At 56.4% G+C, this 57,671-nt stretch carries 43 protein-coding genes, 7 tRNA genes and 1 pseudogene (2 of these 51 cut by a window edge); 33 read left to right on the top strand and 18 right to left on the bottom strand.

Going from position 1 to position 57,671, the window contains the following annotated elements:
• A protein-coding gene (gene pyk, locus G1C97_RS05960; RefSeq protein WP_100495992.1) for a pyruvate kinase crosses the window boundary here: on the top strand, positions 1-206 show its 3' portion. Its footprint begins 1,237 nt before the window's first position; the window shows 206 of its 1,443 coding nt (coding positions 1,238-1,443); the start codon falls outside the window, past its left edge; the stop codon is at positions 204-206.
• 161 nt (positions 207-367) lie between these two features.
• Here pyk and G1C97_RS05955 read toward each other — a convergent pair whose 3' ends face one another.
• Positions 368-967, bottom strand: a complete 600-nt coding sequence (locus G1C97_RS05955; protein ID WP_169240985.1) for an NUDIX domain-containing protein — start codon at positions 965-967, stop codon at positions 368-370.
• Positions 968-1,170: 203 nt separating this feature from the next.
• On the opposite strand from G1C97_RS05955, the gene G1C97_RS05950 reads away from it, so the two are divergent.
• The 6 genes from G1C97_RS05950 to glgX all read left to right on the top strand — a co-directional run bounded on the left by G1C97_RS05950 (position 1,171) and on the right by glgX (position 8,953).
• Positions 1,171-1,244, top strand: a tRNA-Leu gene (locus tag G1C97_RS05950).
• Between the two features lie 67 nt (positions 1,245-1,311).
• Positions 1,312-2,097 (top strand): ANTAR domain-containing response regulator, encoded by a 786-nt coding sequence (locus G1C97_RS05945; protein WP_169240984.1) that lies wholly within the window; start codon positions 1,312-1,314, stop codon positions 2,095-2,097.
• A 54-nt stretch (positions 2,098-2,151) separates the two neighbouring features.
• A complete protein-coding gene (polA, locus tag G1C97_RS05940) occupies positions 2,152-5,013 on the top strand; it encodes a DNA polymerase I (protein WP_169240983.1) in 2,862 nt (953 codons plus the stop codon).
• A 104-nt stretch (positions 5,014-5,117) separates the two neighbouring features.
• The gene (locus G1C97_RS05935; protein WP_169240982.1) at positions 5,118-6,026 is read left to right on the top strand and encodes a Nif3-like dinuclear metal center hexameric protein; all 909 of its coding nucleotides are present in this window, start codon (positions 5,118-5,120) and stop codon (positions 6,024-6,026) included.
• Between the two features lie 47 nt (positions 6,027-6,073).
• Positions 6,074-6,748: an NUDIX hydrolase gene (locus G1C97_RS05930; protein WP_169240981.1), complete on the top strand. Its 675-nt coding sequence runs from the start codon at positions 6,074-6,076 to the stop codon at positions 6,746-6,748.
• 72 nt (positions 6,749-6,820) lie between these two features.
• On the top strand, positions 6,821-8,953 hold the full coding sequence (gene glgX / locus G1C97_RS05925) for a glycogen debranching protein GlgX (RefSeq protein WP_169241089.1): 2,133 nt from the start codon (positions 6,821-6,823) through the stop codon (positions 8,951-8,953).
• Positions 8,954-9,158: 205 nt separating this feature from the next.
• Here glgX and G1C97_RS05920 read toward each other — a convergent pair whose 3' ends face one another.
• A complete protein-coding gene (locus G1C97_RS05920) occupies positions 9,159-10,325 on the bottom strand; it encodes an ABC transporter permease (protein WP_169240980.1) in 1,167 nt (388 codons plus the stop codon).
• A 320-nt stretch (positions 10,326-10,645) separates the two neighbouring features.
• Here G1C97_RS05920 and G1C97_RS05915 point away from each other — a divergent pair.
• A tRNA-Pro gene (locus G1C97_RS05915) sits at positions 10,646-10,719 on the top strand.
• A gap of 212 nt (positions 10,720-10,931) precedes the next feature.
• Here the strand turns inward: G1C97_RS05915 and G1C97_RS05910 are convergent.
• A complete protein-coding gene (locus tag G1C97_RS05910) occupies positions 10,932-11,804 on the bottom strand; it encodes a hypothetical protein (RefSeq protein ID WP_205832541.1) in 873 nt (290 codons plus the stop codon).
• 69 nt (positions 11,805-11,873) lie between these two features.
• Here G1C97_RS05910 and aroA point away from each other — a divergent pair, with 69 nt between their 5' ends.
• Entirely contained in the window at positions 11,874-13,214 is a 1,341-nt protein-coding gene (gene aroA / locus G1C97_RS05905) for a 3-phosphoshikimate 1-carboxyvinyltransferase (protein ID WP_169240979.1), read from the top strand.
• 83 nt (positions 13,215-13,297) lie between these two features.
• Here the strand turns inward: aroA and G1C97_RS05900 are convergent, their stop codons facing one another.
• From G1C97_RS05900 to guaA, 13 genes are all read right to left on the bottom strand, one after another.
• Positions 13,298-14,527: an acetate/propionate family kinase gene (locus tag G1C97_RS05900; RefSeq protein ID WP_169240978.1), complete on the bottom strand. Its 1,230-nt coding sequence runs from the start codon at positions 14,525-14,527 to the stop codon at positions 13,298-13,300.
• A gap of 274 nt (positions 14,528-14,801) precedes the next feature.
• The gene (gene pta, locus G1C97_RS05895; RefSeq protein ID WP_169240977.1) at positions 14,802-16,472 is read right to left on the bottom strand and encodes a phosphate acetyltransferase; all 1,671 of its coding nucleotides are present in this window, start codon (positions 16,470-16,472) and stop codon (positions 14,802-14,804) included.
• Between the two features lie 183 nt (positions 16,473-16,655).
• Positions 16,656-16,728: transfer RNA gene (locus G1C97_RS05890), tRNA-Ala, on the bottom strand.
• A 50-nt stretch (positions 16,729-16,778) separates the two neighbouring features.
• Positions 16,779-16,851: transfer RNA gene (locus tag G1C97_RS05885), tRNA-Ala, on the bottom strand.
• Between the two features lie 132 nt (positions 16,852-16,983).
• Complete coding sequence (locus tag G1C97_RS05880) at positions 16,984-17,721, bottom strand: histidine phosphatase family protein (protein ID WP_169240976.1); 738 nt, start codon at positions 17,719-17,721, stop codon at positions 16,984-16,986.
• 13 nt (positions 17,722-17,734) lie between these two features.
• The gene (gene rsfS, locus G1C97_RS05875; protein WP_169240975.1) at positions 17,735-18,163 is read right to left on the bottom strand and encodes a ribosome silencing factor; all 429 of its coding nucleotides are present in this window, start codon (positions 18,161-18,163) and stop codon (positions 17,735-17,737) included.
• Between the two features lie 3 nt (positions 18,164-18,166).
• Entirely contained in the window at positions 18,167-19,549 is a 1,383-nt protein-coding gene (gene glmU / locus G1C97_RS05870; RefSeq protein WP_169240974.1) for a bifunctional UDP-N-acetylglucosamine diphosphorylase/glucosamine-1-phosphate N-acetyltransferase GlmU, read from the bottom strand.
• Positions 19,550-19,641: 92 nt separating this feature from the next.
• Positions 19,642-19,712: transfer RNA gene (locus G1C97_RS05865), tRNA-Gln, on the bottom strand.
• Positions 19,713-19,832: 120 nt separating this feature from the next.
• The gene (locus G1C97_RS05860; protein WP_100495979.1) at positions 19,833-20,855 is read right to left on the bottom strand and encodes a ribose-phosphate diphosphokinase; all 1,023 of its coding nucleotides are present in this window, start codon (positions 20,853-20,855) and stop codon (positions 19,833-19,835) included.
• 196 nt (positions 20,856-21,051) lie between these two features.
• Complete coding sequence (locus tag G1C97_RS05855; protein WP_240951039.1) at positions 21,052-22,869, bottom strand: acyltransferase family protein; 1,818 nt, start codon at positions 22,867-22,869, stop codon at positions 21,052-21,054.
• Between the two features lie 293 nt (positions 22,870-23,162).
• The gene (locus G1C97_RS05850) at positions 23,163-24,644 is read right to left on the bottom strand and encodes a DUF1846 domain-containing protein (RefSeq protein ID WP_169240972.1); all 1,482 of its coding nucleotides are present in this window, start codon (positions 24,642-24,644) and stop codon (positions 23,163-23,165) included.
• A gap of 118 nt (positions 24,645-24,762) precedes the next feature.
• Positions 24,763-25,719: a restriction endonuclease gene (locus G1C97_RS05845; protein WP_169240971.1), complete on the bottom strand. Its 957-nt coding sequence runs from the start codon at positions 25,717-25,719 to the stop codon at positions 24,763-24,765.
• A gap of 417 nt (positions 25,720-26,136) precedes the next feature.
• Positions 26,137-27,699, bottom strand: coding sequence for a glutamine-hydrolyzing GMP synthase (gene guaA / locus G1C97_RS05840; RefSeq protein ID WP_169240970.1), 1,563 nt, complete (start codon positions 27,697-27,699; stop codon positions 26,137-26,139).
• Positions 27,700-28,141: 442 nt separating this feature from the next.
• Between guaA and G1C97_RS05835 the strand changes: the two genes are divergently transcribed.
• The gene (locus G1C97_RS05835) at positions 28,142-30,619 is read left to right on the top strand and encodes a phosphoketolase (protein ID WP_100495975.1); all 2,478 of its coding nucleotides are present in this window, start codon (positions 28,142-28,144) and stop codon (positions 30,617-30,619) included.
• 152 nt (positions 30,620-30,771) lie between these two features.
• Here the strand turns inward: G1C97_RS05835 and G1C97_RS05830 are convergent, their stop codons facing one another.
• Complete coding sequence (locus G1C97_RS05830; protein WP_169240969.1) at positions 30,772-31,602, bottom strand: Cof-type HAD-IIB family hydrolase; 831 nt, start codon at positions 31,600-31,602, stop codon at positions 30,772-30,774.
• Positions 31,603-31,777: 175 nt separating this feature from the next.
• Here G1C97_RS05830 and G1C97_RS05825 point away from each other — a divergent pair, with 175 nt between their 5' ends.
• The 21 genes and pseudogenes from G1C97_RS05825 to G1C97_RS05725 all read left to right on the top strand — a co-directional run bounded on the left by G1C97_RS05825 (position 31,778) and on the right by G1C97_RS05725 (position 54,511).
• Positions 31,778-32,749 carry a MetQ/NlpA family ABC transporter substrate-binding protein gene (locus tag G1C97_RS05825; RefSeq protein ID WP_100495974.1) on the top strand — a complete coding sequence of 324 codons (972 nt, stop codon included), beginning with the start codon at positions 31,778-31,780 and terminating at the stop codon, positions 32,747-32,749.
• Positions 32,750-32,892: 143 nt separating this feature from the next.
• Positions 32,893-34,092, top strand: a complete 1,200-nt coding sequence (locus G1C97_RS05820) for a methionine ABC transporter ATP-binding protein (protein WP_169240968.1) — start codon at positions 32,893-32,895, stop codon at positions 34,090-34,092.
• Positions 34,089-34,775, top strand: coding sequence for a methionine ABC transporter permease (locus G1C97_RS05815; RefSeq protein ID WP_169240967.1), 687 nt, complete (start codon positions 34,089-34,091; stop codon positions 34,773-34,775). The genes G1C97_RS05820 and G1C97_RS05815 overlap by 4 nt, the downstream gene beginning before the upstream one ends.
• A gap of 131 nt (positions 34,776-34,906) precedes the next feature.
• Positions 34,907-36,058: a M20 metallopeptidase family protein gene (locus G1C97_RS05810; RefSeq protein ID WP_169240966.1), complete on the top strand. Its 1,152-nt coding sequence runs from the start codon at positions 34,907-34,909 to the stop codon at positions 36,056-36,058.
• Between the two features lie 61 nt (positions 36,059-36,119).
• Positions 36,120-37,817 carry an NAD+ synthase gene (locus G1C97_RS05805; protein ID WP_169240965.1) on the top strand — a complete coding sequence of 566 codons (1,698 nt, stop codon included), beginning with the start codon at positions 36,120-36,122 and terminating at the stop codon, positions 37,815-37,817.
• Positions 37,818-37,920: 103 nt separating this feature from the next.
• Positions 37,921-38,121 carry a hypothetical protein gene (locus G1C97_RS05800; RefSeq protein ID WP_169240964.1) on the top strand — a complete coding sequence of 67 codons (201 nt, stop codon included), beginning with the start codon at positions 37,921-37,923 and terminating at the stop codon, positions 38,119-38,121.
• A gap of 262 nt (positions 38,122-38,383) precedes the next feature.
• A complete protein-coding gene (pflB, locus tag G1C97_RS05795; RefSeq protein ID WP_100495968.1) occupies positions 38,384-40,759 on the top strand; it encodes a formate C-acetyltransferase in 2,376 nt (791 codons plus the stop codon).
• Between the two features lie 268 nt (positions 40,760-41,027).
• Positions 41,028-41,909, top strand: coding sequence for a pyruvate formate-lyase-activating protein (pflA, locus tag G1C97_RS05790; RefSeq protein ID WP_169240963.1), 882 nt, complete (start codon positions 41,028-41,030; stop codon positions 41,907-41,909).
• Positions 41,910-42,044: 135 nt separating this feature from the next.
• Positions 42,045-42,725 (top strand): DUF3000 family protein, encoded by a 681-nt coding sequence (locus tag G1C97_RS05785; protein WP_205832540.1) that lies wholly within the window; start codon positions 42,045-42,047, stop codon positions 42,723-42,725.
• Positions 42,718-44,019, top strand: coding sequence for an HRDC domain-containing protein (locus G1C97_RS05780; RefSeq protein WP_169241087.1), 1,302 nt, complete (start codon positions 42,718-42,720; stop codon positions 44,017-44,019). Before G1C97_RS05785 ends, G1C97_RS05780 begins: the two co-directional genes overlap by 8 nt.
• A gap of 54 nt (positions 44,020-44,073) precedes the next feature.
• Positions 44,074-45,459 (top strand): trigger factor, encoded by a 1,386-nt coding sequence (gene tig / locus G1C97_RS05775; protein ID WP_169240961.1) that lies wholly within the window; start codon positions 44,074-44,076, stop codon positions 45,457-45,459.
• A 166-nt stretch (positions 45,460-45,625) separates the two neighbouring features.
• Positions 45,626-47,110 carry a chloride channel protein gene (locus G1C97_RS05770; RefSeq protein ID WP_417852209.1) on the top strand — a complete coding sequence of 495 codons (1,485 nt, stop codon included), beginning with the start codon at positions 45,626-45,628 and terminating at the stop codon, positions 47,108-47,110.
• Between the two features lie 38 nt (positions 47,111-47,148).
• Positions 47,149-47,532: a transcriptional regulator gene (locus tag G1C97_RS05765; RefSeq protein WP_169240959.1), complete on the top strand. Its 384-nt coding sequence runs from the start codon at positions 47,149-47,151 to the stop codon at positions 47,530-47,532.
• Between the two features lie 116 nt (positions 47,533-47,648).
• The gene (locus tag G1C97_RS05760) at positions 47,649-48,272 is read left to right on the top strand and encodes an ATP-dependent Clp protease proteolytic subunit (protein WP_335341339.1); all 624 of its coding nucleotides are present in this window, start codon (positions 47,649-47,651) and stop codon (positions 48,270-48,272) included.
• A gap of 5 nt (positions 48,273-48,277) precedes the next feature.
• Positions 48,278-48,994: an ATP-dependent Clp protease proteolytic subunit gene (locus G1C97_RS05755; RefSeq protein WP_169240958.1), complete on the top strand. Its 717-nt coding sequence runs from the start codon at positions 48,278-48,280 to the stop codon at positions 48,992-48,994.
• Positions 48,995-49,119: 125 nt separating this feature from the next.
• A complete protein-coding gene (clpX, locus tag G1C97_RS05750; protein WP_169240957.1) occupies positions 49,120-50,478 on the top strand; it encodes an ATP-dependent Clp protease ATP-binding subunit ClpX in 1,359 nt (452 codons plus the stop codon).
• Positions 50,479-50,621: 143 nt separating this feature from the next.
• Positions 50,622-50,695, top strand: a tRNA-Arg gene (locus G1C97_RS05745).
• Positions 50,696-50,724: 29 nt separating this feature from the next.
• Positions 50,725-50,798: transfer RNA gene (locus G1C97_RS05740), tRNA-Arg, on the top strand.
• Positions 50,799-50,955: 157 nt separating this feature from the next.
• Positions 50,956-52,155 (top strand): MalY/PatB family protein, encoded by a 1,200-nt coding sequence (locus tag G1C97_RS05735; protein ID WP_169240956.1) that lies wholly within the window; start codon positions 50,956-50,958, stop codon positions 52,153-52,155.
• 113 nt (positions 52,156-52,268) lie between these two features.
• A pseudogene (locus G1C97_RS05730) lies at positions 52,269-53,522 on the top strand (Na+/H+ antiporter NhaA); the annotation flags it as partial.
• Positions 53,523-53,836: 314 nt separating this feature from the next.
• Positions 53,837-54,511: an LOG family protein gene (locus G1C97_RS05725; protein WP_417852212.1), complete on the top strand. Its 675-nt coding sequence runs from the start codon at positions 53,837-53,839 to the stop codon at positions 54,509-54,511.
• Between the two features lie 130 nt (positions 54,512-54,641).
• Here the strand turns inward: G1C97_RS05725 and G1C97_RS05720 are convergent, their stop codons facing one another.
• Positions 54,642-56,642 carry an acyltransferase family protein gene (locus G1C97_RS05720; protein ID WP_169240953.1) on the bottom strand — a complete coding sequence of 667 codons (2,001 nt, stop codon included), beginning with the start codon at positions 56,640-56,642 and terminating at the stop codon, positions 54,642-54,644.
• 86 nt (positions 56,643-56,728) lie between these two features.
• On the opposite strand from G1C97_RS05720, the gene G1C97_RS05715 reads away from it, so the two are divergent.
• Entirely contained in the window at positions 56,729-57,403 is a 675-nt protein-coding gene (locus tag G1C97_RS05715; protein WP_169240952.1) for a histidine phosphatase family protein, read from the top strand.
• Between the two features lie 129 nt (positions 57,404-57,532).
• Positions 57,533-57,671, top strand: the start of a protein-coding gene (locus G1C97_RS05710; RefSeq protein ID WP_169240951.1) for a DUF948 domain-containing protein. 254 nt of this gene lie beyond the right edge of the window; only the first 139 of its 393 coding nucleotides appear in the window; its start codon is at positions 57,533-57,535; its stop codon lies off the right edge, out of view.

The following is a 57,671-nucleotide window of genomic DNA, read 5'->3' as shown; positions in this document are numbered from 1 at the left end:
CCTGGGGCACCGAGGCCTTCCTGACCGAGGAAGACTACCACGACAAGTCCCGCAAGGATCTCATGGTCTTCACTGACAAGATCCTCAAGGATGCCGGTAAGGTCGTTGACGGCGACAAGATCGTCATCCTGAGCTCCGCTCAGGGTGACCACCAGCCGGGCCGCACCGATTCCATCTACGTTCACACCGTCGGCGCTTGCGACTGAGATTCTTTGGAAATCGTCAAACGCGTCATAGAGCGTGAATGAGAAGGAGGTTTCCACCCAAATCGGGTGGAAACCTCCTTCTCATATATGCGCGCACCGAGCTGCGGACGTCAGTGCCGCAAAGCGTAATCCTTGCTGATCGATACTGATGGCTGATTGTTTCAGTCGGTTACATTATCCAGACTGCCGCTTTTCAGTCTGAGAATAGCGATAATCGTCTTGGCGTCCACGATGGTACCGTTGATCACCATCTGGTACGCCTCATCTACGGAAACCAGACGAACATCGGAGCGTGGGGTCTCAGGCCCGATTGACTGCCGATCGGCAGGTGTGAGCCCCGTGGCATAGAAGATGGCCGTATGCTGCGTGGAATAGCTCGGTGTATTGAGGAAGCGCGCAAATTGAGTGAGATGCGCGGCCGTGAATCCGGCCTCGTCTGCAAGCTTGCGGCGTGCCACATCGACAGGCTGCTCGTCGTGATTCTTGGCATGTCCTCCAGGGATCTCCAGCGTCCAGCGATGGCTTGCTATACGGTATTGCTCCACCAGCGGAATGCGTCCGTCGTCGGTCACGGCCAATACGGCTACGGCATCGCCGCTGTTCGGTTGAATGCAATACCGGGTAAATTGCTTGCCGTCGTTGGATTCGTAGGAAACCTCATCGATATTGAAATAATGGGTTTCCGTGGTCTGTTTGCGAACGGTTTCCTTAACCGGAGACGGACGCCAAGGATCGAAAGAACGATAGGTCGTGTTGTTCATATGCCCCTCCTCGATGACGGTCGTGCGCATTGCTTACATCGGCGCACATCACAACCGGCTCCATTGTAAGCCTGTACATTGTTGGTTTGCAGGAAAGCCATACGACGGAATCACATATCCTGTCTGTAAGTTTTTTCGATTCAGCGCGTGTCTTTGTAGTGACAGTCTGTAACTTGTGCTAGTCTCTTCAGAGTGCCAAGCACGCCCCTGTATCCCAATTGGTAGAGGAAGCAGCCTCAAAATCTGCGCAGTGTGGGTTCGAGTCCCACCGGGGGCACTTTGTAATGAGCTTCACCGCATTGTGGTGAGGCTTTTTGTTAGTTAGTCGAAGAAAAGAGGCTGGCATGGCTGCGAGGAAGAAGTCCGAGGAACCGAGCATCGACATCGACGAGGTGCTAACCGACGAAGAACTGAAGGCAGCTGCCGGCACGGATGAACCAGTCGAAGCTGAAGCCAAGACAGCAAACGGCCCGCGTACGGTTGTAGTGGCCGAAGATGAAGCCGTGAATCGTATGGATCTTGTGGCTATGTTGGAAGACAATGGCTATGAGGTGGTTGGACAGGCCGCCAATGGTGAGGAAGCCGTCGAATTGACGCGCAAATACCGTCCGGATGTGGTGTGCATGGACGTGAAAATGCCGCGCATGGATGGCATCGCCGCCGCCGGTATCATCTGCGATGAAAACATCGCCCCTGTGGTGATGCTCACGGCATTCTCCCAGACCGACTTGGTAAAGAAAGCCACCGGTGCAGGAGCCATGGCTTATGTGACTAAGCCGTACGAGGAATCCAAACTGCTGCCTACGCTGGAAGTGGCGATGGGCCGTTTCGCCGAAATCAACGATCTGCTGGACAATGTTGAGCGCAGCGAGCGTAAGCTCAAGGAAACCACTGACCAGCTGCGTGAAACCGAGGAAAAGCTCAAGAAGGCCGAGGACACGCTTGAAGAGCGTAAGCTCGTGGATCGTGCCAAGGGTCTGCTGATGGATAAGGCGGACTTCTCCGAGCAGGGTGCATTCCGTTGGATCCAGAAGACTTCCATGGACCAGCGTATCCCGAAGAAGCGTCTTGCGCTTGCCATCATCGCCAAATACGGTGATCCGAAGCCTTCCGATTCGGATGAGCGCTGATAGTTGACCATCAAGCCCCGCTTCATGCGGGGCTTACGTGTTTCATAGGAAAGAATGACTGATACTGTGACCTTGAATTCCGGAAGTTCCAAGCACACTTTATTGGTAGTAGATGGCCACTCCCTAGCTTTTCGTGCGTTCTTCGCCATGCCGGTCGATAATTTCAGCACCTCAACAGGGCAAGCCACGAATGCCGTTTGGGGCTTTGCCACCATGCTGGCCCAGGTGATCGATACCGAGCAGCCCGATCTTCTTGGCGTGGCTTTCGATGTCAAGGGCGGAACGTTCCGCAACGAGTTGCTGCCCCAGTACAAAGGCACCCGTGAGGCGGCACCGGAAGAGCTGCTTACCCAGCTGCCTTTGATTCAGCGGCTGCTTACGGCATTGGGCGTCACCTATATCGAAAAGCCGGGTTATGAAGGCGATGATGTTATCGCCACGCTCGCCACAATGGGAGATCATGCAGGGTATCACACCCTTGTGCTTTCCGGCGACAGAGACGCCTTCCAACTTGTGGACGACAATGTCACCGTGCTTTACCCGGGCCACCATTTCAAAGATCTGAAGCATATGGATCCGCAGGCCATCATCGATAAATACAAGGTGACGCCTGCGCAGTATCCGGATCTGGCGGCCCTGAGGGGAGAAACCGCCGACAACATTCCCGGAGTGCCGGGTGTGGGTGACGGATTCGCCGCCAAGTGGATTAATCAGTACGGCTCATTGGAGGGCATCGCGGCACATGCCGATGAAATCGGTGGCAAGAAGGGAGAATCCCTGCGCGCCAACATCGATCAGGTGATGCTCAATCGCAAGGTAAACGCGTTGGTGCGAGACATCGATCTCGGCGTATCGCTGAACGATCTGACCTTTGGATCGATAGATGCCGGCGCTCTTGACACGTTGTTCAAGGAACTTGAGTTTGGCGCAAGAACCAAGACGCGTGTACTGAAAACCTTCAATACCGGGGGCGGACAGACTGCTGCCGATCAAGGCAAGGGGCGGCCGGATAATCAGAGTCAAGCAGAACTTGACCTGAATCTGCCGGACAACACCGCGATATCAACTGTGCAGCAGTTCGATGCATGGATTGATGAACATCGCCACGACATCGCCGTAAGCGAAGAGGTCGCGGCGTTCAAGGCAAAGGATTTCTCCGACCACGATACTCATATCATCATTGGCGAGAACGTCCATCATACGTGGACGCTTGCCGCTTGGGGCGATGACCGTCCTGGTCGCTCCCATGTGCAGGCGCTCGCGATCGAAGCCGGGAAACACGCCGTCATGATCGCGTTCCCATGTGAAGCAGCATTGCATGAGGCGCTCAATGCATTTCTGAGCCAGGAACATGGCCGCATCATCGTACATGGGTATAAGGAGCTGCTGCACTTGCTTGCCGCAGCTCATCTGGATCTCGATTTGCCGTTGTTCGACACCAAACTGGCTGGTTATTTGGCGCAGCCGGATTTCCACGCCGACGGTCTCATTCAGGCTGCGGAGCATTTCCTCGATATTCAGGTGGATGAGGAAACACAACCTGCGCAGGGGATGCTGGATTTCGATGCCGAATCAACGCAACCTGACGCGGATGAACAGCGGCTGCGTGATCTGTCCATCATTCGTGAGTTGGCTGGCACGCTCGCCCCGGTCATTGATCAGCGTGAGCAATACTGGCTGATGCGCGCAGTCGAGTTGCCGGTCTCCCGCGTACTGTTCGAGATGGAGCGAGACGGGGCGAAGATCGACACCGTGCGCCTACGCGGCATGCGTGACCAGTTCGCTCAGGATGCCCGCTTCGCTCAGGAGACGGCATGGCAGTTTGCCGGTAGCCAACTTAATCTGCAGAGCCCCAAGCAGCTGCAAAAGGTGCTGTTTGAGGACTTCGGCTTGAAGCCCACGAAACGAACCAAGTCGGGATCCTATACCACCAATGCTTCAGCGTTGCAGGACCTGTACATAAGATCCGTGGACAATGAACAGGCGAATGGTTTTCTCGGTGCGTTGCTCCGGCATCGTGAAACCAACAAGCTCAAGCAGATCGTGCAAAGTCTGATCGATGCCGTCAACCCCGCGGATGAGCGTATTCACACCACGTTTGAGCAGACGGTCGCTGCGACCGGGCGGCTCAGTTCTGTGGACCCTAACCTGCAGAACATCCCTAACAGGAACGCTGCCGGTCGTGAGATTCGCGGCGTGTTCGTGCCGGGAGAAGGCTACGAGTCGTTGCTGAGCTGTGATTATTCACAGGTGGAACTCCGTATCATGGCCGATCTGTCGGGAGACGAAGCGCTTATCGAAGCATTCCGATCCGGCATGGACTTCCACAAATATGTGGCGTCGATGGTCTATAAGCTTCCGGTTGAGGAGATCACTGGAGACCAGCGCAGCCATGTGAAGGCCATGAGCTATGGTCTGGCTTACGGACTGAGCACCTATGGTTTGGCTCAACAGCTGAAGATTGCTCCGCGCGAAGCCGAATCATTGAAGAACCGATATTTTGAGACCTTCGGCAAGGTGCATGATTACTTGGAATCGCTGGTTACCACTGCGCGAAGCAAGGGATACACCGAAACCATGTTTGGTCGAAGGCGATACTTCCCGGCTCTGCAATCCACGAATCGAGTGGCGCGAGACGCGGCCGAACGCGCGGCGCTCAACGCTCCGATTCAGGGGTCGGCGGCCGACATCATGAAGATTGCCATGATTCAGGCTTCACGGGCTTTGCGGGAGGCTGATGTGCGAAGCCGCATCATTCTGCAGATTCATGATGAACTTGTGGTCGAAGTCGCACCGGGGGAGGCAGATCAGGTTACCGCATTGGTCAGAAACGCCATGGAGCATGCCGTGGAGCTTGCCGTGCCATTGGATGTGTCTTGCGGCATCGGTGCCGACTGGCAGCTCGCTGCGCACTGATGCCATTCCATCCGTGTTCACAGCCCGGCAGCTCCGGGCTGTGAAGTAGGGCCGCCTCTGGGGATTGGCCGTGCCTCGCAGTCCGGGCCACTACAATGTGGCATATGCCGAATCTCAAGCAAGTCATTGACGTCCTTGAAACCCTCTACCCGCTTCGTTACGCCGAACAATGGGATGAACCGGGCCTGATCGTAGGTGATTTGAGTCATGACGTCCGCAAAATCGTGTTTGCGGTGGATCCGACATCCTCGATAGTGGATAAAGCTATCGAAGCCGGAGCGGATCTGCTCGTCACCCATCATCCTTTGTATTTTCGTGCCGTGCACGAGACCGGTGGCCTAGGGTTCCGTGGCGACATCGTGCGCAGACTCTACCAGAATGGATGCGGATTATGGGTGGGGCACACCAATGCCGATGCTTCGCCGCGTGGCGTAGGTCAGGCGGCGGCCGATGCTTTCGGCCTGATCGATCAACGGCCTTTGGTGCCGATCGATGATCCGCAGTCCACCGCGATGGCTGGATTGGGACGTGTCGGACGGTTGCCGCAACCCGTACTGCTGAAGGATTTCGCGCTCAGCGTATTCAAGACGGTGAATACTCGTGGAATGACTACCAAACTCGGTATTCAGGTATGCGGTGACCTCGATGAATTAGTGGAAACAGTTGCCGTATTGCCTGGTTCAGGCGATTCGCTGTTCGATGAGGTTCGCGCAGCCGGTGTGGACGTGTATGTAACCAGCGATTTGAGACATCATCCGGCGACGGATGCCATTGAACAAGCCCGGTATGAAGCACGGATGCGCGCACATGGCATAATGCTTGGCGAGGGGGATGCTCGTCTCCGGCCGAACCTGATCAACACGCCGCATGCCGCGATTGAATCCATGTGGTTCAATTACGCGATCGAGGATGTCCCGCTGGCCATCGAACAGGCGACAGGGCAAAGACCTGAAGTCGAGTGGATTCATGAGACGACCGATCCGTGGACACTGACCATTACTTCAGAGGAATAATGTGTTGCTGCGGTAGAATAATGAAAACGTTTGCCTAAGGAGAGAGCATGGTGGGTGAGGATAAGCAGCAGCGGTTGGAGCGTAAGCTCGATCGCAGGTTGAATGCTTCCTCAGACGGCATCGACATGGATGTACCAGCCTCGGTGGTGCGTAGTGAAACCGTATACACGGGTCGTGTCTTCCACGTGGACGATATGACGCTCGCCCTGAGCGATAAGCGAGGTGGAGTCCATGAGATCAATCGTCAGGTAGTACGTCATGCACCCTGCGTGGTGATGCTCGTACATGACATGTCCACCGATCGATACCTTATCGAACGTGAATATCGTGTTGGGTCGGATATATTCGCCTACGGGCTTCCCGCAGGACTGATGGACGAGGGTGAAGACATACTGGACGCGGCGTTGAGAGAACTCGCCGAGGAAACCGGTGTGGTTCCGGACCGTGATGCCATGGGTGTCGACTATATCGGAGATTTCTATTCCTCAGAAGGCATGAGCGATGAATTGGCACATATCATGGTGCTGCATTTGGGACCATTCCGGCACGAGAAGCGTCATATGGACCCGGATGAGCATGTGGAATCCACATGGATTCCATGGAGCGATCTGACCGCCACGCGCATCACCGCGTCAAACTCGATGATCGCGATCCAGCATGAGGCGTTGAGAAGACTCATCGCCAAGCATTCAGACGCAGACAAGCCAACACTGTTTGCCTAACCTTCATCAATCAAACGCAACGGCAATATCAGAAAGTGGGATACTGAAACTATGCAGCTCAGACCCGGATCAATGTACCCCTTGGGTGCCAGTTATGATGGTGCCGGCGTGAATTTCGCGTTGTATTCACAAGTCGCCCAAAAAGTGGAATTGTGCCTGTTCGACGAACAAGACAACGAGACGCGCATCGAAATGACCGAACAGAACTCGTATGTTTGGCACAACTATATTCCCGGACTCCAACCCGGACAACGATACGGCTATCGCGTGTATGGCCCGTACGACCCGGTGCATGGCCTTCGATGCAACCCCAACAAGCTATTGCTCGACCCATACGCCAAAGCGATCGAAGGCAATATCGACGGCGACGAAAGCCTGTTCTCATACTGGTTCAGAAGTCCCGACGACAATTCGGCGATGAACACGCTGGACTCAGCATCGCATACCATGAAATCAGCGGTCATCAACCCATATTTCGATTGGGGCAACGATCAGCATCCATACATTCCTTACCACGATTCGGTAATTTACGAAGCCCATGTGCGAGGTTTGACCAACCTCAATATGGATGTGCCGCCGGATATCCGCGGCACCTATGCAGGCCTTGCCTATCCAAGCGTCATCGAATATCTGAAGAAGCTTGGCGTCACGGCCATCGAACTGATGCCGATCCATCAATTCGTCAACGATTCGTTCCTTCAGGAGAAGGGTCTGTCCAACTACTGGGGATACAACACCATCGGCTTCTTCGCGCCGCACAACGCCTACTCTTCCTCCGGAGAACGCGGTGAACAGGTCAACGAATTCAAATCCATGGTCAAGGCCTATCATCGTGCCGGCATGGAAGTGATTCTCGACGTGGTCTACAACCACACCGCCGAAGGCAATCACATGGGACCTACCTTGAGCTTCAAGGGCATTGACAACGCCTCCTACTATCGACTTGTGGACGGCGATCCGATGCACTACTTTGACACCACCGGCACCGGAAATTCACTGTTGATGCGTTCTCCGCACGCTTTGCAGCTCATCACCGACTCGTTGCGTTACTGGGTCACCGAAATGCATGTGGACGGCTTCCGCTTCGATCTGGCGGCCACTCTGGCCCGCCAGTTCCAGGAAGTAGACAAGCTGTCCGCGTTCTTCGACATCGTGGAACAGGATCCGGTTATCTCTCGCGTCAAGCTCATCGCCGAACCATGGGATTTGGGCTCCGGCGGCTATCAGGTAGGCGGCTTCCCCTCCAGCTGGTCCGAATGGAACGGACGATTCCGTGATACCGTCCGTGACTTCTGGCGCTCCCAGCCATCCACGTTGCCGGAATTTGCCTCACGACTCATGGGCAGCTCCGACCTGTATCAGGTCAACGGCCGCCGACCGGTGGCGTCCGTGAACTTCATCACCGCGCACGATGGATTCACGCTTAACGATTTGGTGAGCTACAACGACAAACACAACGCGGCCAATGGCGAGGGCAACAGGGACGGCGAATCCAACAACCGGTCCTGGAACTGCGGTGTGGAAGGCCCCACGAATATTCCGGACGTCAACGATCTGCGCCAGCGTCAAATGCGCAACATGTTCGCCACGCTATTGCTCAGTCAGGGCATTCCGATGATCTGCGGAGGCGACGAGGTTTGCCGCACCCAGCAGGGCAATAACAACGCCTACTGTCAGGACAACGAAATTTCCTGGACCAACTGGAACCTGAACAAGGATCAGAAGGAGATGCTGAAATTCGTCTCCCGTCTGGTCCATTTGCGCCTGGATCATCCGGTATTGCATCGTCGTCGATTCTTCACCGGTCGTGAACCGGGAGACGATTCCAATACGATCCCACAGGTCGAGTGGTTCGACCATACCGGTTCCATCATGGATATGGAGGATTGGCAGAATACGCATGCCTTCTCCATGATGATCTACCTCAACGGTTCCGACATTCCGGAAGTCGATTGGTACGGCAACCGAATGGTCGATAACGATTTCATCCTTATCTTCAACGCGCATTATGAACCGATTATGTTCACGTTGCCGGATGAGCGGTATGGCCGCAAATGGGAACTCATCGTGGACACGCATAATCCCAATGGTCCGGAGTTGAGTTATGAGGCCGGATTCATGATTACCGCACCGTCCAGAAGTTTCCTGATGCTGATGAGCGCCAAGAAGCCGAAGAAGAAGTTGTTCGGCTCCGCGACGGATTGAACGGGCTGAGTCTCGGATATGGATGGGTCTTGTCACGGCTGTCTATCGATGCCGTGACAAGACCCATCTTGTTTTTGTTTTACTGACGAGCAGTTTACGGTGATGAAGGTCTTGCCCAGATGCGTTTGCGTCTTCCGCTATGTGCAGGAAAAGCATCTGCATCGGGAACGGGGAAGTGGGGGAGAGAACGCCGCTTGGTGGAAGTCTACCGGTCTGCTGCGATACGCGACTCGATCGGAGTTCCCGCAGGGGTGTCCGTCAAACCGTTTTCCAGCATTTGCGCGTGGAGCAGCTGTGCCGCGACTCGATCGGCTTCAATGGCCGCGATCTGGCGTGAGAATACGATGAACCATCCCAAGAACATAAGACCGGCCAGCGCTTCCACATTGGTGAGCGTATTATGGCCCATCATCATGTTGGCCCAGAATCCTGCACACACCAATGCCGCAAGATCGGAGGCGACCATCACTGCTTTGGACAGGCGCGGCGCAAGCCATGGCAGGAACACAAACAGGATCAGCATGACAAAGGGCAGACCCTTGGCGCATATGTTATGCAGGAGATTGTGCGGCGTGTATCGGAATACGCCGATGCCGATGAATGCCAAGCCGGATATGGTGAGCAGCACCGAAAGAATGGTGGTACGCGCCATGAAATGTGGGATGTCATAGCCGCGATTCGGGTCTTTGTTGGTGCGATCGTGCCAGAGTCGCTGCAGACGTTCGGTGGTCACCAGTTCGGATATGGCAAAGTAGCTGACGATGATGATGCAGGTTCCCGCCAGCATAAGCGTCGAATTGAACATGCGGGCGGCGAATGTGGTACGGTCGCCGAGCTGGGAGAAGTTGTTGTGATACCAGTAGGGGTCGTCGGTGGTCATGCCGGCGGTGGCTACACCGGAGACAACGAAGAACGGCAAGAGGCTGGCCAATGTTTTGGCGTTCATAAGCTCAGCCTGGACGAAGGTCATATAGCCCACAACGCCGGAAAAACCTGCGCATATGCTGGAGATGTATCCGGCAAAAATGGCGTTGCCCATCATGTCGTTCACGGCACCCATCAACGCGAACGAGGAAAGGAATATCGTGGCTGCATACACTACTGAAAGAGCTACGATCTCCACGATGCGCCGAATCGGTGCCAACCACCCGTTGTTGAGATTCAGGGAACGGGATTTGCTGGCGTAACCGATAATGAACGAAATGACGCCGCAGCCGGCAACAATGCCCGAGCAGACCATGAATCGACGTTGGGTGAGCTGCCAAATGGCCGGCGCATATTCCATATAGGCGTTCATGGATACGGCACCGATCGCGGCGCAAAACAGGAATGAGACCAAACCGTAGGTTTCGGCGCGTTGATGCCTTCCCATGCGTGCTCCTCCTCATATCCATCCGGCCCTACGGACACTCTTTCGACTGACAGACCGTCCAGCCGACTGATGGAACCTTGTATGGACTCCTCATCGGACCCGGCTGAACTACGACTTTACATCAGTTCGGCAATATGTCTTTGCGGCATTGAGACACGCCGAAAACATGAAGTATGCAGGTTTCATGCATGCATTTGCCGTGCGACCCGTTCGACTCAATATGACATTCTACCCTTATTCAGGTTTTGAACGTGTCGTAGTCCGTACATGCGATACAATAGTGGCTTGTGCCGTTGACTCAGCATTGCGGCAATGGCAAACGGGCTATAGCGCAGTTTGGTAGCGCGCCTGCTTTGGGAGCAGGATGTCGTGGGTTCAAATCCCGCTAGCCCGACCGAAACCCCTACTCCCGCTTGGAAAGTAGGGGTTCTGTTTTTTGTCTGGCTTGAGATGATTCATCCGATTTGATTCGATGACCGCAACAAAGGGCCAAAGAGACTCCGCCGGTGCCTGATCATCGACAGCCTGCGTCAGGATTCCTGGGAAATGGATTTGGTCGACGATCGCACATCCATAAGCGACAATTTCAGAAGCGAAGAGCAGACGCTAGGCTATGAATCGCAGGTAAGTGCGGTCGTCGAACGACTCCTGACCGGGAACGAAACCTTTGGTAGTGCGATAGTCTCGGATGAGTTGCGGATCATCATGGCGCAGACGTTCTAATTCGCGTTCCGATTCGACAAGCGTCGTTTGCAGCAGAGGATAGCCGTCCGAGGCGAGTACTACTTCGTCGCCGGGGTGCACTGGAACCGTTCGAATCGGATACGTGGGATCGGTGAATCCGTCGAAAACAAAATACCCGTACATGCCGGTTTTGTTCGCAAACTGCGATTGCAGACGCAGAAACGGCAGTATCATGTCGCGCGCCGGATCATCGACTTCACCCTTTGTCCGCAAGTCCTTACCGTTGTCGAACGGCTGCGCATCCCCGTTATCCAACGATGCATGGTTTTTCTCTTGCACCGTCAACGCTTGAGCGGCGAACGATCGCAGTTCGCCGAGCAGTTCATCCACACGCTTCACCGTCGGCGTCTGCATGCCGTTCACCATGATCTGGCAGTCACCGAACAGCCACGCCTCATGCCGATACGCACTGTAAATAACCGCATTCGCCTGCAGACGCTCCCATGGCTCATGTTCGAACAGCGATGCATCGGCACCTGTGCCGTACTGCATTCGCAAGCATGCGTCCAGCTTCACCTGCACCTGCCGCATTGCTGCGTCCGCAGACAATCCGGCAATAGCGTTCATCAGTATGTTCTTCGCGACGACTCCACCGCTCGGCCGCCATACATGGCGTACGCTTTTGCTGGTCACACCATCCACCACGGCTGCGAAATCATCGGTGACAATCAGCCCATCCTCATTCAACGACTGATCGTCCCGCTTGCCCCGGCAGAAACGTTCAATCACTCGCATGCCCATAACCATAGCGCGAAAGCGGACGCCTGGCCGCCGTTTTTCACCGAAACCGATACGATAAAGCACATGAGTGAAACGAACAACCTACAACTGTGGCCCGCACCAACGGCGAACGGGCCACTCGACGCAACCGTCACCATTCCCGGCAGCAAGTCGCTGTCCAACAGGTATCTCATTCTCGCGGCTCTCGGTTCCCAGCCGGTTACGCTCGTCGGTTTGCTGCGCTCGCGAGACACCGAACTCATGATGGGAGCACTCGCCTCTCTCGGTGTACGCTGTGATATCGATCCGGATAACGAAACCACTGTTACCGTAACACCTCCTGCAGGTGGCCGATTCCAGGGGAATGGTAATGTCTATTGCGGCTTGGCTGGTACGGTGATGCGCTTCGTACCCGGACTTGCGCTGTTCGCCGATGGGCCGGTACATTTTGACGGTGATGAGCAGGCGTATGCCCGTCCGATGAAACCCGTGCTTGACGGGCTGGAACAACTTGGCGCAACCGTTGATTATCACGGCGAAATAGGACGGCTGCCGTTTACCATTACGCCGCCTACTGTGCTTCCGGCGGATCGCGTCCAAGTCAGCATTGATTCCTCTGGCTCTTCGCAGTTCATTTCCGGATTGTTGCTGATCGGATCCCGTCTGCCCGGCGGATTGACATTGCAGCATACGGGGGAGAAGACACCAAGCCTGCCGCATATTCGTATGACTGTTGCCGATGTGAACGGTGCCGGCGGACATGCGCTCGCCGACGAGGACTCCCGTGTGTGGAAGGTAAAGCCGGGTGCGTTGCAGTTGCCCGAACGTGTGGTCGTGGAACCGGATCTATCAAATGCGGCGCCGTTCTTAGGAGCTGCACTGATTGCCGGTGGCACCGTGCGTGTGCCGCATTGGCCGGTCGAAACGACCCAGCCGGGTGGACTGTTGCCTGGTTATTTGGAGCGTATGGGGGCAAAGGTCGCATTCCCTGAACAGGACGGCATTCGCTACTGCGAAGTGACGTCAGATGGATCTATCCATGGTCTTGACGATTTTGATTTGACTGCAGCCGGCGAGATCGCGCCATCCTTGGCAGCGATTCTTGTATTTGCCGACAAGCCAACAAGTATGATCGGCATTGGACATCTACGCGGGCATGAGACGAATCGGCTTGAAGCGTTGGTCACTGAGATCAGACGTATCGGGGGAGCAGCCCGCGAGCTGCCTGATGGCATTGCATTTACGCCGGTGCCAAGGGCATCTCTGCACGGTGCGGTGATGGAATCGTACGCCGATCATCGTATGGCCACGTTTGCTGCGATGATCGGACTGGCGGTGCCTGGCATACAAATCGTCAATGTGGCGACTACACGCAAAACGTTGCCGGACTTCGTTGGCATGTGGAACGGCATGCTGGGGAAGTAGTCCACGATAATTAAGGAAAGACCCTGATGAATCCTGTCGGAATTCATCAGGGTCTTTACGTTAGCGAATCAGCGGTAGGTGATTCACTTGGCGAACTTGTTGCCATACGTATCCTCGCCGGCTTCCGCGATGGCAGCGGACTTGCGGGCGATGGCCAGCTCCTCGTTGGTCGGGATCACGGCGATGATCACGGAGGAATCCGGGGCGGAGATGATACGCGGTTCCTTGGAACGGGTGGCGTTCTTTTCCTCATCCAGCTTGACGCCGAACGGAGCGAGCTTGTCGCACACCATCTTGCGCACGATGTCGTCGTTCTCGCCAACACCAGCGGTGAAGGTGATCACGTCACAGCCGCCCATCTGGTAGGTGTAGTTGCCGATGTAGCTGACGATACGGTGCACGTAGACATCCAGAGCCAGCTTGGCGTCCTCGTTGCCTTCGGCCACCAGACGGTGGACTTCACGCAGATCGCCGAAGCCGGTCATACCCATCATGCCGGAACGCTTGTTGAACAGGGCATCCAGCTCGTCCACGTTCATGTGGGCGTTACGAATCAGGTGGAAGACCACAGCCGGATCGATGTCACCGGTACGGCCACCCATAACCAGGCCCTCGAGCGGGGTCAGGCCCATGGAGGTCTCGACCGGCTTGCCGGAGATCTCAGCAGAAGCGGAAGCGCCGTTGCCGATGTGCAGAACGATCTGCTTGAGGCCTTCAGCCGGCTTGCCGATGACTTCCGGAACCACGGAGGAGATGAACTCGTGGGAAGTGCCGTGAGCGCCGTAACGACGGATGTGGTACTGGTCGGCGATCTCCTTGTTCAGGGCGTAGGTGCTGGCAGCCTTCGGCAGCTGGAAGAAGAAGGAGGAGTCGAAGACGAAGATCTGCGGAACGTCCGGCAGCAGAGCACGCATGACTTCAGCGCCCTTGGCTTCAGGGCCGTTGTGCAGCGGGGCGAGCACAGCCAGATCCTTGACCTGGTTGATGGTCTTGTCGGTGACCAGAGCCGGCTTCGGGAAGATGGAACCACCCTGCACCACACGGTGACCGACGGCGACGATGCCGGCGTCGGACAGCTTCGGGCCGTACTCCTCGAAGAAGCCGAGAACGCGCTTCAGACCCTGCTCGTGGTCGTGAATCGGCTCTTCAAGCTCATGCTTCTCGCCGTTGTACTCGTGCTTGTAGTGGCCGTCGATCGGTTCGCCGATCTTCTCGACCAGACCGGAAGCCAGGCCTTCGCCGGATTCGAGGTCCACCAGCTGGTACTTGATAGAGCTGGAACCGGAATTGATGACAAGGACGGTTTTCGCCATTGTGGGCATCCTCCATTGTGATATATTTCAGTCCCGCGAATACGCGGGTTACCGATGATTAGATTACTCGCTAGTTGCTACAAAATGCGGTTCTTTGCATAAGAAAGAGCCACATTGCATGTTTGATTGCAATTGGACCGTGGGAAGTTTGGGGATGCGATGCTGGACACACTCAAGGCCGTTCGGCCAAGCTTACGGTCCCGCATCGCATCCCCAAACTTCCCATTCTGCCTCAGAAATGTTACCTAGGCAATTAGTTGATGATGCAGAACGGTCACTGGGCTTCGATGGCGGTCAGGGCTATGGTGTTGATGATGTCCTGCACCAGAGCGCCGCGGGACAGGTCGTTGACCGGCTTGTTCAGACCTTGCAGTACCGGGCCGATGGCGAGGGCTCCGGAAGAGCGCTGCACCGCCTTATACGCGATGTTGCCGGCGCACAGGTCCGGGAAGACGAACACGTTGACGTGTCCGGCCACATCGTTGCCCTTGGCCTTGGTAGCGGCGACGGTGGGTGACCAGGCTGCATCGAACTGGATGGAACCGACCACCGGCAGATCCGGGGCCTTCTCCTTAAGCAGCTTCGTGGCTTCTTCGACCACATCCACATCGGGGCCCTTGCCGGAGCCGAGCGTGGAGTAGGAGAGCATGCCGACCTTCGGATCAATGCCGAAAGCGCGTGCGGTTTCGGCGGACTGCAGAGCGATTTCGGAGAGCTGCTCTGCATCCGGGTTCAGATTGATGGCGCAATCGGCGAATACGGCCACATGGTCCTTGAAGCACATGAGGAATGCGCCGGACACCAGTTTCTGGCCGGGCTTGGTCTTAATGACCTGCAGGGCCGGGCGTACGGTGTTAGCGGTGGAATTCACGGAACCGGACACCAATCCATCAGCGTAGCCGAGCACCACGAGCATGGTACCGAAGTAGCTGGCATCAGTCAGCTGCTTGCGGGCCTGTTCTTCGGTCATGCCCTTCTTGGCGCGCAGCTCGCATAGCTTGGCGACCATCGGTTTGAGAATAATCTCGTCATCCATGGCTTGGAACCGCGCGCGCTCCAGATAATTGAGACCGAGTTCCTTGCCCCGAGCCAGAATGGATTCCTTGTTGCCGACGATGATGAGGTTCACGATTTCGCGTTCCAGCAGGTAATCGGCCGCCTTGATAATGCGGTCTTCCTCACCTTCGGGCAGCACGATGGTCTTTTTGTTGCTTTTGGCCTTGCCGAGCAGACTGAACTGGAAAGCATACGGAGTGGTAGGAGCGGTGACCTCCACATCAAGTGCGGCGAGCACCTCCTCGGTGGGGGCGTTCTTCCGGAAAGTCTCCAAAGCGAGATCTTTGGAAGAACCGTCGGTGAAGGACACCTGTGGAATCGTCCAGACCGGCAGTCCGTATTTGGCCAATGTCTCCTTGACGGATACGGCATGGCGCGGCTCACAACCAGTCACGAAGATGCCGAGTACTTTGTTGCCGGCGGCTTCCATGCCTTCGATGGACAGCTGAACGGTCTCATCCAGTTCATGAGGCCAGCGGTCGATGGTGCATACGGCCAAGAAGACACCGGCCTGCAGATCCGCGGCCACATTGGCGTTGAATTCGTAGCTGGTCGGGTCGTTCACGTGTGACTTGTCAGTGCCTACGATCAGTGCCGCATCCGCGCGGGCGACATCCATCGCGTCGTTGAAGGCTCCGATGATGTCTCCGCGAGCGGTGTTCTTATCGGCACGTACTTTGTGCACGTCGAGACCGGTAGACAGAGCTACGCCAAGCCCGGCGTTCGATGCGGAAAGCAATACCGGCGTGAAATCATCATGATTGGACACCGCCGGGCGGAATACGATGGTCTTGTACTTCGAGGTCAGCGCATTGAGCACGCCGTAGGCCACGACGTTGCGGCCATTGGCGCCTTCAGGACTGGCAATATATACACGGGTGACGGTCACGATGTTTGTCTCCTTTGATAAATAACACTGTCAGGACCACCCCTCATTGTAATGGCTTCGACAAGGGAATCAGTGTTATCGTTTACGCAGGTGTCGTGATTCACCGGCTGCTATGCGGGAGGAATGCGTCATGGTGACGGATTAGCAAAAGGCCGGTACTAACAAGCACCGGCCTTTCATCTGTGGAGCTAAGGGGATTCGAACCCCTGACCCTCTCCATGCCATGGAGATGCGCTACCAGCTGCGCTATAGCCCCGTAATTCAGTTATCGATTCGTTGGAATCGGGGGAGACCGTGGTCTCTTCGTGGAGCTAAGGGGATTCGAACCCCTGACCCTCTCCATGCCATGGAGATGCGCTACCAGCTGCGCTATAGCCCCGTAATTCAGTTGTCAGTCCGTTTCGGACCTCGTATACATTACCCCGGAGGTCCGAAACAGGCAACTATCGGTGTGTCGCGTGTTTCGTAATGGCCCTGCAACAGTGCGACACACCAATGATTGCAACGCTTTTCAGCGCTCCCGCTCCCACTCATCCGTATCGGCGATGGCCGGTCCGTGATTGTAGTCCATCAGCCGCCATCGCGTGGACTGCCGGGCCGTACCATCCGGCGCGGTCTCGCTGACATCCATCGGCACCAATCGCACCCAATGCGCATTACGCATGGAAACGACGGATGCGAACGTTGAATCGATACGACTTAAGCCCAACAGTGTTTGCAACGTCTGAGCGATCCATGCGCCGTGCGAGAACACGAATAGATCCGTATCGTCGCCGGCGCGGGTAGACCAATCCATCAATGCTTCAACGCCACGTGAGCCGACATGCTCTTTCGGCTCGGCGCCGTATTTGAGCTCGCCGCCGCGATGCTCCATCCATGAACGGAAATCCTCGGGATAACGCTCCGACAATTCGCTTACGGCATGTCCATCCCAGTCGCCGAAACTGCGTTCTCTGACACGCGGATCATCATGGACCTCGATGCCCGCTTCGCTGCCGCCCAACACATCGGCAAAGGCCTGCGCGGTGGCGTGCGCACGGGACAGGTCTGAACACACGATAATGCGTCGGTCGTTTTGCGGCCGAGTGTCTACATACAGCTTTTTCAGCGCCGAAGCGGTCTGACGCACCTGCCACTCGCCCACGGAATCCAGCGGGATATCCACCTGCCCCTGCAGCTTATGCGCGGCGTTGTAGGAAGTGCGTCCATGACGAATCAGAAAGATCGAGCGAACGTGTTGTACTGCCATCCGTGTTTTCCTATCAGTCAATGGCGGCCATCGGCTCGTTGCTGCGGACTGCGTCGGAAAGCGAACGTTCTTCTGGATGAGCGAGCTGCAGATCGATGGACGCACAGTCCTTCCACAGACGTTCAAGACCGTAGAATTCGCGTGACTCCTCATGCATGACATGAACCACGAAATCGCCGTAGTCGAGCAGTACCCACTGTCCTTCGGTCAAGCCTTCGCGAGAACGTGGCTGACGGCCGTCGCATTTGAGATACAGATCTTTTTCGATTTCTTCGGCCACCGCCAAGACCTGGCGTTCGTTGGAGGCCCCGGCAATCATCATGATATCGGTGATACCCAGTAAATCCGCTACATCGAAGGCTACGATATCGGTGGCCTTGATACGGTCGGCAGCTTCAGCGGCCACGCGGACCGCGTTGATTGAGTCTTGCAATGCCGGCACGATTCAGCGCTCCCAAGCGGGCTTCCAGCCCTCGACGTTATGCTGCGTGTTCTCGGAGTAGACCATCGTGTCGCTGGGCACGGCGTGACGTACCACAGAGCCGGCACCGGTGGTCACATTGTCTCCCACCTCGACCGGAGCCACGAACAGATTGCCGGCACCGACATGACATCCGGCACCGATAACGGTGCGGTTCTTATGCACGCCATCATAATTGGCGGTAATGGTGCCGCCTCCGATGTTGGTATGTTCGCCGAGCTGAGCGTCACCTATATAGCTCAGATGAGGAACCTTCGTACCGTTGCCGATATGGGCTTTCTTCATTTCCACGAACGCGCCGGCCTTGGCGTCTTCGCCGAATTCGTTGCCCGGACGCAAATAAGTCCAAGGGCCGATGTTGGTACGGGCTCCGATATGCGACTCCTGAACGCGGGAACGTTCAACGGTGGCACCGTCGTCTATCACTGCGTCGATAAGCGTGGTGTAGGGGCCGACTACAGCATCCTGTCCGATTACCGTGTGACCTTGCAGGAAGCAGCCGGGCAGAATAGTGGCATCGCGGCCGATCTGCACATCGTCTTCGATCCATGTAGTCTCCGGATCGAGAATGGTCACTCCCTCGCGCATCCAGTGTTCGCAGACACGTCGGTTGTATGTCTTGGACAATGCGGACAGTTGCACTCGGTCGTTTACACCTTCGACAGTCAACGGGTCGGGTGCGGTGAAGGCGCCGACCTTGCCGGCGGAGCGGGCGGTTTCCAAGGCATCGGTGAGATAGAACTCGCCCTGCGCGTTATTGGATTTGAGATCGGCGATGGCCTGAACCAACAAAGCCGCGTCGAACACATACACGGAGGTGTTCACCTCTTGAACTGCCAACTCACTGCGATTGGCGTCCTTCTGCTCCACAATACGCAGTACATTGCCTTCGCGATCACGGATGATGCGGCCGTACCCAGTGGGATCATCAAGGATGGTGGTCAGGACGGTGGCACCATTGCCGGAAGCAGAATGGAAATCGACTAGTTCACGTAGTGTGCGGCTGTCCAGCAGCGGCATATCGGAAGCTGCGATCAGCACCGGGCCATTGAGCTGACCCTGATCGGCGAGTTGGGCCATCGCACATTGCACGGCACGACCGGTGCCGGGAATATCATCCTGATTGACGATGGCGACATGTTCATTGTAGGAACGCGCCGCTTCGGATACTCGTTCAGCTTGGAAATGAACGACAACGGCCAGTGTGTCCGGCTCCAGCGCCGCGACTGAATCCATAACTCGATTCAGGAAGGTTTTTCCGGCGAAAGTGTGCAGCACCTTCGGTTTGTTGGAGCGCATGCGTGTGCCTTCGCCAGCGGCGAGCACAATGGCAGCAGATAATGCCATAACGGACATATTCCCTTCGTTTGGAATACCAGTAATTGAATCATCTCAAAACAATAGACGGCCGCCCGGATGTCCGGACGGCCGTCAACTAGCTCCCCCACCTGGACTCGAACCAAGACAAAGGGTTCCAAAGACCCGTGTGCTGCCATTACACCATGGGGGAGTGGTGGGTCTTACAACCCACAAATATTTATTTATACCATATGTGCCGGATTGAGCAAGACATCATCGGCAAGTCGTGTTGCGCAGAACCGGGAGATGATGTCTCGCCCGGCACGTGAGGTCATGCGAACAGGAAGCCCTGACCGTGATGCTCAGGATACGTATCGAACAGCTCGGCCACCGATCCGTCTTCGAACACGGCACGTATGGCGCTGGCCAGCAGAGGGGCGATCGAGAGCACGGTAAGACCATCCCAACGCTTCTCGTCCGGAATCGGGACGGTGTCCGTGAGCACGACCTCTCGCGCTCCGCAGTTCTTCAATCGTTCGATGGCAGGTCCCGAAAGCACGCCGTGAGTGGCTACCACGGTCACCGACTTGGCTCCGGCGTCTTGAAGCACGTGGCATGCACCGGCGATGGTGCCGGCGGTGTCAATCAAATCATCGACCAGTACACAATCCTTGCCGGCTACGTCACCGACCACGCGGTTTGCGACGGCCTGATTCGGGCGAGTGATGTCACGAGTCTTGTGGACGAAGGCAAGCGGGCCGCCGCCGAGGCGCTGTGCCCATTGTTCCGCGACGCGAATACGTCCGGCATCCGGTGAAACGACTGCCACATTGTCCAGATGTCCCTGGAAACGATCGCGAATGTAATCGACCAGCACCGGCATGGCGATGAGATGGTCTACCGGCCCGTCGAAGAAGCCCTGAGACTGTGCGGCATGCAAATCCACAGACATGATGCGGTCCGCACCGGCGGTCTTAAGCAGATCGAACACCAGACGGCACGAAATAGGCTCACGACCACGATGCTTCTTATCCTGACGGGAATACCCAAGCAACGGGCATACAGCAGTGATGGAACGGGCGGAGGCACGCTTGAGCGCATCAATCATGATGAGCTGTTCCATGATGGCCTTGTTAATAGGCTTGTAGTGGCTTTGCAATACGAATACATCGGCACCGCGCACCGATTCGGTGTACCGCACATACATCTCGCCGTTGGCGAAGTCATACGCTGTGGTTTCCAGGACATCGATGCCAAGTTGATCGGCAACGTCCTGAGCCAGCTTCGGATGAATTCTTCCCGTAACGAGAATGAGGTTTTTATCAGGCTTTCCTTCGAGGATTGCGCTCACCATTACTCCCAACGTGTGGTCTGAACTGCTTTTTCAGTCTAGCTGTGCTTGACGACGGGGAAGTCACGCCCGCGTTGCCGGATGTTCACCGGACGTACCACGAAGCGCGCGATCACGGATGACATATCTTGCACATCCCCGTCTCAGGCCGATATTCGATGAGGATCTCGATGGTATTCGTCTTGCGGTGAACTTCGGTTCAGTGGCCGGCCTTGATCCATTGAGCGATGGATTGCTTGACCGTTTGCGCATAAAGATCGCTGCCGATGGTCGGGTGAATGCCGTCTGAACCAAGTATCTGTGGATTCGCCGTTGCCGCGGCATCCCAGTCCACGAGCAGCACATCGTCCGGATGAGCGGCGGCATAGTCCGCAAGCACCTGATTGGTCGGTGGGATCCAGGTACGATCGCCATGGGCGTTGACCAGTACAAGGACACGATCAGGTCCAATCATGTTGTGGATCTGATCAAGCTGATCGGGGGTAATGGCGGAGTTGGTGGCCAATCCCAGCAGCACCCATTGGCGCAATGTGCCGGCCGTAAGATCGTTGCCGAGTAGTTCGGGGGCTACCATGATCGAACGAGAGACGCTGGCGTCGGTATTGATACCGGGGAACACCGAGGAAAGACCATCGGAAGAAGCCAGCATGACCGAATCTCCGATGGCGGTGATCTGGTCTCCGGTGGGCATCTCATGCTTCGGCTTGGGAGGAGCAGGTACCGCTTTGCGAATCAGTTCATGATTGGCTTTCTGCTGTGCTTCAAGTTGCTGGGCTTGCTGCTCGAGCTGCATTTGCATGGCCGTTTTGTCCGGGGCGTTGACCATGCCCTGTACGGTGCCGAACACGGAGGCTACTACGATCAGGTCAACAATGATTGCGCGCACGATGTGCAGCGCCGTCACATTACGGTAGGGAACAAGCACGAACAATGCAGAATACTTGGCGGCCGGTTTTTCGACCATGATCCAGGAGATGGTCGCGGCCACAGCGGTGAGTGTTGCGGTCATGACCAAAGTCCATGGACCGGCCGTTTTGAAAATCTTTGGAGCCAGCGCACCGGAAAGAATCCACAGCGGCCAATGCCACAGGTAAATGCCGTACGAATACTTGCCGAGAGCAGCCAGCGGCTTGAACACCATAAGGCTTTGCATCCATGAGTCCTGTGAGATTGTGCCGGCGATAAGCAGCACAGAGAGCAGACTGGACAGAAGAATGCCGCCGCGGAACGCGAACGCGTCCTGCTTGCCAAGGATGGCCATGCAAATCAGCGCGATAAGACTAAGAAAAGCGAACAGCGGCGCAACGGCGTACCAGAGATGACGCTCAAGTGAGTTGTGCTGTTGCGCAGTATGCGTACCGAGACTCCGTCGACCGGAACGGGCCATGCGCGTGGCGGGGAAATCGCTGTGCGCATGGTGGCGCTGATCGGCGGTGACCCACCACGCGAGAGCCACACCAAGCATCAGCCCCACGCCGTGAGTGTCGGTGCCGAAATATACTCGGGTCGGATCTGCGCCCGGCACGTAGAGATACCACATGGCTGCGCCGCTGCCGGCCGCAAGCGCCAACGGAATCAATGAGGCAAGATGTGTACGTCGGATCTTCCACATCAGCCATGCAATCAGTGGGATGATCACATAGAACTGCATGAGTACGCCGATGAACCATAGATGGCGGAACACCTGCGGATTCATCTGATCGAAATAGCTCTGCCCGCCCGCAATGGCATACCAGTTATAGCATCCGAGCAACACGGTGATGACCTGATTGCGGATGGAGACCAGCATGTCTTTGTCAAACAGCCACCCGACGGAGACGATTACCGGAATCAGCAACAAAAGTCCCGGGTAGAGCCTGACCGCACGTTTGGGAATATACCGTTCGAGGTTTATCGAACCTTTGGCAGCAAGCGAGCGGAACAGGCTGGCCGCAATAAGGAATCCGGATACGGTGAAGAACATATCGACGCCGTAGAATCCGCCGGGCAGCTGCTGCTGCATGCAGTGATACAGCATGATGCCGATGAGAGCGAATCCTTTAATGCCGTCGAGTCCGATGAACCGTCCATGCGTTGCAGATGCCACTGTTATTCTTCTTACCTCTAAAACCACTCTTTCTCGCATGCATTACAGCAACAGACCACGACAGTTATCGGTGCCGTGGTCTGAACGCATGATTCTCAGAGATTCAATGCTCGGGGAATGAATGTGATGGACTGGGCTTTCGGCCTCTGCTTGAGCTTCTGCCTGACTCCTTCCTGTTTACTGGCTGACAGTCGCGGACCATGGTGCCCTTGACGATCTGAACTTTATTTATGGTATAGGCTGACTCGTTCGTATTTCGGTTCGCAACAGACAGTAATGCCGAGTTTGCGATACAGCGCTTCGTCGGTTGCGGAGATGATAACCGAGAAGAAGGCGTCGGCCCCGCGCAACTGTTCAAGACCGTTGATCACCCGGGCGGCCTCGGGGCTGGTGGCGCTGGTGATTGACAACGCGATTAATGTCTCGTCGGAATGCAGCCGTCGGTTTTCGCTGTTGAGATGCTCTGTTTTCAACCGGCAGATAGGTTCGATGGCATTGTCGTCGATCACCGGAAGCTCGGGGTCTACGTCGGTGACGGCTTTGAGCGCATTCATGAGCAGTGCGCTGGCTGCGCCGAGCAACACTCCGGTTTTGCCGGTGATGACTCGGCCGTCGGACAATACCATCGCTCCGGCAGGTGCGCCGGTGGACGCTTCCTTGTCCAGAGCTGCGGCGCGGGCAGGGGACAGGTTCTCATCCACACCGGCCTTTTTCATAATCGACAGCAGACGTTCGACCTGTTCCTCTCCGGTGCCGCTACGTTTCAAATCCACGCATGCGGTGAAATATCGGCGTACGATCTCAAGTTTCGCGGCTTCGCGGCAAGCCTCATCGTCGCTGATCGCATACCCTGCCATGTTCACGCCCATATCGGTGGGGCTCTGATAGGGGCTCTCGCCCATGATGCGTTCCATCATGGCCTTGAGTACAGGAAACGCCTCGACATCACGGTTGTAATTGACGGTGGTCTCGCCGTGCGCTTCCAGATGGAACGGATCGATGATGTTGGCATCGTCCAAATCCACGGTTGCGGCCTCGTATGCGATGTTGACAGGGTGATTTAGCGGCAAGTTCCAGATCGGGAAGGTCTCGTACTTGGCGTATCCAGCCTGAATACCACGGCGATGCTCATGGTAGAGCTGACTCAGACAGGTGGCAAGCTTGCCGGATCCGGGGCCGGGCGCGGTGACCACGATAAGCGGACGACTGGTTTCAACGTAATCGTTCCGACCGTAGCCATCCTCGGAGACGATGTGTTCGATGTCATGCGGGTAGCCGGCGATCGGGTAATGCAGGTAGCAAGTGACGCCAAGCTGTTCGAGGCGGTGACGGTAGGCGTCGGCGGCCGGCTGCCCGGCGTACTGGGTGAGCACCACGGAACCTACATATAGGCCGTGCGAACGGAAAATATCGATCAGCCGCAATACGTCCTCGTCATAAGGGATGCCGAGATCGCCGCGGGCCTTGCCTTGTTGAATGTGATTGGCGTTGATGGCGATGACGACTTCCACATCGTGCGCCATGGTTTTGAGCATCTGGAATTTCACGTCTGGCTCGAAGCCCGGCAGCACGCGGGAGGCGTGGTAGTCATCGAATAGTTTGCCTCCGAATTCCAAATACAGCTTGCCGCCGAACTGTGCGATGCGCTTTCGAATGTTATCGGACTGCAGCTCAATATACTTCTTGTTGTCGAAGCCCTGACGCATAAGGCGGTATTCCTTTCCGAACATCGTCGTAAACGAAAAAATTATACCGGACGAATCAGTTCTGCCGTGACACATAAAAGCAGGCTGAAACTACAGGGATCGCACCCCTGCATTGCCATTACTCGTTGTCGAAGAAATCGTTATCCACCGCTTTGACTTCGTAAGAGGTTTTCACGCTGACTCCAACGTTGTATTCAATCATCAACTTCGTTAATGTCATACCGTCAATGAGAACGACGCTAAGATTGCTGGAACGCATGCTTACCTCAGCATAACGACGAGCTTCCTCCGAAAAACGTGAAGTTGTGATAAATACACCGCGCTGAGCCCCGTTTTCGACTAGCGCACCCACAAAACCTTGAATATCGGGTCGGCCAACCACATGATCGCTGTTCCAACGTTTGGCTTGAATGTAAACAGAGTCCAAACCGAGCCTATCCAATCTGACTACGCCGTCGATACCTCCGTCTCCACTTTTCTTCGTAACTTCACCGGAGGTCTGCGACAGGTCCCCATATCCAAGACCCAATACCAACTTGGTTACCAAACGCTCGAAGAAATAGGGATCATTTGCCATGATGCGATCAAGCAGCTCTGAGGCAAGCGTTTCATTGAGCTGCTCCGATGCCTTTTCCATCAGGTCTTCTGGAGTCTGATCATCAGAAGTAGCGGTACTAACGTCCTCATGGTTGAATACCGGGGAGCTCTTTACCTCATCATTCTTGTCTTGATACCCTTTTTTCCATGCGATAAATGCCGGCACGGCTTCCAACTGTTCACGAGCGAAACCATCGCAATGCGTGTTCAAGAACGCTTTTCCATCCTCAGTAATCCGATACGATCCTCGCTTCTCAGCGTTTTCGATGAGTTTTGCTTTATGCAAATGGGTTAATCCCCAACCGACACGATTCGAAATACGCAGCTGACCGCTTTTTAGAGTCTCCCCTTGCTCATCCACTGACATATGAAATACGTCGATCACTTTTTCGCGTAGTTCTTTCGCCGTGCGTACTTCACCTCCAGCAAGCTCTTTCATGATAGGGAACAACGTCTGATCCCATGTCGGCATTGTCATAGGCATTCTCCAATTTCCAAAGCAGCGCTTCCGCCCATTCTTGCTCAACATGGCAACGCATGTGCCACATCTCGTCAATAACAACGATTATGCAATAACGTGGCACGCAACGTTGCCACGATTGCTACGTTAAACGTTTCACTGAAGCGTTGGGATCATGGTTCATTATTGCAAATCGTTGAAATAAAGCCATTTCCGGGAAATGAATGCTTATTGGCCAAGGTGTTTAATTTGGTACGACTCGCGTGAAACAGTTATTTGCGGGAGTCGTAGGCAAATCGAAAGCTCCCCACGTCAAAAAGCTCAGAATATTATGCCGCGAACACCACACAAGTCCTCATATAACAGCGATGCCGTTATCCCAGATGGCGTTCCACCTATAGATAACGGCACCAGCTAACGCTCCATCAGAGCATTTCACTCCCATTCGATGGTTGCCGGGGGCTTGCTAGTGCAATCCAGCACCACTCGGTTGATCTGGCGGCATTCGTTGGTGATGCGCGTGGAGATGGTGGCGAGCACGTCGTACGGTACGCGGGCCCAGTCAGCGGTCATGGCGTCTTCCGAGGAAACCGGACGGAGCACGATGGGGGAGCCGTAGGTGCGCTCGTCGCCCTGAACGCCCACAGAATGCACGTCGGCGAGCAGTACGACCGGGCACTGCCAGATGTCACGATCGAGACCGGCCTTGGAAAGCTCTTCGCGGGCGATGGCGTCGGCTTCGCGCAACAGGTCGAGGCGTTCCTTGGTGATTTCGCCGATGATGCGGATGCCGAGGCCCGGACCGGGGAACGGCTGACGCCAGACGATCTCATCGGGCAGGCCGAGCTCGGTGCCGATCGCGCGGACCTCGTCTTTGAACAAGGTTCGCAGCGGTTCGATGAGCTGGAATTTGATGTCCTTAGGCAGACCTCCCACATTGTGGTGGGATTTGATGTTGGCGGCACCGTCGCCGCCGCCGGATTCGACGACGTCGGGGTAGAGCGTGCCCTGCACGAGGAATTTGACTTCCTTGCCGCGCGCGCCGGCTTCCTCAAGCACCTGCTGCTGGGCTTTCTCAAAGGTGCGGATGAACTTCTCGCCGATGATTTTGCGTTTGCGCTCCGGTTCGGAGACACCCTTCAATGCAGTCAGGAAGTCATCGGCCGCGTCCACGGTGATGAGCTTGATGCCGGTGGCGGTCACGAAGTCATGCTTGACCTGTTCGACTTCGCCCTTGCGCAGCAAACCATGGTCCACGAACACGCAGGTGAGCTGGTCGCCGATGGCCTTGTGCACCAAAGCTGCGGCAACAGCGGAATCCACTCCGCCGGACAATCCGCAGATCACCTCGGCGTCGCCGACCTTTTCGCGAATCTTCTTGACTTCGGTTTCGATGATGTTCGAGGCGTTCCAGTCATTGGGCAGCGCGGCGCAACGATGCAGGAAGTTCTCGATGAGCTGCTGACCGAGCGGCGAGTGCTTGACCTCGGGATGCCACTGCACGCCGTAGAGTTTACGGGACTCGTCCGCCATGGCGGCCACCGGTGCGCCTTCGGTGTGGGCGAGCACCTCGAAGCCGGCCGGAGCCTGCTCGACGGCCACGCCGTGGCTCATCCATGTGGTCTGCTCTGCCGGGGAGTCAGCCAGAATAGATGATGCGTCATCTACCACTGCGGAGGTCTTGCCATACTCGCCGAGCGCGGCCTTATCCACCTTGCCGCCAAGCTCGTAGGCCATGACCTGGAATCCGTAGCAGATGCCGAGCACCGGTACGCCGGCTTCGAACACCTTGGCGTCGATGGAAGGGGCGCCTGGTTCAAACACGGATGCCGGTCCGCCGGAGAGAATGATCGCCTTCGGATCCTTGGCTAAGATTTCGTCTACGGGCATGGAATGCGGCACCAATTCCGAGTAGACTCCCGCTTCGCGTACGCGGCGGGCGATGAGTTGGGCGTACTGGGCGCCGAAATCGACGACGAGCACAGGACCATTTGCCATTGATATTCCCCTAACGTTCATGGGATTGTCGAGCTTGCAGTATTCCTGATTATCGCCGGCAAAGCAGACAAGCCCGACACGCGCCGCGAATGTGCGGAATACGCACAAAAAGAGGGCGTTTAGGCTCAACACGCCGATATTAACGCAGTTAAATCGAACGTGGAAAGAGTGGGGATAATGCTGGTTTTCCTTGTATTTCCGCCGTTTATGACCATTGTGCGTCTTTTGGCAATAGTGACAATCGCCTCGCAGAAACGAACAAATAGTGATATTTCGCTAACATTTTCGAACACACCCGCAAGAAATCGTTCAAAAGTCGTGTTGTCCTCGTACCATGACGATTGATTGGGAACGGAAAGCCTTGGTACCGCAAGGAATCGAGGCCCGCGACCGAACAGAAATAATCAATCGCACGATACCGTGCAGGAGTACAGGAGTACACATGACGAGTCCTGTTATTGGCACCCCTTGGAAGAAGCTGAACGCTCCGGTTTCCGAGGAAGCCCTCGAAGGCGTCGACAAGTACTGGCGCGCCGCCAACTACCTCTCCATCGGCCAGATCTACCTGCGTAGCAACCCGCTGATGAAGGAGCCGTTCACCCGCGAAGACGTCAAGCACCGTCTGGTGGGCCACTGGGGCACCACCCCTGGCCTGAACTTCCTCATCGGCCACATCAACCGCTTCATCGCTGATCACGGCCAGAACACCGTGATCATCATGGGCCCGGGCCACGGTGGCCCGGCTGGTACCTCCCAGTCCTACCTGGACGGCACCTACACCGAGACCTTCCCGAAGATCACCAAGGATGAGGCTGGTCTGCAGAAGTTCTTCCGTCAGTTCTCCTACCCGGGCGGCATTCCGTCCCACTTCGCTCCGGAGACCCCGGGCTCCATTCATGAGGGTGGTGAGCTGGGCTACGCTCTGTCCCACGCTTACGGTGCCATCATGGACAACCCGAGCCTGTTCGTCCCGGCCATCGTCGGCGACGGCGAAGCTGAGACCGGCCCGCTGGCTACCGGCTGGCAGTCCAACAAGCTCGTGAACCCGCGCACCGATGGTATCGTGCTGCCGATCCTGCACCTCAACGGCTACAAGATCGCCAACCCGACCATCCTGTCCCGCATTTCCGACGAAGAGCTGCACGAGTTCTTCCACGGCATGGGTTATGAGCCGTACGAGTTCGTCGCCGGCTTCGACGATGAGGACCACATGTCCATCCACCGTCGCTTCGCCGAGCTGTGGGAGACCATCTGGGACGAGATCTGCGACATCAAGGCCACCGCTCAGACCGACAACGTCCACCGTCCGTTCTACCCGATGCTGATCTTCCGCACCCCGAAGGGCTGGACCTGCCCGAAGTACATCGACGGCAAGAAGACCGAGGGTTCCTGGCGCTCTCACCAGGTGCCGCTGGCTTCCGCCCGCGATACCGAGGCCCACTTCGAGGTTCTGAAGAACTGGCTGGAGTCCTACAAGCCGGAGGAGCTGTTCGACGAGAACGGCGCCGTCAAGGACGACGTTCTGGCCTTCATGCCGAAGGGCGAGCTGCGCATCGGTGCCAACCCGAACGCTAACGGCGGCGTGATCCGCAAGGATCTGGATCTGCCGGAGCTCGAGAACTACGAGGTCAAGGAAGTCAAGAAGTACGGCCACGGCTGGGGCCAGCTCGAAGCCACCCGTACTCTGGGCGCCTACACCCGCGACATCATCGCTCGCAACATGCACGACTTCCGTATCTTCGGACCGGATGAGACCGCTTCCAACCGTCTGCAGGCTTCCTACGAGGTCACCAACAAGCAGTGGGATGCCGGCTACATCTCCGACGAGGTCGACGAGCACATGCACGTCTCCGGCCAGGTCGTCGAGCAGCTGTCCGAGCACCAGATGGAAGGCTTCCTTGAGGCTTACCTGCTGACTGGTCGTCACGGCATCTGGAGCTCCTACGAGTCCTTCGTCCACGTGATCGACTCCATGCTGAACCAGCACGCCAAGTGGCTTGAGGCTACCGTCCGCGAGATTCCGTGGCGTAAGCCGATCGCCTCCATGAACCTGCTCGTCTCCTCTCACGTGTGGCGTCAGGATCACAACGGCTTCTCCCACCAGGATCCGGGTGTCACCTCCCTGCTCCTGAACAAGTGCTTCCACAACGATCACGTCATCGGCATCTACTTCGCCACCGACGCGAACATGCTGCTGGCTATCGCCGAGAAGTGCTACAAGTCCACCAACAAGATCAACGCCATCATCGCTGGTAAGCAGCCGGCTGCCACTTGGCTGACCCTGGACGAGGCTCGCGCTGAGCTTGAGAAGGGTGCTGCCGCTTGGGATTGGGCTTCCACTGCCAAGTCCAACGATGAGGCCGAGGTCGTGCTTGCCGCTGCCGGCGATGTCCCGACTCAGGAGATCATGGCCGCTTCCGACAAGCTGAAGGCTATGGGCATCAAGTTCAAGGTCGTCAACGTCGCTGATCTGCTCTCCCTGCAGTCCGCTAAGGAGAACGACGAGGCTCTGACTGACGAGGAGTTCGCCGATATCTTCACCGCTGACAAGCCGGTGCTGTTCGCTTACCACTCCTACGCTCACGACGTGCGCGGCCTGATCTACGATCGCCCGAACCACGACAACTTCAACGTCCACGGCTACGAGGAAGAGGGCTCCACCACTACCCCGTACGACATGGTTCGCGTCAACCGCATCGATCGTTACGAGCTGACTGCTGAGGCTCTGCGCATGATCGACGCTGAGAAGTACGCCGACAAGATCGCTGAGCTTGAGGCCTTCCGTGAGGAAGCCTTCCAGTTCGCTGTCGACAATGGCTACGATCACCCGGATTACACCGACTGGATCTACTCCGGCGTGAACACCGAGGAGAAGGGCGCTGTCACCGCTACCGCCGCTACCGCTGGCGACAACGAGTGATGCACTCTGTGCATAGCGTCTATCAATCTCGATAACGCATAGAGAAGGCCTGGGAGAAAATCCCAGGCCTTTTTGTATTCGCTTTGTCGCACGCGGTACATGAATGCAGCGCATTGGCATACGAATCCATGAACGAATTCGTTACTGTCGGCTCAATCCTTCAGCACACCCCAATGGAGTAAAGCATTGAGCACGCCGTCATGATCGACATCATCGGTGATGTAATCAGCTGCGGCTTTGGGCTCAGCCGTAGCATTACCCATAGCCACGCCTATGCCTGCAAATGCAAGCATGTCGGTATCGTTGCCACCATCGCCGAATGCCATAGTCTGCTCGCGGGCAATACCGTAATGCTTCATGAATCGTTGTATGCCACGCGGTTTGCCGCCATCGGCAGGAATCAGATCGGTGAAATCCGGGTGCCACCGCACTCCACGGATGTTGCTGCAAAGGCCCACCAGTTCCGCTTCCTGTTCGGCGGCGATGAATGGACTGATCTGGAAGGTCTCATGCGTGATTGCACGCGGCATGGGATCGTCGAAGTATCGTGTCGGCGCTGTTTTTCCCAATTTTTTCCATGTGGCCTGCAATCGATCGTTCGAATGATTGAAATATACGTAATCTTTTTCTCCGAAGTTGCATACCACTTCCGGGTGAGCTGCCAACCAGTTGATGATAATACGAATGTCACCGGTATCAATTGCCTGTGAGGCGAAGAAGCCGGTGTTGTCAAAGCAGTACTGTCCGTTGAATGCCACGATGCCGTCGAAAGTCACCGGCATGGTGTCAAGCACGACATTCATTTGCGATGGTGCGCGGCCCGTACAGATGAAAACTTTGATTCCCCCAGCTTGCAGGCGGTGAATGGCCTCGACGGTGGACGCGGGAACGGTATGAGTCACGAAACTGGTAAGCGTGCCGTCAATGTCGAAAAAAACGGCCTTGATGTCATGGTGCGGTTCGTCAATAGTCACGTCTTCCATTGTCGAAGTTCCTCTCGACCTGCCTGTAACGCGTTATTAAACCGTGACGGCAGATGCCATTGTGTACTCGTCATAAAAGACACCTATATGGCATTTGCCCGTTTTTGGCCGCATGACTGGTCTGAGGACGCTACGGTGTTACTCGTCAACAATTTTTGGAGAGAGAGGAAATCCAATGACAACAGCAACCCAGCCGGCGTCCCCGGCCAACAACAACGAACCGGTGCGTGTGAACCACACTTTGCGCAATACGATTATTGCCGTTGTAGTGGTAGCTATTATCGCTGTGGCCGCATTCTTCGGCTATCGCGCTTTCGCCGGCGCCGATGAGGCCGCAGCCAAGGGCAGCAAGGACAATCCGGTCAAGATCGGTGTGGTGGGTGCAACCAACCCGGAATGGGTCAAGTTCAAGCAGAAGGCCGAAGCGGCCGGCATCTATGTAGATATCGTCGACTTCCAGGATTACACTTCCGAAAACCCTGCACTGGATTCCGGCGAATTGGATCTCAACGAATTCCAGCACCTGCTCTATCTCGCTAACTACAATGTGAGCAACAACAAGGATCTTCAACCCATCGGCGGCACTGCCATCTATCCGCTCGGCGTGTATTCCACCAAGGTCAAGAGCATCGACGACATCAAGCAGGGTGACACCGTCACCATTCCGAACGATGAAACCAATCAGGCCCGAGCCATCGGCGTGCTCAAGGCTGCTGGCCTTGTGACCCTTAAGGGCGACTGGACGGCTTTCTCCACTCCGGCCGACATCGACGAAGCCAAGAGCAAAGTCAAGGTGACCCCGTTGAAGGCCGAGCAGGTGGCTACGACATTGAAGGATCCGACTATCGCCGCCGGCGTCATCAACAACGACTATGTAGCTGATGCAGGTCTCGATCCGAAGGATGCCATCTATCAGGACGACGCCGAATCCGAAGAAGCTCGTCCGTACATCAACGTGTGGGTGGCTCGTAAGGCGGACGTGAACAACGAGACCTACAAGAAGCTCGTCGATATCTTCCATGAGAAGGACGTACTTGATGCCCTTCAGGAGAACTCTGGCGGTACGGCGGTCTTCGCCGATAAGTTCAGTGCCAAGGAACTGCAGGGCTTCCTCGCGGATATCGAGAAGGACGCCAAGGCCCAGTAGTGTTTTCGTCGGTAGGTCCGACATACAGTAGCAGTTATATCAATCCATACAGCTAACCGTGCCGGACGGAGGGAAGCATATAGGTTTCCTTCCGTCCGGCATTATGACGTCAGCCAATCAATGACAATACACAGGGAGAACCCATGAGCGACCCCATCATTACGTTCGATCATGTGGTCAAGGAATTCAAAGTCCGCGGACACGCGGGAGGCTTGGCCCGCGCCGTGAATGATGTAAGCCTGACCATCAATCGAGGTGATATTTTCGGCATCATCGGCTATTCAGGTGCCGGCAAATCCACGCTTGTGCGTCTCATCAACGCATTGGAACGCCCCACCAGCGGCTCGGTGCATGTGCTGGACACTGATATCACCGCTTTGAGCGAAGCCAGGCTTAGGCCCATTCGTCAGAAAATCGGCATGATTTTCCAACAGTTCAATCTGTTCTCCACCAAAACCGTAGCGCAGAACATTGCTTATCCGTTGCAACTTGATCATTGGCGCAAGGACTATCAGGACCGTCGTGTAGCAGAACTGCTTGAATTTGTGGGTTTGAGCGAGCATGCGGACAAATATCCCTCGCAATTGTCAGGCGGTCAGAAGCAACGTGTAGGCATCGCGCGAGCGTTGGCCACCAATCCGGAGATACTGCTCGCCGATGAAGCCACCAGTGCTCTCGACCCGGAGACTACCACCGAAGTGCTTGCGCTGCTGAAACGTGTCAACAAGGAATTCGGCATCACCATTGTGCTCATCACCCATCAGATGAACGTGGTCCAACAGATTGCGGACCGTGTAGCGGTGATGAGCGCTGGGCGAGTGGTGGAATCCGGCGATGTATACGACGTGTTTGCCGCCCCGCAGCAGCCGGTCACCAAACGGTTCATTGCCACCGCCCTTTCCGGCCTGCCAGAGGAGAATCGAGTCGAGAGACTGCATAGCGAATGGCCGAACCGTATCGTCACCGTGCTTATACGGCAGAAAGATGTCAGTGATGAACACGGCCGTAAGGTATCGGCTTCCGGCCAGAACATCTCCGGTCTCATTGCCAAGCATGCCATCGCATCCAACCTGCTCTATGGCGGCATCGACACGGTCCGTGGCTCTGCAATCGGTGCCATTACCTATGAGTTCGCCGGTGATGATGCGCAAGTGGATGCATTCCTCGCTGAACTTGCCGAGCATAGTGACGTCATTGATTTCGGTACCGCCCGTCGACCGGTACCGTATAGCGACGCCGTATCCGGATATGCGCCGGAGGAACATGCGACGGTGAATGACCACCATGTTGACGGTAATGACGGTCACCGTACATCTGAAACCACTGAAGGAGCGCAGGCATGATTGTTCTGGCCAATCCGCGTAGCGACTGGAGCGTTTTGAAGCCGCTGCTGTTCCAGTCCATAGGGCAGACGCTGACAATGGTGCTGATCACCTTGGTAATCGGCGGTTTCCTTGGACTGGTACTCGGCGTGATTCTCTACGGCACTCGTCCAGGTAATCTGTTCGAGAACGCCGTAGTCTATCGCGTTCTCGACATCATCGTCAATATCGTGCGACCTATTCCGTTCATTATTTTTCTTGCTGCCATGCAGCCGTTGACGATCGTCGTGGTGGGTACCTCCATCGGCACAGTGGCGGCGATTTTCCCGATGGTGGTCATGTGTACGTTCGCCACTTCTCGATTGGTTGAACAGAATCTGGTGCCTGTTGATTCAGGCATGATCGAAGCAGCCCGGGCAATGGGTGCCAGCAAATTGACCATCATTCGCACAGTGCTTATTCCCGAGGCGCTTGCACCGCTTATCCTGGCCTATGCCTTCTTATTCATCGGCGTACTTGACATGTCCGCCATGGCCGGATATATCGGAGGCGGTGGCCTCGGTAACTTCGCCATCGCGTACGGCTATCAGAAGTTTGATCAGACGGTCACTTGGACGGCGGTCATCATCATGATCGTACTGGTACAGGTGGTGCAGGGCCTCGCCAATGCTATCGCCAAGCGGCTGCTCAAACGCCAGCAATAGTATTGCACAGCGTATAAATGCAATACGATATCGCTTCACCGAGGATCTTCCGTTGAACTGCCGACGGAAGATCCTCGCACAATATGAGCGTATCCATGCACTTTTCATCGGTCTTACTAGAATCGGCAACCATGTGTGAACATATCGATCTCGATCCCGAACTCATCTCCATACGTCATTATCTGCATGCTCATCCAGAGCGCAGTTTCAAAGAATTCGACACCAGTATCTATCTTGCTGATCAACTCAAGGCGCATGGTATCGACGTGTTGCCCAACCCGATGAAAACCGGTGTGGTGGGGCTTATCGAAGGGCAAGATGGGCCAGGCCCACGCATCGGACTGAGAGCTGATATCGACGGCCTGCCTATTGTGGAGGACACTGGTCTTGCCTTCAGCTCGGTGAACCATGGTGTAATGCACGGCTGTGGCCATGATCTGCATATGACCGGACTGCTTGGAGCCGCGTTCTGGCTAGCGGAACACCGCAACGCATTCGCCGGTTCCATCAAAATCCTCTTCCAGCCCAGTGAAGAGACCGGACGGGGAGCGCGTGCGATGATCGACGCCGGTTTGGTGGACGATGTGGAAGCCATCATCGGCACGCATAACAATCCCAATTACGCTCCCGGACAATTGGCTATCGGCGTCGAGCCGATGATGGCCGGATGTGTGAAATTCCGTGTGGATATTCATGCGACCGGTTCGCATGCAGGGTACCCGTACAAGGGCACGAGTCCGATTGAGGCGTTGGCCAGCATGATTCTGAGCCTACAGACCATTGTGAGCCGTAACGTGACTCCATTCCATCCGCTGGTGCTTTCGGTTACCGAAGTGCATGGCGGTGATGTATGGAATGTGGTGCCTGCTGAAGCTGGATTCCAGGGTACGGTGCGGTATTTCCATAAAGAGGACGGCAATCTGGTAGGACGCCGCTTCAAGGAAATCGTAGAACATACTGCGCAGGCCTACGGCATTAGCGCGGATGTGATGTGGGACGATTTTCAGGATCCGTTGGCCTCCGACGCAGGATTGGCTAAGGTTGTGGCAGCGGATGTGCATGATTATGCGCAACTGGAGCCGATTCGTCCATCGATGGCCGGGGAGGACTTCTGCGAGTTCGCCAAGGTGACGTTGCCGGTCTTCGCCTTCGTCGGATCCAACGGTCAGGAAGGCTGCGCCGATTGGCATAGTCCGCATTTTGTGGGATTGGACGAATCGATTCCTACATTTGTGAACTTCTATGTCAATGCCGCTTTGCGAGTGCTGCATGAGCTGAGTTAATGTGCCTTATGGCACGCGTGCGTACGGTTCACGCCGAGACAACGCACTACACTGGGGAATCATGACACAGCTACGCTTTGCACTCGCCCAGATAGATACATGCGTCGGCGCTCTTGATGCCAATGCGGCCAAAGTGCTCGATTTTTCCCGTAAAGCCGCCCAGGGCAACGCTCAAGTGGTGGTTTTTCCGGAAATGACGCTTACTGGATACCCGATTGAGGATTTGGCGCTGCGGCGCACGTTCCGCCAAGCCGCATGGGACAAGGCCAACGAACTGGCCGCACAGCTTCGCGTCGAAGGACTTGGCGAGCTGTTTGTAGTCGTGGGCACGGTGGGCACCGACCATACCACCAGCAAGCCGCGCAACCGTTTGGTGGTGCTGCACGAAGGCGTGGTATGGGCCGGTTACGACAAGCACTTCCTGCCCAACTATGGCGTCTTTGACGAATTCCGTATCTTCAGTGCCGGTGACCGCTCGGTGACATTGGAGATGAATGGCGCTCGCATCGGCGTGGCCGTCTGCGAGGATATCTGGCAGGACGGCGGACCGGTGGCTGACCTCGCTACCAAGAGCATCGACGTGTTGCTGACCATCAATGGGTCACCGTATGAGGAAGGCAAGACTCATACGCGTTTCGAACTTGCTCAGCGACGCGCCGCCGAGGTCAATGCGCCGGTCATCTATCTGAATCAGGTGGGCGGTCAGGACGATCTTGTTTTCGACGGCGGCAGCTTCGTGGTGGACGCCGATGGTGAATTGCTCGAACGTAGTCCCATGTTCATGGAGGATCTCACCTTCTGGGACTTCGACTCGGCTGCCGACCATCAAACCAAGGCGCGGATCGTACCTGAACTCGATAAGGATGAGGAGATCTACACGGCCTGTGTGCTTGGTCTCAAGGACTACATGGCCAAGAACCGCTTCACGGGTGTGACGCTTGGTCTTTCCGGCGGCATCGACTCGGCGCTGGTGGCCGCCATGGCTGCCGACGCATGTGGGGGAGAGAACGTGTGGGGTATCTCCATGCCTTCCATGTATTCTTCGGACGGTTCCAAGGACGATGCCGCTGATCTCGCCGCCAATATCGGTGCCCATTACGAGGTGCAGCCCATCGAACCATTGTTCAACGCCTACCAGAAGCAGTTGAATCTTGAAGGCGTGTCCGCGGAAAACCTTCAGGCTCGTATTCGTGGCGTGATCGTGATGGCCAGCTCGAATTCGCGTGGTCTGCTTGCGGTGGCCACCGGCAATAAGTCCGAGTTGGCTTGTGGCTATTCCACCATTTACGGCGATGCCGTGGGCGGATACGCGCCCATCAAGGATTTGCTCAAAACCCGAGTTTGGGAGGTAAGCCGTTGGCGCAACAAGGCTGCGGCTGCAGGCGTGGGCATCGGCGGCCTCAACATTGTGGGCAATGAAAACGGTTCCTCGGGCGTACCGCTGAAGAGCGGTGTGATGATCCCGGTTTCCTCCATCGAAAAGGCACCTTCCGCAGAACTCCGTCCTGGTCAGAAGGATTCCGACTCGTTGCCCGAGTACGCTCTGCTCGATAAAGTGCTCGCCGCATATATCGAACATGCCCATGGACGTGCTGACCTGCTCGCAGATGGCTTTGACGCGGCTACCGTAGATACGGTGATGCGACTTGTGGATCGCGCCGAATGGAAGCGGCGTCAATATCCGCTTGGGCCAAAGGTCACCGCCCTGGCATTCGGGCGTGACCGTCGTCTGCCGGTGACTAACGCATTCCGCGAATAGTCGTTTTCGCTGCGACTCGCCTTTAGCGCGCGTGCATAACGTGTGCGCCTGACGAACAGGCTGCATGACAATATCGATCCACATTTGGAAAGGAAGCCGGAACATGGCTGACAACGACAAGCAATGGTACTTCAATACGGTCAAAGGCAAGGCCGAGTTCGGACCGCTTTCGCCCATCGAGCAGCGTATGGGTCCGTACAAGACCAAAGAAGAAGCCGAGCACGCTTGGGACATAGTGGTGGACCGCAACGCCAAGTGGGAGGAGCAGGATCGCCAGTGGAACGGCGACCACTACCACCGTTGAGCTGATGATGTCGCATAATGGGAAACCGTCCAAATGCACGTCTGTGCAAGGACGGTTTTTCATATGACGGGTGCCGTAACGAATCAGGAATTGCTGTCGATACCTGTGAATGTGACTGCGAAAGCGTTGACATGGTAACGTTCACAGCCGAATGTGAGATAGTTCACTCATTATTTCAGCTTTTCCCAAGGATGGGCAAACTACACTAAGAGTCAATGGTTCCGTGAAGATGCGAGACCAACAACCCCATTAAAGGAGTGACATGACCGCAGTAGAAAATGCAGCCGTCTCCCAGGAGGAGCTTGACGCAAAGGCGTGGGAAGGCTTCACCGAGGGCAACTGGCAGAAGGATATTGACGTCCGTGACTTCATCCAGAAGAACTACACCCCGTACGAGGGTGATGAGTCCTTCCTGGCACCTGCCACCGAGAAGACCAAGCACCTGTGGAAGTACCTCGACGACAACTACCTGGCGGTAGAGCGCAAGCAGCGCGTCTACGATGTGGATACCCACACCCCGGCTGGCATCGACGCCTTCCCGGCTGGCTACATCGATTCCCCGGAAGTCGACAACGTGATCGTCGGTCTGCAGACCGACGTGCCCTGCAAGCGCGCTATGATGCCGAACGGCGGTTGGCGCATGGTCGAGCAGGCCATTCGCGAGGCCGGCAAGGAGCCGGACCCGGAGATCAAGAAGATCTTCACCAAGTACCGTAAGACCCACAATGATGGCGTTTTCGGCGTCTACACCAAGCAGATCAAGATCGCTCGCCACAACAAGATCCTCACCGGTCTGCCGGATGCCTATGGCCGTGGCCGTATCATCGGCGACTACCGTCGTGTGGCTCTGTATGGTGTCAACAAGCTGATCGCCTTCAAGAAGCGCGACAAGGACTCCGTGCCGTACCGCAACGATTTCACTGAGCCCGAGATCGAACACTGGATCCGCTTCCGTGAGGAGCACGACGAGCAGATCAAGGCCCTGAAGCAGCTCATCAACCTCGGCAACGAGTACGGCCTTGACCTGACCCGTCCGGCTCAGACCGCTCAGGAAGCCGTGCAGTGGACCTACATGGGCTATCTGGCTTCCATCAAGTCCCAGGACGGCGCCGCCATGTCCTTCGGCCGTAACTCCGCCTTCCTCGATTGCTTCATCGAGCGTGACCTGAAGGCCGGCAAGATCACCGAGACCGATGCTCAGGAGCTCATCGACAACATTGTCATGAAGCTTCGTATCGTGCGCTTCCTGCGCACCAAGGATTACGACGCCATCTTCTCCGGCGATCCGTACTGGGCGACCTGGTCCGACGCTGGCTTCGGCGATGACGGCCGTCCGCTGGTCACCAAGACCTCCTTCCGTCTGCTCAACACCCTGACCCTTGAGCACCTTGGACCTGGCCCGGAGCCGAACATCACCATTTTCTGGGATCCGAAGCTGCCGGAAGGCTACAAGCGCTTCTGCGCCAAGATCTCCATCGACACCTCCGCCATCCAGTACGAGTCCGATAAGGAAATCCGCTCTCACTGGGGCGACGACGCCGCTATCGCATGCTGCGTCTCCCCGATGCGCGTGGGCAAGCAGATGCAGTTCTTCGCCGCACGTGTGAACTCCGCCAAGGCTCTGCTGTACGCCATCAACGGTGGCCGTGATGAGATGACCGGCATGCAGGTCATCGACAAGGGCGTCATCGATCCGATCAAGCCGGAAGCCGACGGCTCCCTGGACTACGAGAAGGTCAAGAACAACTACGAGAAGGCTCTCGAGTGGCTGTCCGAGACCTACGTCATGGCCCTGAACATCATCCACTACATGCACGATAAGTACGCCTACGAGTCCATCGAGATGGCCCTGCACGACAAGGAAGTGTACCGTACCCTCGGTTGCGGCATGTCCGGCCTGTCCATCGCGGCCGACTCCCTGGCCGCCATCAAGTACGCCAAGGTGTACCCGATCACCAACGCCGAAGCCAAGAACCTCGAAGGCCACGAGTACGAGTACGTCGAAGGCGCTGACGACGATCTGGTCGTCGGCTACCGCACCGACGGCGAGTTCCCGATCTACGGCAATGACGATGATCGCGCCGATGACATCGCCAAGTGGGTTGTGTCCACGGTTATGGGTCAGGTCAAGCGTCTGCCGGTCTACCGTGGTGCAGTCCCGACCCAGTCCATCCTGACCATCACCTCCAACGTGGAGTACGGCAAGAACACCGGTTCCTTCCCGTCCGGCCACAAGAAGGGCACCCCGTACGCTCCGGGCGCCAACCCGGAGAACGGCATGGACTCCCACGGCATGCTGCCGTCCATGTTCTCCGTCGGCAAGATCGACTACAACGATGCTCTCGACGGCATCTCGCTGACCAACACCATCACCCCTGATGGCCTTGGCCGCGATGAGGAAGAGCGCATCGGCAACCTGGTCGGCATCCTCGACGCCGGCAACGGTCACGGCCTCTACCACGCCAACATCAACGTGCTGCGCAAGGAGACCATGGAGGATGCCGTCGAGCACCCGGAGAAGTACCCGCACCTGACCGTGCGTGTCTCCGGCTACGCGGTGAACTTCGTCAAGCTCACCAAGGAGCAGCAGCTCGACGTCATCTCCCGTACCTTCCACCAGGGTGCAGTCACCGACTGATTCCAGCCGATGACCGTATGAACACGGTAGAACGATGAAGGGGTGGGATTCGTCCCACCCCTTCCCTTTGCCTCTCGAACCTATGTCATTCCTATGGCATTTGCATGGTGCCGCTCGGATGCGCTGCATCGCCTCGCATCGACATAACAAGCATCGGGAGGAGCATGCATACACACGTTATGACGCTATCCGCATGGTTTCCGGATACCGATCATGCATTCATCAGGAACCAACAAGTTACAGCATCACTTGAGGGAACAGGAGGACAATGATGCCCGATAGCCAGTTCCGCACCACAACACGCCACATGTTGCGTGAATCCAAGACGTACGCCTCACAGACTCTTATGGGAGGTCTGTCTGGCTTTGAATCACCCATAGGACTCGACCGTCGTGATCGTATTGCCGCCTTGAAGTCCGGAGACATCGGCTTTGTCCACTCATGGGATATCAACACCTCCGTGGATGGACCCGGCACACGTATGACCGTGTTCATGTCCGGATGTCCGTTGCGTTGCCAATACTGCCAGAATCCGGACACGTGGAAGATGCGCGATGGCAAGCCCGTATACCTCGATGCCATGATCAAGAAAGTTGATCGATATAAGGATCTGTTCAAGGCTACGCATGGTGGGATCACGTTCTCTGGCGGAGAGTCCATGATGCAGCCGGCCTTCGTCTCCCGTGTCTTCCATGCGGCTAAGGAGATGGGCGTGCATACCTGTCTCGACACTTCGGGATTCCTGAACACCAACTACACCGATGAGATGCTTGACGACATCGACCTGTGCCTGCTCGATGTCAAGTCCGGTGACGAGCAGACGTATCACAAGGTCACCGGCGGTCTGCTCCAGCCCACCATCGATTTCGGCCAGCGTCTGGCCAAGGCCGGCAAGAAGATCTGGGTGCGATTCGTGCTCGTGCCAGGTCTTACGGACTCCGAGGAGAACGTGGAGAACGTGGCCAGGATCTGCGAGAGCTTCGGCGATGCCGTGGAACATATCGATGTCCTTGGGTTCCACCAGCTTGGACGGCCGAAGTGGCATGAGCTGCGTATTCCGTATCCGCTCGAAAATCAGAAAGGGCCGAACGCCGCCACTCGTGAACGTGTGGCCAATCAGTTCAAGGATCACGGTTTCACCGTCTACTAAATATCTAGAGCCGCGCCGATGTCGATGTTGATACCTTGGCTCAAGTGGGCATGGCAACGGTTCACGCGCAGGAAAAGGTTTGACTTCCGCGCGTGAATACCGTGTTTCCGGCGTGTTGACCTTAGCCTTGTAACTATGGCTGAGATCTTCGCTTTTCCAGCGGGGGCTGCGGCAATGAGGCCTGGCGATGGAGCCGGCAAGCCGCAGCACCTCGTACGTCCGCATGGTGTGCCGGACGTAGTGTGGTCTGCCGTTGAATCCGTTAGAGTCATGCCGCATCGCGACGGTGTAATCTACCGAGAGATTCCTGTGCCTGCCACATTGGCGGATTTCGGTATCGGCGTGGAGTTTGAAGTTGCGTCATGCGCGATGACGGATGCTGCTCGTGGCACAGGTGCGGACTTTTACGGGCAATGCAATGCGTATCCGGCCGCAGGATGGTTGATGCTGTTGTACGCGCGCAAGCCGAGGGAGGAATGGGGTTCATGTTGGCGATGCGTGGCCTTTGCCAAGTCGCCGCTTGATGTGGTGGAGAACGATGCGTTGACCCCCTCCATGATATGGGAGTCAATGCGAGATTTCGTTATCGGCCGGGCTGAACCGGGCACCCTTGCCGGGACGGTGACGGTGACCAGTAATACGGCATTCGGCAACCTGAGTGGTGAACCACATGCCGGCTGTGAGATTCGCGTATCGTGGACGCCACTTGACGGGACCGGGCTGGGCGCTACGATGGACGCCGGCACACAAGTGAATTCGTGGGCCGCTTTTATTCAGTCGACCGTTGGCCCACAGGAGGAACATGACGTTGAGTGACGTCCGTGACACCGAACCCCGGCTGCTCAAGGAACCACGAGGGGGAGTGCCCGACGTTATCTCTACGTTGGACGGCTACCACCGGTATTGCGAGACGCTGGCCATGTCGGATGGTCCGCTTGCGGCTGATGCAGAGCGTGCGTCCGGTTTCCGATACGGGCACGAGGATTGGCTGATTCAATTCAAAAGGTCGTCAGCCGGCATAGCTCTGTTAGATCCAGTGGCTCTGAGCCGTGAGGGCGCGGACTGGAACGAATTGAACAATGCCGTTGGCGATGCGGTATGGATTCTGCATGACTCATTGATGGACCTGCCCGGCTTCGCAGATATCGGTCTGACCCCACAACGGTTGTTCGATACGGAAATTGCGGCACGACTGCTGGGGCTGCACCGATTCGGGTTGGCAGCCGTAACCGAACATTATCTTGGCATCACCTTGGCCAAGGAGCATTCCGCAGCAGACTGGTCGTATCGTCCACTACCGCGAGACTGGCGTAATTATGCGGCACTTGATGTAGAAGTGCTCATTGAGCTTGAGTCCTTGATGCGTGCGGACTTGAAACGAAGCGGAAAGGACGAGTGGGCGCAGGAGGAGTTCGCCTACGCCCTGGCGGAAGGTCTTGCAGGGCGCAAGCCTCATCCGATTCCTTGGCTAAGGGTTTCGCGCATCACTCAACTGAGCCGGGATCCGCAAGGACTCGCCATAGCTAAATCCCTATGGGAGGAACGTGACCGTCTTGCTCGTCAGTATGACATCGCCCCGACCCTGTTGCTGACGGACTCGTCGATTATCGAGGCCGCTCAGGCCAAGCCGCATAATGCGGCTCAGTTCAGGGCGCTGCGCTCGTTGAACGAACGCGTGCGCATTCGTACCGGCACTGAGCAGGACAAGATGTTCGAGCGATACGCTCCCATTCAGCGCGCCGTGAAACCCAAGGTGTGGAAGCTGGCCATCGATCGTGCCATGGCTTTGAAACCGAATCAGTGGCCAACCATGCCTACGCCTGAGCCGACGGACGGTGGCGTAGTCAATGCCCCTCGGTCGATGAAACTATGGGAGCAACGCCATCCTGATCGATATGAGCGTTTGCAGCGGGTGCGTCGAGTGGTCAATCAAATTGCACAAGATACGAGAACACCGGCGGAAATGGTGCTCAAGCCGCAGATATTGCGGAACCTGTGCTGGCTCGAAGACCCGCAGGAAGTGGACATAGCGGAGTTTCTACGGGGGCAAGGAGCCAGACAATGGCAGGTGAAGCTAGTTGCACCGTCCGTAAGTGGCGTTATCATATAGAGGTTGCCTAACGGCAGACTGTAGGAAAATAACGACTTTTGAGGAGTCATTAGCGTGAAGATCAGCGTTCGTAACCTCGAGCCCACCAAGGTGAAGCTCACCGTCACCGTTGAACCGGAAGAGCTCGACCCGTATCTGGACAAGGCTCGTAAGGAAATCGCCAAGCAGGTGAACGTGCCCGGCTTCCGTAAGGGACACGTGCCCGGCAAGATCATCGATCAGCGTATCGGCTTTGCCGCCGTCGCCGGTGAGGCCGTGAACGACGCCGTGCCGGAGCTGTACTCCAAGGCTCTGGAGGAGAAGAAGATTCGTCCGATGGATCAGCCGGAGTTCGACGTGCAGGATGTGCCGTCCTCCGCCAAGGATGAGACCAAGCTGAAGTTCACCGCCACCGTCGAGCGTCGTCCCGATATCGAGCTGCCCGAGCTCGATGGCATGGAGATCGCCATCTCCAAGCCGGAAGTCAAGGATGAGGACGTGGACAAGCGTCTGGAATCGCTGCGTCAGCGTTTCGGTACTCTGGTGGGTGTCGATCGTCCGGCCGCCAAGGGTGATTTCGCCAACATCGACCTGACTGCCGAGATCGACGGCGAAACCGTTGACTCTCAGGAAGGCGTGAGCTACGAGCTGGGCTCCAACACCATGCTCGATGGTCTGGATGAAGCTCTGGACGGCCTGTCCGCAGGTGAGGAGACCACCTTCGAAGGCACGCTGGAAGCTGGCGAGCATGAAGGCGAAAAGGCCACCGTCAAGGTGAAGGTCAACTCCGTGAAGGCTGAGGAGCTGCCGGAGCTGAACGATGAGTTCGCCTCCGAGGCTTCCGAGTTCGACACGCTGGATGAGCTCAAGGCTGACATTCGCAAGGCCGCCGCTCAGGACGCCGAAGGCCGTCAGGCCACCGAGGCTCGCGATGCCTTCATCGCCAAGCTGCAGGAAGGTCTGGAGATTCCGGTGCCGAAGGGCGTCAAGGCCAACATGGTTGCCGAGCACCTCAAGGGCATGACTCCGGATCCTGAGAAGGCCACCAAGGAGCAGAAGGACGAGGCCGAGAAGACGGTCGAGAAGGATCTGCGCGATCAGATGGTGCTCGACGCTCTGGCCGAGAAGCTGGATGTTCAGGTCTCTCAGGCCGATGTGTTCAACTTCCTCGCTTCCATCGCTCAGCAGTACGGCATGGATCCGAACGCCTTCATTCAGGCCATCATCAAGAACGGCCAGCTCGGTTCCGCCGTGCAGGAAGTCGGTCGCTCCAAGGGTCTGCTGGCCGGCATGCGCGCTGTCAAGTTCACCGCTGACGGCGAGGCCGTTGATCTCTCCGCCTTCCTCGGTGAAGCTGCTGAGGATGAGGAAGCCGAATCCGTGGAGGCTGCTTCCGCCGCCGCCACTGTGGCTGACGAGCTGTCCAAGTCCGATGAGGACAAGGCCGAGAACGCCGAGTGAGCATGATTCGCCGTTGCATCTGCCGTCTGCAGGTGTGATGTCGTGATTGTCAGGCCCGGGACCATTATGGTTCCGGGCTTTTTCGTTTGGTACGTAGCGCTGGTGCGTGAGGGGATTGTTTTCCTAGGTATGTCTTGCAATAGCATCGATGTGGGTAAAACGAAAAATGGGAGATGAGATGGGTGACGTTGCGCGAATCATCAATGCCAGACGTTTGGGATGGCTTGCCGCCGCAACCGTGATACTGGGAATGTTGATCGGTGCAGGGGCCGGTCTGCTGACCCTGCTGCTCTACGGCGTCGAGCAACTCATGCTTGGATACGTCGAGGGCGCAGGTCAGCCTGGTCCATTCGGCGTGCCTGCCATTCGTCGTGTCATTTCGGTGACGCTCGGATTGACTTTCGCGAGCGTGATTTGGTACCTGTTGCGCAACAAGACCACCAAGGTGCCGTCGGTCAAGAAGGCTGTCAGAGGAGAACAAATGCCCATCTGGCAGACCATGCTGCATGTGGTATTGCAGATTTTCATAGTAGGCACCGGCGCTTCCATCGGACGAGAAGTAGCCCCACGCGAGCTGGGTGCCATGCTTGCCCAACGATTCTGCGACCTGTTCCATCTCGACGCCGGACACGGCATCGACCGGCACATGGTGGTTGCCGTGGCGGCCGGCGCAGGCCTTGGCGGCGTCTACAATGCGCCGTTGGCTGGCATGTTTTTCGCAGTGGAGATCCTGCTTGCTGATGTGACCTTGGAAACAGCGGCATTCGGACTCGGCATGTCTTCGGTGGCCGCGTTCACGGCAACGCTGATCAAAGGCCACCATACGTTTTATGACATCACCACCATGCAGCCTGAATCAACGCCGAGTCTGATGTTGTTCGCATTGCTGTGCGGCATGGCTTGCGGTGCGGCAGGCGCACTGTTCCGAAAGGGTTCATCATGGGCGGAATCTCATAAGCCCGACGGTAAAGGCATTCTCTGGCAGATGCCTTTGGCTGGTTTGATCACCGGACTGTTGGCGGTGTTCGCACCTCAGGTCATGGGGAACGGTCGTGCCGCCGCGCAACTTGGATTCAGCACCTTTATTCCGCAAATCGCCGGCGACTCCGGTGCCGCGCAATCGCAGGCCTCGACTGCCGCTTCACCGTGGACGTTGTTGGCGAACGAGACCTCCGCCACCGGTATGACGGCCTCTACCGGAACCGGAGTCCATTCTTGGATCGATTCCTTGGCCGATGGGTGGGGATTGGGATTCGCGCCCGATGCCGGCACGGTGCTGACGATGAATCATGCGGGAGTGATTGCGGGCATACTCGCTTTGACTTTTGCAGCTAAGGTTTTCGCCACCCTGATGACCATTCGCTCCGGAGCGTCGGGCGGCGTGCTGCAGCCCGGCATAGCATTGGGTTCGACACTGGGAGCGTTGCTGGGACTGGTATGGATGTTCGCTTTTCCTGCCGATTCGGTAACGGCATGCGCGCTGATTGGAGCTGCTGCGTTGTTGGCTGCATCCCAGCAGGCACCGTTGATGGCCATGTGTCTGGTCATGGAATTGACGGAAGCGCCCATCACGTTCTTCGTACCTGTGGGATGTGCCGTAGCCGTGTCCGCGCTGATTTCGAAGTGGCTGCTCACTCGATCGCAGCGGTAACGCATTGTCGAGACACAAAAAGGTGAGGGGAGCTACATTTGTCCGCGAATGCCGAAGATCGTAAAGCGTTGGAAACGTTGGGACATGAGCCGTTGACCGAGCAGATCGCATATTACCGCAAACCGTTTATGGTGCTCTGGGCTGCCATACAGGAGGCATCGAGTGAACTGGCTGAAGATTATGGTCTGAGTCAGGATGTAGCACAGTTGTGGGTGGCGGAACGGATGCGGCAAGTCGCTGATTCATTGGTGGACCGCCTTGCGGAAAAGAGCGTGGCACGAGGTGTGAGCAAATCGAACGTGGCACGTGCGGCCGACGCCAGTCCCGCCAATGCCGAACGCCGTTTTCCGAGGTTGAAGCATGTGGGAAATCAAGCGCAGGAACGTCTGCTGATCGATGATGTGCTTGACGCTATGGAATGATCGATAAGTCGTCTTTTTCCTACGCTGGCCGCCGAAATCATGGATATGAGTGGTCTTCCGTCGCTTCAAGGCGGTAGTCTGAACAATGTTCGAGTTATAAGTTAAGGAGATTCAAGGTGAGCAATACCTTTGCGACCTTACCGGCCATGGCGGGCGCAGACGCATCGGCCGGCCCCGTGGACCCGATTTTCAGCCGTCTGTTGAAGGACCGTATCATCTGGATGGGTGAGGAAGTCAAGGACGATATGGCCAACCGCATCTGCGCGCAGCTGTTGATGCTGGCCGCCGAGGATCCGAAGAAGGACATCTGGCTGTACATCAATTCGCCGGGTGGATCCATCACCGCCGGCATGGCCATCTATGATACGATGCAGCTCATCGAGCCGGATGTGGCTACTGTGGGCCTGGGCATGTGCGCATCGATGGGCCAGTTCCTGCTGAGTTCCGGTACGCCCGGCAAGCGTTATCTGACTTCACACGCCCGAGTCCTGATGCATCAGCCTTCTGGCGGCATAGGCGGTACTACTACCGATGTACGTATCAATGCCGAGCTCATCATGGATATGAAGAAGACCCTTGCCGAGCTGACCGCAACGCAGACCGGTCACACGGTTGAGGAGATCTACCGTGACAACGAATACGACCATTGGTTTACCGCTGAAGAAGCCTTGGCATACGGTTTCGTGGACAAGCTGGTGACCACGCCGGACACCATCGGCAACGATCGTAAAGGGGAGTGAGAGCCATGGCAAGTGAAGAAGCGAAGTTCGTAAGCCGTGCCGAGCATCTGGCAGGCCGTCAAGGGGTCGTGGGCTTCATGCCCGCGGCACTGCGTGCCGAAGCGCAAGCGCAGCGTACCGCAATGCCCTCCAACCGTTATGTCATGCCGCAGTTCGTGGAGAAGACCCCGTACGGCATGAAAACGCAGGATGCCTATTCCCGCCTGTTCGAGGACCGCATCATTTTCTTGGGCGTGCAGGTTGATGATGCTTCGGCCGATGATGTGATGGCTCAGCTGCTGGTTCTTGAATCTCAGGATCCCAACCGTGACGTGATGATGTATATCAACTCGCCCGGCGGCTCGATGACGGCCATGACTGCTATCTATGACACCATGCAGTACATCAAGCCGGACGTGCAGACCGTATGCCTCGGTCAGGCTGCTTCGGCTGCGGCTATCCTGCTTGCATCCGGTGCCAAAGGCAAGCGACTTATGCTGCCGAACGCCCGTGTGCTGATCCACCAGCCGGCTATCGATCAAGGATTCGGCAAGGCCACGGAAATCGAGATTCAGGCCAAGGAAATGCTGCGCATGCGTGAATGGCTGGAGAATACGCTGGCTAAGCATACCGGTCAGGATGTCGAGAAGATTCGTCGTGATATCGAAGTGGATACCTTCTTGACAGCCCCTGAGGCCAAGGAATATGGATTGGTGGACGAGGTGCTGGAGCATCGTCAGTAATCGTCATGATCGGTGACGATTGAGAACGTTCACATCATACCGCTGAAATACCCCCGGACCGCTTGGCCCGGGGGTATTGTGGTACTAGGGAGTTAACGCGTTGCGCACAGGCAAAGGAGACGTGTATGGGACGTGTGGTGAGCTACAACGAAGACATTCCACGTTGCACGTTCTGCGGTAAAACCGAACATCAGGTCAGAAAGCTGGTGGCTGGGCCCAACGCTTCCATCTGCGACGAATGCATTGGTCTGTGTCTGGACATCATCTCGGAAGAACGCATCAAAGACGCGCAGGTCAATGCGCTGATCCTACCCAAGCCCACACAGATCTTCGACTACCTCAACCAATATGTCGTCGGCCAGGAAGACGCCAAGAGGGCATTGGCCGTAGCTGTGTACAACCATTACAAGCGTGTGAATATGGAGCTCAGCCAGTCTGCTGCGCGTTGGGCGCAGGCCGAAGGCGACGGCGGTGCCACCGAATTGCCGCTGCGCAGTGCGACATCTCTCGACCGGCAACGCAACGATCCGCTGGCTGGCGTGGAGGTGGCCAAGTCAAATATTCTGCTGCTCGGCCCCACAGGTGTGGGCAAGACTTATCTGGCGCAATCCTTGGCCAAAGTGATGAACGTGCCATTCGTCATCACGGACGCCACGACATTGACCGAGGCCGGGTATGTGGGCGATGATGTGGAGACTGTGCTCCAGCGGCTGTTGCAAGCTGCGGATGGTGACGTCGCCAGGGCGCAGCACGGCATTGTCTATATCGATGAAATCGACAAAATCGCCCGGAAAACCGGCGAAAACACCTCGATTACGCGCGACGTATCCGGTGAGGGCGTGCAGCAGGCGTTGCTCAAGATTTTGGAAGGCACCATCGCTTCAGTGCCGATGGAAGGCACTCGCAAGCACAAGGATCAAGATACCGTGCAAATGGACACGCGAGATGTGTTGTTCATCTGTGGCGGAGCGTTCGTCGGACTTGCGGATATTGTCCGCAAACGTTTGGGACGGCGGGAAACGGGATTCTCATCACGTTGGGAACAGGAAGAGGTCTCGGATGGAGATTTGCTGGAGCAGGTCAACGCCGACGATCTTTCCGAATTCGGACTGCTCCCTGAATTCATCGGACGTTTGCCGGTGATCAGCGTGCTCCATGAATTGACGGCCGATGATTTGACTGCGATATTGACGCAGCCGACAAATGCGCTGATCAAGCAATATAAGAAGCTGTTTGCCGTGGACGGCGTGGACCTGCAATTTACCAACAAGGCGATTCGGACGATAGCCGACACCGCCATACGGCAGGGGATAGGTGCGCGTGGTTTGCGCACGATTATCGAGCATACGCTGCAGGATACGATGTTTCGTCTTCCCAGTATGGAAGATATCGCGCGCGTGGTGGTTGATCGCGATGCGGTAGAAGGTATCGGAGCACCCAAGATGCTGCACGCTTCAGAGGCTCATTGCGCGGATCATCGCTGAATGTTCTCATAATAGTGAGCGATCGTTATAGACGTTGAATAATCAAAAACCGTTGATATTACTGGGGACACGCCGTAAGTGGCATCGAGTTGCATGAAGCTGGATGACGTGTATTATAAATCGAGTTGTTTGAACGACAACATGCGCGAGTAGCCCAGCGGATTAGAGCAGCTGACTACGGATCAGCAGGTCGCAGGTTCGAATCCTGTCTCGCGCACTCCCGAACCACGGGGAAAACAGTGGTATGCGCGAGTAGCCCAGCGGATTAGAGCAGCTGACTACGGATCAGCAGGTCGCAGGTTCGAATCCTGTCTCGCGCACGATAAAGCCTCGGAAGCGAAATGCTTTCGAGGCTTTTCCAATTCACGAATACAAGCCGATTCCGCGCATTGCCGCGGTTCGGAAGCCATTCCGGCGAATTCGATTGCCTTGGCAGTCAGATTCTTGCCCGAAAGAAGGAAACGGGAGGCGGCAAAGATGCAACAGTCTCGATACGATTTCGACTCGATTCTTGAACGTCATGGATCCACTTCGATCAAGTGGCATGAAATCGAAGAGACGATGGGGCAGAATTCTCGTGACGTGATCCCGTTATCCGTAGCCGATATGGAATTCAAGCCGGCACCGGAAATTGTTTCAGCGTTGGTGGAGGCCGCCGCACATGATGTATTCGGATATGACTATGCGCCTGACGAGTATTTTGAGGCCGTAACCGGCTGGATGCGTCGGCGTCATGATTTCGATGTAAACCCGGCATGGATGAGTCTTTCTGATGGCGTTATGCCGGCCGTGAACACCGCATTGCGTGCGGTTACGCGTCCGGGAGACAAGGTCATCATTCAAAGACCGGTTTACTACCCATTCACGTTTGCCGCTGAGCACAATGGTCTGACTATTCTGGACAATGAATTGGTGCTGGATGAGGCGGCAGGCCGTTATGCGATCGATTTTGATGACCTGGAAGCCAAAGCCGCTGATCCCCGTTGCACGGCCATGATGCTGTGCAATCCGCACAATCCGGTCGGCCGTGTGTGGAGCGAGCGGGAATTGCGCCGCATCGGTGATATCTGTCTGAAACATGACGTGTATCTGTTGTGCGATGAAATTCATGCCGACTTCGCATACCCGGGACATCCGGTTACGATGTTCGGCACATTGGGAGAACAATATCATTCGCATCTGTTCGAGTTCACCGCACCCACCAAGACATTCAACTTGGCGGGCCTGCTGTGTTCGAACGTGATCATCCCCGACCCATCGCTGAAGTGCCGATTTGACGTGGCGGCAGAGAATATCGCCGGTCTCACTGTCAGCCATTTCGGACTTGTGGCATGTCAAGCCGCTTACAATGATGCCGAAGGTTGGCTGAACGAGCTGATGACGGTGCTTGAACGCAATCTTTCCTGTGTACGGGATTTTGCCGCTCGTGTGGATGGCTTGCGCCTTATCGAGCCGGAAGGCACATATTTGGCATGGCTGGACTGCCGTGGACTCGGATTTGAAACGCCTGATGCATTGCGGGACTTCATGCGCCTCAAAGCCCGTGTCTGGTTCGATGAAGGTTCGCTGTTCGGGCGTTCCGGCGACTATTTTGAACGTATCAATCTCGCGTGTCCTACGGCTTTGCTGAAACGTGTACTGAACAACATGGAAAGCGCGTTAGCCGACAGAAAATAGTCGGGAATCACGTCGGGAGGCTAGCGCTCAGCCCCCGGCATAACCATCCGCTGTCGCTGACGTACTATGGATAGGCAGTCCCAGGGGAACGCAAGCAGTCGGAAGGAGCGGCGATGGCACAGGCCACCGGTACACAACGAGGCGTATGGGCGTCTATCACAAGGCTCGCCGCCTCCGACCGAGCCTCCGGACTCATCATGCTGAGCTGTGCGTTTGTCGGACTGATAGCGGCGAATCTGCCGTTGACCTACCACCTGTTCGAAAACATAGCGGAAACGTATATCGGTATTCCGTATACCAATATCAACTTGCCGATCGGTCATTGGGCCCAAGACGGATTACTGACCATCTTTTTCCTGACCGTCGGTTTGGAGCTCAGGCAAGAACTCACCACCGGGTCCCTGTCTAACCCGAAGGCCGCCGCCGTGCCCATGCTGTGCGCGGTGGGAGGCATGATGGCTCCTCCGATATTGTTCATAGCCGTTGCAGCCCTGTTTTCCGCATATGGGCCGGGAAACGCGGGAAGCGTGGTGCTTACCACTACGGGCAGTGTCATTCCTTTTGCTGATCTCGCACACGGGTGGGCTGTTCCCACCGCCACGGATATCGCGTTTTCTCTGGCGGTGCTTGCTCTGTTCGCCAAAGGCCTGCCCGGTTCGATTCGCGCTTTTCTGCTGACGCTCGCCACCGTGGATGATCTGCTGGCCATTATTCTGATCGCTGTGTTCTTCTCCTCGGTCAACGCGTGGTATTGGTTCATCGGCATTGCGGTCTGTGCGCTGATCTGGGCGCATCTGGTGCGAATGAAGAAAGTGCCATGGCCGGCAGTCGCCATTGTGGGACTTCTGGCATGGGTGATGATGTTCGAAGCCGGCATACATCCCACATTGGCCGGCGTTCTGGTGGGACTGTCTACGCCCGCGCGCGAGATACATGGTGAACTCACTCCGCGCGCCGAACGGTATGCTTCCAAGCTCCAACCGTTCTCCGCACTGCTTGCCTTACCGGTTTTCGCGCTGTTCGCGACAGGAGTGCATTTCGCCGAACTCACTCCTGCACTGATGATGTCGCCGCTGGTTATCGCCTTGATTGTGGCATTGGTGATCGGCAAACCGTTGGGTATCATCGCCACGGCTTGGGTGTCCACACATATCGGCGGATTGAAGATGGCCAAAGGCCTCACCGTACGCGATATGATTCCCACCGCATGCGCCTGCGGCATCGGATTCACCGTATCCTTCCTCATCGCGTCCTTGGCCTACTCGAATGCGGAGCTGTCCGCCGAGGCCAGATTCGGCGTATTGGTAGGCTCTCTGATCTCCGCGTGCATTTCCGGCGTACTGCTCAATCGTCAATCCAAGAAATTCGCGAGGACAACACATGCCGGTGAACCACGGTGATCAGCGATGGCATTGCTGTGATGAGGCTTAACCAATAGTCAGATGATAGTCAGATGTCCAAGGAGACGGTCATGGCCAAGAAGCAGAAGAAAGCAAAAAAGAACGGCGATAAGCAGCAGGACACTAAAAAAATACAGCAGACTGCGTCTGTAGCGGATAAGGCTCAGACCGATATATCAGTCGATACTGAGGATCTCAACGAAACGGTGATCGAGAACGTGCAGGACGCCTCACCACTGGGCGACACCTATCACCGTGGCCCGGTGATCTTGCGTGGTCCGATGATTCCGACCGACAACACCACCGCCAATCTGCTGAAGGCCGACGCCGACACCGACTGGCTGCATATGGACCCATGGCGGGTATTGCGCATCCAATCCGAATTCGTGGATGGCTTCGGCGCGCTCGCCGAACTCGGTCCCGCGGTTTCCATCTTTGGATCGGCACGGACTGAGCGCACCGATCCGATATACAAAGCGGCACGTCGTATGGGAAGCCTGATCGCCAAGCGCAACATTGCCGTCATTACCGGCGGCGGACCGGGCGTTATGGAAGCAGCCAATAGGGGAGCAGCGCTCGCAGGCGGCAAATCGGTGGGATTGGGCATCGAGCTACCACACGAACAGGGGTTGAACCAGTGGGTGAACCTCGGAATGAGTTTCCGATACTTCTTCGTGAGAAAGACCATGTTCGTCAAGTATTCCTCCGGCGTGATCGTCTGCCCGGGAGGTTTCGGCACGCTGGACGAGATGTTCGAATTATTGACATTGGTGCAGACCCACAAGGTGGCGGACATGCCGGTCGTATTGTTCGATAAAGCCTACTGGCAAGGGCTTTTCGACTGGCTTCGTGGGCCTGTAAGCGATCACGGCATGATTTCCTCCATCGACCCGCATCTCGTGACGTTGACGGACGACCCGGATGAGGCTGTGGAGGTGGTCACGAAGGGCCTCTGATGCTCATTCCGCAACATTCCGCAACAAACTTCACCTAGCCAATTGGCCAGATGGAGGCCCGTCATTGCCGGACAGGACATACCCGGCAACGTTGATCTTGCCGTATGTGTCGTAGTCGTATGCGTTATGGTTATTGGCCGCATACAGCTTGGCGAATCATCGTGGCATAGGCATATGCGCCGGTCATGGTCGGGTGTATGCCATCGTCATTAAGAAATTCAGGATGTCCCTCGCTGTAGGCGTGCCAGTCGATGATGCCCACATTCGGATTCTTGCTGGCCGCCTTGCGAAGCATGGTGTTGTTATTGTTCTCCTGCCATGGATAAGGCATTCGGATGGTGATGAAGTATGTCGGCTTGCCGTCCGTCAGATCGATGAGTTGTTGTACTTGCTCCTCGCTGTCGATGACCCCGTTGGTTCCCAGACCAAACACCATTACGCTGCCGGTATGTCCGCTGGCGGTATCCTGCTGCAATACATCGGTGGCCTGCGACAGTTGACGATTGGGATGGCCGTCGATGAAAGCGTTGGGAAATGCCGCTTGGATGGCGTCCGAGGTGCCGGAGGTTACCGAATCGCCGATCATCATCATATCGGCACTGCAGCTTTCCGTGGCGGGATCATATGTATAGCGGGTGATATCCAAATTGTTCGGTACCTTTTCCGCTATAGGTTTGATGGCCGGAGCTGCCGGTTGCACAGGGCTTTGGTCGCCATCGGTGCCGGATGATGATGGGGCTTCGCTTCGGGGCGCGGTGGACGGAGCTGGGTGCCGAGGCTTGACTGATCGTGCGGTGTTCGCCAACTCCGGACGAAGCTGCACGGCGCGAGTCTGAGCGATGCCTTGCCAATCGACCGGCGCCCAAGCCAGCGCGACCACAGTGAGCACTGCAATGGAGGACAACACCCATGACGCTGGCCGTAAGCCGGACCGTGGTATCTGTACAGCTGCGGCATGATGGCTGCGTGGCAAGAGCATTGGCGTACGAACGGCCTCAACCAACCGATAGAAGAGCTCAGACGCCACGAGAATGACGGCCGTCTCTGCCAGCCAACCCCACCATGGCAACGGTTGGGTGCGCGTCGCCGGGTTCATGAATTGCAACAACGGATAATGCATGACATACAGCGAGAACGAACGCGAACCGACATATCGCAACGGTACGCATCCCAATATCTTCGGCCATACTGAACGGTCGTCCATCGCACAGGCCAAAGCAGCAAGGCAGACCAAGGCGGCGATCAGATAGCCGCCCTGATACATGTATGCGACGTATCCGTTCGCAAACCAAAAGCTCGCCAAGATGGCTGCCAGTGCCAAGCCTCCAACCAGGTTGCGGATGATGACGGGTATCCGTGATTGTCCGCAACCTGCTGAGATATCGTGATGCCTGGTCGTGTTCGATGAAGTCGTCCATATGGCCAGCAATCCGCCTGCCGCAAGCTCGGCCAAACGGGTGTCGGTACCGTAATAGACGCGGGAGGTGCTGGATGGGTCAAACAACAGGTACATGGCGGTGGCCGAACTCAGCATGACGATTATGACAACCAGCGAACGTATCCATTTGGATCGGGTGATTCTTGCCAATGCCCATATCGCGAAGGGCCAGATCACATAAAACTGCATCGTCACGCTTAGAAACCAGAGGTGGGTCAAAGGGGATGGCAGTCCCGCAGCCTGAAAATAGGGGACCTTACGAAAGATGTATACCCAGTTGCTGGCGAATAACGCGCTGGGTAGCGCATCCGAGACGATTTTGATCAAAAGGCTGGGCGCAAATAACCAGGCCAACCACGGCACTATGGCTATGGTCGAGAGCAATACGGGCCAGATGCGTGTGATGCGTTTGATCAGATACCGCCCATAATCAAAAGTACCTGTCGCATCTACAGCGTTCATCACCGATCGTGTGGCCAGAAAACCGGTGATGACGAAAAACAATGTGACTCCGATGAAACCGCCTTGCAACAGGGAGGGACGCGTATGGAAGGCGATAACGCCAAGGATGGCTAGTGCACGGAGCCCGTCGATACCTTTCCAATGAACCGGACGCCGCGTGGATGATGCGGTGCTGGCAGGGGAGGCAATCGATGCGGTTCGCGATGTCGGATCAACGGCTGGTGTGCTCATAGCACCGTAAAATACTCTCGAAAAGTATCCTCCAAACGTCGTATTCCGTGTGCTAAAACCCGCGCGATGGTGCATAATCAGAAAACATGATGCTTCATCTTCATCTGGTCCGTCACGGACAGACGTACTTCAACCGCTACAACCGTCTTCAGGGATGGTCCAATTCGCCGCTGACCGAATCCGGCATTGCCGATGCCGTCAAAGCCGGAGAGCGTCTCAAGCAGATTCGTTTTGCAGCAGCCTATTGTTCGGATACCACTCGTGCGCAGCAGACGGCACAGACGATTCTCGATATCAATGAGACCGCCGGCAATCCGCGGCCGGACCTGATCGCTGACATGCATCTTCGCGAGCAGTTCTATGGTTATTACGAAGGTCTTGATATGGCCATGGCTTGGTATGCCGCCGGTGCCCCTCACGGAGCCAAGACCTACAACGAGATCGTGGAGAAATTCGGTCTGTCGGCTTCCCGCGATTTTCTTAAGGAAGCCGATCCATTCCATGACGCGGAATCTGATGAGGAGTACTGGGCTCGCGTGGAAGGTGCGTTTGCCTTGATCGCAGCAAATCCGATACTCAAGGATGGTGACGATGTGCTGCAGATCTCGCACGGCAATACCCTGCTGAGCCTCGGCCATCGGTTCGGTGGTCCTGATCTTGATCTGAGCGTGCGTCCGGCCAATGGATCGGTCACTCGTATCGATTTCGATACCGACAAGCCGTTCGCGCAAGCGTTGACCATCGTGTCATACGGTCAATGACAGTATGCCTGAAGGCTCTGGCCGATGCGCGGCAACGGTTGCAATCATGGGATTTGACCGTGATATGCCGAGGAAATAGGGGAGGAGTGCTACCCTTAAGCGAGTAAATGTGACCTCAAGGAGGCAACAATGGGAGTCGGAGAGATCGCTGGCCTGATCGCGGCCATCGCGTTTGCAGTACTGGCCGGATTCATGATCTATCCGCTGATCAGGTTGGGCAAGATGTTCGATCAGATTGCGCAGACCGTCAAGGAATCCGGTGAGCATG

This window comes from Bifidobacterium olomucense, from assembly GCF_012932375.1.
GTDB classification, from domain to species: domain Bacteria; phylum Actinomycetota; class Actinomycetes; order Actinomycetales; family Bifidobacteriaceae; genus Bifidobacterium; species Bifidobacterium olomucense.
The sequence above is the reverse complement of the archived record's forward strand: the minus strand, read 5'-3'. Positions and strand labels throughout refer to the sequence as shown.

Coding starts and splice junctions, on each gene's coding strand:
- pflB (WP_100495968.1), top strand. CDS start 38,384: ATGACCGCAGTAGAAAATGCAGCCGTCTCCCAGGAGGAGCTTGACGCA.
- G1C97_RS05910 (WP_205832541.1), bottom strand. CDS start 11,804: ATGCGAGTGATTGAACGTTTCTGCCGGGGCAAGCGGGACGATCAGTCG.
- G1C97_RS05800 (WP_169240964.1), top strand. CDS start 37,921: ATGGCTGACAACGACAAGCAATGGTACTTCAATACGGTCAAAGGCAAG.
- G1C97_RS05830 (WP_169240969.1), bottom strand. CDS start 31,602: ATGGAAGACGTGACTATTGACGAACCGCACCATGACATCAAGGCCGTT.
- clpX (WP_169240957.1), top strand. CDS start 49,120: ATGGGACGTGTGGTGAGCTACAACGAAGACATTCCACGTTGCACGTTC.
- G1C97_RS05920 (WP_169240980.1), bottom strand. CDS start 10,325: ATGGGAAGGCATCAACGCGCCGAAACCTACGGTTTGGTCTCATTCCTG.
- G1C97_RS05935 (WP_169240982.1), top strand. CDS start 5,118: ATGCCGAATCTCAAGCAAGTCATTGACGTCCTTGAAACCCTCTACCCG.
- G1C97_RS05945 (WP_169240984.1), top strand. CDS start 1,312: ATGGCTGCGAGGAAGAAGTCCGAGGAACCGAGCATCGACATCGACGAG.
- G1C97_RS05715 (WP_169240952.1), top strand. CDS start 56,729: ATGATGCTTCATCTTCATCTGGTCCGTCACGGACAGACGTACTTCAAC.
- glmU (WP_169240974.1), bottom strand. CDS start 19,549: ATGGCATTATCTGCTGCCATTGTGCTCGCCGCTGGCGAAGGCACACGC.
- G1C97_RS05930 (WP_169240981.1), top strand. CDS start 6,074: ATGGTGGGTGAGGATAAGCAGCAGCGGTTGGAGCGTAAGCTCGATCGC.
- polA (WP_169240983.1), top strand. CDS start 2,152: ATGACTGATACTGTGACCTTGAATTCCGGAAGTTCCAAGCACACTTTA.
- G1C97_RS05720 (WP_169240953.1), bottom strand. CDS start 56,642: ATGAGCACACCAGCCGTTGATCCGACATCGCGAACCGCATCGATTGCC.
- G1C97_RS05955 (WP_169240985.1), bottom strand. CDS start 967: ATGAACAACACGACCTATCGTTCTTTCGATCCTTGGCGTCCGTCTCCG.
- G1C97_RS05880 (WP_169240976.1), bottom strand. CDS start 17,721: ATGGCAGTACAACACGTTCGCTCGATCTTTCTGATTCGTCATGGACGC.
- G1C97_RS05810 (WP_169240966.1), top strand. CDS start 34,907: ATGTGTGAACATATCGATCTCGATCCCGAACTCATCTCCATACGTCAT.
- G1C97_RS05755 (WP_169240958.1), top strand. CDS start 48,278: ATGGCAAGTGAAGAAGCGAAGTTCGTAAGCCGTGCCGAGCATCTGGCA.
- G1C97_RS05805 (WP_169240965.1), top strand. CDS start 36,120: ATGACACAGCTACGCTTTGCACTCGCCCAGATAGATACATGCGTCGGC.
- G1C97_RS05725 (WP_417852212.1), top strand. CDS start 53,837: ATGATTCCGACCGACAACACCACCGCCAATCTGCTGAAGGCCGACGCC.
- G1C97_RS05850 (WP_169240972.1), bottom strand. CDS start 24,644: ATGCGTCAGGGCTTCGACAACAAGAAGTATATTGAGCTGCAGTCCGAT.
- G1C97_RS05820 (WP_169240968.1), top strand. CDS start 32,893: ATGAGCGACCCCATCATTACGTTCGATCATGTGGTCAAGGAATTCAAA.
- aroA (WP_169240979.1), top strand. CDS start 11,874: ATGAGTGAAACGAACAACCTACAACTGTGGCCCGCACCAACGGCGAAC.
- G1C97_RS05855 (WP_240951039.1), bottom strand. CDS start 22,869: ATGCTGTATCACTGCATGCAGCAGCAGCTGCCCGGCGGATTCTACGGC.
- G1C97_RS05835 (WP_100495975.1), top strand. CDS start 28,142: ATGACGAGTCCTGTTATTGGCACCCCTTGGAAGAAGCTGAACGCTCCG.
- pflA (WP_169240963.1), top strand. CDS start 41,028: ATGATGCCCGATAGCCAGTTCCGCACCACAACACGCCACATGTTGCGT.
- G1C97_RS05825 (WP_100495974.1), top strand. CDS start 31,778: ATGACAACAGCAACCCAGCCGGCGTCCCCGGCCAACAACAACGAACCG.
- G1C97_RS05770 (WP_417852209.1), top strand. CDS start 45,626: ATGGGAGATGAGATGGGTGACGTTGCGCGAATCATCAATGCCAGACGT.
- G1C97_RS05815 (WP_169240967.1), top strand. CDS start 34,089: ATGATTGTTCTGGCCAATCCGCGTAGCGACTGGAGCGTTTTGAAGCCG.
- glgX (WP_169241089.1), top strand. CDS start 6,821: ATGTACCCCTTGGGTGCCAGTTATGATGGTGCCGGCGTGAATTTCGCG.
- G1C97_RS05860 (WP_100495979.1), bottom strand. CDS start 20,855: ATGGTGAGCGCAATCCTCGAAGGAAAGCCTGATAAAAACCTCATTCTC.
- guaA (WP_169240970.1), bottom strand. CDS start 27,699: ATGGCAAATGGTCCTGTGCTCGTCGTCGATTTCGGCGCCCAGTACGCC.
- G1C97_RS05785 (WP_205832540.1), top strand. CDS start 42,045: ATGGCTGAGATCTTCGCTTTTCCAGCGGGGGCTGCGGCAATGAGGCCT.
- G1C97_RS05900 (WP_169240978.1), bottom strand. CDS start 14,527: ATGGCGAAAACCGTCCTTGTCATCAATTCCGGTTCCAGCTCTATCAAG.
- G1C97_RS05845 (WP_169240971.1), bottom strand. CDS start 25,719: ATGACAATGCCGACATGGGATCAGACGTTGTTCCCTATCATGAAAGAG.
- G1C97_RS05735 (WP_169240956.1), top strand. CDS start 50,956: ATGCAACAGTCTCGATACGATTTCGACTCGATTCTTGAACGTCATGGA.